This is a genomic window from Croceibacter sp. (assembly GCF_002716225.1).
GTDB lineage: Bacteria > Bacteroidota > Bacteroidia > Flavobacteriales > Flavobacteriaceae > Croceibacter > Croceibacter atlanticus.
The window spans coordinates 230,686-288,356 of record NZ_PAZX01000005.1; the positions used below are offsets into that span (position 1 = coordinate 230,686).

The 57,671-nt window shown below is 32.9% G+C and carries 57 protein-coding genes (2 of these 57 only partly in view); 35 read left to right on the top strand and 22 right to left on the bottom strand.

Going from position 1 to position 57,671, the window contains the following annotated elements; all coding sequences use genetic code 11:
* The 4 genes from CL818_RS02990 to CL818_RS03005 form a co-directional block, all read left to right on the top strand.
* A protein-coding gene (locus CL818_RS02990; RefSeq protein ID WP_272973943.1) for a T9SS type A sorting domain-containing protein crosses the window boundary here: on the top strand, positions 1–1,312 show its end. It extends 3,107 nt beyond the left edge of the window; 1,312 of the gene's 4,419 nt are visible here — the last part of the coding sequence; its start codon lies beyond the left edge, outside the window; its stop codon occupies positions 1,310–1,312.
* 7 nt (positions 1,313–1,319) lie between these two features.
* On the top strand, positions 1,320–1,541 hold the full coding sequence (locus CL818_RS02995) for an Fjoh_0651 family PID-CTERM protein (protein WP_272973942.1): 222 nt from the start codon (positions 1,320–1,322) through the stop codon (positions 1,539–1,541).
* Positions 1,542–1,776: 235 nt separating this feature from the next.
* Positions 1,777–2,499, top strand: coding sequence for an NRDE family protein (locus CL818_RS03000; protein WP_272973941.1), 723 nt, complete (start codon positions 1,777–1,779; stop codon positions 2,497–2,499).
* A complete protein-coding gene (locus CL818_RS03005; protein WP_272973940.1) occupies positions 2,496–3,473 on the top strand; it encodes a DUF6695 family protein in 978 nt (325 codons plus the stop codon). The genes CL818_RS03000 and CL818_RS03005 overlap by 4 nt, the downstream gene beginning before the upstream one ends.
* Here CL818_RS03005 and apaG read toward each other — a convergent pair.
* From apaG to CL818_RS03020, 3 genes are read right to left on the bottom strand one after another with little or no spacing between them, the layout of a single operon-like run.
* The gene (gene apaG, locus CL818_RS03010; RefSeq protein ID WP_013188175.1) at positions 3,460–3,846 is read right to left on the bottom strand and encodes a Co2+/Mg2+ efflux facilitator ApaG/CorD; all 387 of its coding nucleotides are present in this window, start codon (positions 3,844–3,846) and stop codon (positions 3,460–3,462) included. The two genes, CL818_RS03005 and apaG, sit on opposite strands and share 14 nt — an antisense overlap.
* A gap of 7 nt (positions 3,847–3,853) precedes the next feature.
* The gene (locus CL818_RS03015) at positions 3,854–4,939 is read right to left on the bottom strand and encodes a DUF3667 domain-containing protein (RefSeq protein ID WP_272973939.1); all 1,086 of its coding nucleotides are present in this window, start codon (positions 4,937–4,939) and stop codon (positions 3,854–3,856) included.
* A 46-nt stretch (positions 4,940–4,985) separates the two neighbouring features.
* Positions 4,986–6,242, bottom strand: coding sequence for a type IX secretion system plug protein (locus CL818_RS03020; RefSeq protein WP_272973938.1), 1,257 nt, complete (start codon positions 6,240–6,242; stop codon positions 4,986–4,988).
* A 205-nt stretch (positions 6,243–6,447) separates the two neighbouring features.
* Between CL818_RS03020 and CL818_RS03025 the strand changes: the two genes are divergently transcribed.
* From CL818_RS03025 to CL818_RS03065, 9 genes are all read left to right on the top strand, one after another.
* Positions 6,448–7,797: a Na(+)-translocating NADH-quinone reductase subunit A gene (locus CL818_RS03025; RefSeq protein ID WP_272973937.1), complete on the top strand. Its 1,350-nt coding sequence runs from the start codon at positions 6,448–6,450 to the stop codon at positions 7,795–7,797.
* 3 nt (positions 7,798–7,800) lie between these two features.
* The gene (locus CL818_RS03030; protein WP_013188171.1) at positions 7,801–9,036 is read left to right on the top strand and encodes an NADH:ubiquinone reductase (Na(+)-transporting) subunit B; all 1,236 of its coding nucleotides are present in this window, start codon (positions 7,801–7,803) and stop codon (positions 9,034–9,036) included.
* Positions 9,037–9,038: 2 nt separating this feature from the next.
* Positions 9,039–9,785, top strand: coding sequence for a Na(+)-translocating NADH-quinone reductase subunit C (locus CL818_RS03035; protein WP_013188170.1), 747 nt, complete (start codon positions 9,039–9,041; stop codon positions 9,783–9,785).
* A 1-nt stretch (position 9,786) separates the two neighbouring features.
* Positions 9,787–10,434 (top strand): NADH:ubiquinone reductase (Na(+)-transporting) subunit D, encoded by a 648-nt coding sequence (locus CL818_RS03040; protein WP_013188169.1) that lies wholly within the window; start codon positions 9,787–9,789, stop codon positions 10,432–10,434.
* 53 nt (positions 10,435–10,487) lie between these two features.
* The gene (nqrE, locus tag CL818_RS03045) at positions 10,488–11,216 is read left to right on the top strand and encodes an NADH:ubiquinone reductase (Na(+)-transporting) subunit E (protein WP_013188168.1); all 729 of its coding nucleotides are present in this window, start codon (positions 10,488–10,490) and stop codon (positions 11,214–11,216) included.
* Position 11,217: 1 nt separating this feature from the next.
* Positions 11,218–12,522 carry an NADH:ubiquinone reductase (Na(+)-transporting) subunit F gene (nqrF, locus tag CL818_RS03050; RefSeq protein ID WP_013188167.1) on the top strand — a complete coding sequence of 435 codons (1,305 nt, stop codon included), beginning with the start codon at positions 11,218–11,220 and terminating at the stop codon, positions 12,520–12,522.
* Between the two features lie 129 nt (positions 12,523–12,651).
* The gene (locus CL818_RS03055; protein WP_041241020.1) at positions 12,652–13,176 is read left to right on the top strand and encodes a hypothetical protein; all 525 of its coding nucleotides are present in this window, start codon (positions 12,652–12,654) and stop codon (positions 13,174–13,176) included.
* A gap of 63 nt (positions 13,177–13,239) precedes the next feature.
* Complete coding sequence (locus CL818_RS03060; RefSeq protein ID WP_013188165.1) at positions 13,240–13,596, top strand: DUF8840 domain-containing protein; 357 nt, start codon at positions 13,240–13,242, stop codon at positions 13,594–13,596.
* On the top strand, positions 13,593–14,597 hold the full coding sequence (locus tag CL818_RS03065) for an FAD:protein FMN transferase (RefSeq protein ID WP_272973936.1): 1,005 nt from the start codon (positions 13,593–13,595) through the stop codon (positions 14,595–14,597). The genes CL818_RS03060 and CL818_RS03065 overlap by 4 nt, the downstream gene beginning before the upstream one ends.
* Here CL818_RS03065 and CL818_RS03070 read toward each other — a convergent pair.
* The 4 genes from CL818_RS03070 to gpmI all read right to left on the bottom strand — a co-directional run bounded on the left by CL818_RS03070 (position 14,594) and on the right by gpmI (position 18,280).
* Entirely contained in the window at positions 14,594–15,361 is a 768-nt protein-coding gene (locus CL818_RS03070; RefSeq protein WP_286971456.1) for a class I SAM-dependent methyltransferase, read from the bottom strand. The genes CL818_RS03065 and CL818_RS03070 overlap by 4 nt on opposite strands.
* Position 15,362: 1 nt before the next feature.
* Positions 15,363–16,196, bottom strand: coding sequence for a type I methionyl aminopeptidase (gene map / locus CL818_RS03075; RefSeq protein WP_286971458.1), 834 nt, complete (start codon positions 16,194–16,196; stop codon positions 15,363–15,365).
* Positions 16,197–16,205: 9 nt separating this feature from the next.
* On the bottom strand, positions 16,206–16,769 hold the full coding sequence (locus CL818_RS03080) for a thioredoxin family protein (RefSeq protein WP_286971460.1): 564 nt from the start codon (positions 16,767–16,769) through the stop codon (positions 16,206–16,208).
* Positions 16,766–18,280, bottom strand: a complete 1,515-nt coding sequence (gpmI, locus tag CL818_RS03085) for a 2,3-bisphosphoglycerate-independent phosphoglycerate mutase (protein ID WP_286971462.1) — start codon at positions 18,278–18,280, stop codon at positions 16,766–16,768. The genes CL818_RS03080 and gpmI overlap by 4 nt, the downstream gene beginning before the upstream one ends.
* Before the next feature lie 331 nt (positions 18,281–18,611).
* On the opposite strand from gpmI, the gene CL818_RS03090 reads away from it, so the two are divergent.
* A complete protein-coding gene (locus CL818_RS03090) occupies positions 18,612–18,755 on the top strand; it encodes a hypothetical protein (protein WP_013188159.1) in 144 nt (47 codons plus the stop codon).
* A gap of 80 nt (positions 18,756–18,835) precedes the next feature.
* Here the strand turns inward: CL818_RS03090 and CL818_RS03095 are convergent, their stop codons facing one another.
* The 3 genes from CL818_RS03095 to CL818_RS03105 all read right to left on the bottom strand — a co-directional run bounded on the left by CL818_RS03095 (position 18,836) and on the right by CL818_RS03105 (position 20,732).
* The gene (locus tag CL818_RS03095) at positions 18,836–19,480 is read right to left on the bottom strand and encodes a DsbA family oxidoreductase (RefSeq protein ID WP_286971464.1); all 645 of its coding nucleotides are present in this window, start codon (positions 19,478–19,480) and stop codon (positions 18,836–18,838) included.
* A 62-nt stretch (positions 19,481–19,542) separates the two neighbouring features.
* Positions 19,543–20,100 (bottom strand): carboxymuconolactone decarboxylase family protein, encoded by a 558-nt coding sequence (locus CL818_RS03100; protein ID WP_286971466.1) that lies wholly within the window; start codon positions 20,098–20,100, stop codon positions 19,543–19,545.
* 68 nt (positions 20,101–20,168) lie between these two features.
* Positions 20,169–20,732: a TetR/AcrR family transcriptional regulator gene (locus tag CL818_RS03105; RefSeq protein WP_286971468.1), complete on the bottom strand. Its 564-nt coding sequence runs from the start codon at positions 20,730–20,732 to the stop codon at positions 20,169–20,171.
* A gap of 160 nt (positions 20,733–20,892) precedes the next feature.
* Between CL818_RS03105 and CL818_RS03110 the strand changes: the two genes are divergently transcribed.
* Entirely contained in the window at positions 20,893–22,155 is a 1,263-nt protein-coding gene (locus CL818_RS03110) for a putative DNA modification/repair radical SAM protein (protein ID WP_272973929.1), read from the top strand.
* Entirely contained in the window at positions 22,152–22,928 is a 777-nt protein-coding gene (locus tag CL818_RS03115) for a TIGR03915 family putative DNA repair protein (RefSeq protein ID WP_272973928.1), read from the top strand. The genes CL818_RS03110 and CL818_RS03115 overlap by 4 nt, the downstream gene beginning before the upstream one ends.
* Positions 22,929–22,934: 6 nt before the next feature.
* Here the strand turns inward: CL818_RS03115 and CL818_RS03120 are convergent, their stop codons facing one another.
* On the bottom strand, positions 22,935–23,534 hold the full coding sequence (locus CL818_RS03120) for a hypothetical protein (protein ID WP_013188153.1): 600 nt from the start codon (positions 23,532–23,534) through the stop codon (positions 22,935–22,937).
* A gap of 77 nt (positions 23,535–23,611) precedes the next feature.
* Here CL818_RS03120 and CL818_RS03125 point away from each other — a divergent pair, with 77 nt between their 5' ends.
* A complete protein-coding gene (locus tag CL818_RS03125) occupies positions 23,612–24,490 on the top strand; it encodes a PPK2 family polyphosphate kinase (RefSeq protein ID WP_272973927.1) in 879 nt (292 codons plus the stop codon).
* 65 nt (positions 24,491–24,555) lie between these two features.
* The gene (locus CL818_RS03130) at positions 24,556–25,974 is read left to right on the top strand and encodes a M20/M25/M40 family metallo-hydrolase (RefSeq protein WP_272973926.1); all 1,419 of its coding nucleotides are present in this window, start codon (positions 24,556–24,558) and stop codon (positions 25,972–25,974) included.
* 5 nt (positions 25,975–25,979) lie between these two features.
* Here the strand turns inward: CL818_RS03130 and CL818_RS03135 are convergent, their stop codons facing one another.
* Positions 25,980–26,447 carry an SRPBCC family protein gene (locus tag CL818_RS03135; RefSeq protein ID WP_013188150.1) on the bottom strand — a complete coding sequence of 156 codons (468 nt, stop codon included), beginning with the start codon at positions 26,445–26,447 and terminating at the stop codon, positions 25,980–25,982.
* A gap of 163 nt (positions 26,448–26,610) precedes the next feature.
* On the opposite strand from CL818_RS03135, the gene CL818_RS03140 reads away from it, so the two are divergent.
* Positions 26,611–27,456, top strand: a complete 846-nt coding sequence (locus CL818_RS03140; protein WP_286971474.1) for a DUF2911 domain-containing protein — start codon at positions 26,611–26,613, stop codon at positions 27,454–27,456.
* Positions 27,457–27,514: 58 nt separating this feature from the next.
* On the opposite strand, the gene CL818_RS03145 is transcribed toward CL818_RS03140, so the two are convergent.
* The 6 genes from CL818_RS03145 to CL818_RS03175 form a co-directional block, all read right to left on the bottom strand.
* Entirely contained in the window at positions 27,515–29,206 is a 1,692-nt protein-coding gene (locus tag CL818_RS03145; RefSeq protein WP_286971476.1) for a sodium:solute symporter family protein, read from the bottom strand.
* Between the two features lie 109 nt (positions 29,207–29,315).
* The gene (locus tag CL818_RS03150) at positions 29,316–31,808 is read right to left on the bottom strand and encodes a PIG-L family deacetylase (protein WP_272973923.1); all 2,493 of its coding nucleotides are present in this window, start codon (positions 31,806–31,808) and stop codon (positions 29,316–29,318) included.
* A 57-nt stretch (positions 31,809–31,865) separates the two neighbouring features.
* The gene (locus CL818_RS03155; RefSeq protein ID WP_013188144.1) at positions 31,866–32,411 is read right to left on the bottom strand and encodes a mechanosensitive ion channel domain-containing protein; all 546 of its coding nucleotides are present in this window, start codon (positions 32,409–32,411) and stop codon (positions 31,866–31,868) included.
* Between the two features lie 992 nt (positions 32,412–33,403).
* Positions 33,404–33,997: a Maf-like protein gene (locus CL818_RS03165; protein ID WP_286971481.1), complete on the bottom strand. Its 594-nt coding sequence runs from the start codon at positions 33,995–33,997 to the stop codon at positions 33,404–33,406.
* 2 nt (positions 33,998–33,999) lie between these two features.
* Entirely contained in the window at positions 34,000–34,851 is an 852-nt protein-coding gene (locus tag CL818_RS03170) for a geranylgeranylglycerol-phosphate geranylgeranyltransferase (protein ID WP_502692201.1), read from the bottom strand.
* Positions 34,852–34,973: 122 nt separating this feature from the next.
* Positions 34,974–35,813 (bottom strand): DUF1853 family protein, encoded by an 840-nt coding sequence (locus CL818_RS03175; protein ID WP_286971483.1) that lies wholly within the window; start codon positions 35,811–35,813, stop codon positions 34,974–34,976.
* Between the two features lie 128 nt (positions 35,814–35,941).
* Here CL818_RS03175 and CL818_RS03180 point away from each other — a divergent pair, with 128 nt between their 5' ends.
* The gene (locus CL818_RS03180; protein ID WP_272973918.1) at positions 35,942–37,306 is read left to right on the top strand and encodes a 2TM domain-containing protein; all 1,365 of its coding nucleotides are present in this window, start codon (positions 35,942–35,944) and stop codon (positions 37,304–37,306) included.
* A gap of 1 nt (position 37,307) precedes the next feature.
* A complete protein-coding gene (locus CL818_RS03185) occupies positions 37,308–37,637 on the top strand; it encodes a 2TM domain-containing protein (RefSeq protein ID WP_013188138.1) in 330 nt (109 codons plus the stop codon).
* 22 nt (positions 37,638–37,659) lie between these two features.
* Here CL818_RS03185 and xerD read toward each other — a convergent pair whose 3' ends face one another.
* Positions 37,660–38,556: a site-specific tyrosine recombinase XerD gene (gene xerD / locus CL818_RS03190; protein WP_272973917.1), complete on the bottom strand. Its 897-nt coding sequence runs from the start codon at positions 38,554–38,556 to the stop codon at positions 37,660–37,662.
* Between the two features lie 93 nt (positions 38,557–38,649).
* Between xerD and CL818_RS03195 the strand changes: the two genes are divergently transcribed.
* From CL818_RS03195 to CL818_RS03220, 6 genes are all read left to right on the top strand, one after another.
* Positions 38,650–39,249, top strand: a complete 600-nt coding sequence (locus CL818_RS03195) for a porin family protein (protein WP_272973916.1) — start codon at positions 38,650–38,652, stop codon at positions 39,247–39,249.
* A gap of 127 nt (positions 39,250–39,376) precedes the next feature.
* Entirely contained in the window at positions 39,377–39,946 is a 570-nt protein-coding gene (locus CL818_RS03200; protein WP_219360090.1) for a porin family protein, read from the top strand.
* Positions 39,947–40,019: 73 nt separating this feature from the next.
* A complete protein-coding gene (gene aroQ, locus CL818_RS03205) occupies positions 40,020–40,454 on the top strand; it encodes a type II 3-dehydroquinate dehydratase (protein ID WP_013188134.1) in 435 nt (144 codons plus the stop codon).
* Positions 40,444–41,166 (top strand): Dph6-related ATP pyrophosphatase, encoded by a 723-nt coding sequence (locus tag CL818_RS03210; RefSeq protein WP_272973915.1) that lies wholly within the window; start codon positions 40,444–40,446, stop codon positions 41,164–41,166. The genes aroQ and CL818_RS03210 overlap by 11 nt, the downstream gene beginning before the upstream one ends.
* 59 nt (positions 41,167–41,225) lie before the next feature.
* Complete coding sequence (locus tag CL818_RS03215) at positions 41,226–41,858, top strand: YqaA family protein (RefSeq protein ID WP_013188132.1); 633 nt, start codon at positions 41,226–41,228, stop codon at positions 41,856–41,858.
* 2 nt (positions 41,859–41,860) lie between these two features.
* Positions 41,861–42,130, top strand: a complete 270-nt coding sequence (locus CL818_RS03220; protein WP_286971492.1) for a DUF3817 domain-containing protein — start codon at positions 41,861–41,863, stop codon at positions 42,128–42,130.
* On the opposite strand, the gene CL818_RS03225 is transcribed toward CL818_RS03220, so the two are convergent.
* A complete protein-coding gene (locus CL818_RS03225) occupies positions 42,131–42,958 on the bottom strand; it encodes an alpha/beta hydrolase (protein ID WP_272973913.1) in 828 nt (275 codons plus the stop codon).
* A 37-nt stretch (positions 42,959–42,995) separates the two neighbouring features.
* On the opposite strand from CL818_RS03225, the gene CL818_RS03230 reads away from it, so the two are divergent.
* The 7 genes from CL818_RS03230 to CL818_RS03260 all read left to right on the top strand — a co-directional run bounded on the left by CL818_RS03230 (position 42,996) and on the right by CL818_RS03260 (position 54,838).
* Positions 42,996–43,631: a M15 family metallopeptidase gene (locus CL818_RS03230; protein WP_272973912.1), complete on the top strand. Its 636-nt coding sequence runs from the start codon at positions 42,996–42,998 to the stop codon at positions 43,629–43,631.
* Positions 43,632–48,170: 4,539 nt separating this feature from the next.
* Entirely contained in the window at positions 48,171–49,802 is a 1,632-nt protein-coding gene (locus tag CL818_RS03235; RefSeq protein WP_013188125.1) for an ABC-F family ATP-binding cassette domain-containing protein, read from the top strand.
* Between the two features lie 167 nt (positions 49,803–49,969).
* Positions 49,970–50,611, top strand: coding sequence for a pyridoxamine 5'-phosphate oxidase (pdxH, locus tag CL818_RS03240; protein ID WP_219360098.1), 642 nt, complete (start codon positions 49,970–49,972; stop codon positions 50,609–50,611).
* A 4-nt stretch (positions 50,612–50,615) separates the two neighbouring features.
* Positions 50,616–51,101 (top strand): SixA phosphatase family protein, encoded by a 486-nt coding sequence (locus CL818_RS03245; protein ID WP_013188123.1) that lies wholly within the window; start codon positions 50,616–50,618, stop codon positions 51,099–51,101.
* Positions 51,102–53,204 carry a polyphosphate kinase 1 gene (ppk1, locus tag CL818_RS03250; protein WP_219360100.1) on the top strand — a complete coding sequence of 701 codons (2,103 nt, stop codon included), beginning with the start codon at positions 51,102–51,104 and terminating at the stop codon, positions 53,202–53,204. It abuts the gene before it with no gap.
* Complete coding sequence (locus CL818_RS03255) at positions 53,204–54,103, top strand: Ppx/GppA phosphatase family protein (RefSeq protein WP_041241015.1); 900 nt, start codon at positions 53,204–53,206, stop codon at positions 54,101–54,103. The genes ppk1 and CL818_RS03255 overlap by 1 nt, the downstream gene beginning before the upstream one ends.
* Before the next feature lie 168 nt (positions 54,104–54,271).
* Entirely contained in the window at positions 54,272–54,838 is a 567-nt protein-coding gene (locus CL818_RS03260; protein ID WP_272973907.1) for a porin family protein, read from the top strand.
* Between the two features lie 56 nt (positions 54,839–54,894).
* Here CL818_RS03260 and CL818_RS03265 read toward each other — a convergent pair whose 3' ends face one another.
* On the bottom strand, positions 54,895–55,476 hold the full coding sequence (locus CL818_RS03265) for a MiaE family protein (protein WP_272973906.1): 582 nt from the start codon (positions 55,474–55,476) through the stop codon (positions 54,895–54,897).
* 1 nt (position 55,477) lies between these two features.
* Positions 55,478–57,280 carry a DNA polymerase III subunit gamma/tau gene (locus CL818_RS03270; RefSeq protein ID WP_272973905.1) on the bottom strand — a complete coding sequence of 601 codons (1,803 nt, stop codon included), beginning with the start codon at positions 57,278–57,280 and terminating at the stop codon, positions 55,478–55,480.
* An 83-nt stretch (positions 57,281–57,363) separates the two neighbouring features.
* Here CL818_RS03270 and CL818_RS03275 point away from each other — a divergent pair, with 83 nt between their 5' ends.
* Positions 57,364–57,671 carry the 5' end (the start) of a M23 family metallopeptidase gene (locus CL818_RS03275; RefSeq protein WP_286971500.1) on the top strand. 526 nt of this gene lie beyond the right edge of the window, so 308 of the gene's 834 nt are visible here — the first part of the coding sequence; the start codon lies at positions 57,364–57,366; its stop codon lies off the right edge, out of view.

Below are 57,671 nucleotides of genomic sequence, written 5' to 3' on the forward strand. Positions count from 1 at the left end.
TACAACAGTAGCTACATCTAATGAAGAGTTTAACTATGGTAAAGGATTTTTATTATTTGTACGTGGTGATCGCGGTGTAGACTTATCTAGCAATGCATCAGAAGGGTCAACAGTATTAAGAGCTAAAGGAACTTTAATGACAGGAAACCTTGTATTAAATAGCTCTTTTTTAAATACAGGTGATAATTTTAGTGGAGGTAACGGATCTTCATTAATAGGTAACCCATATCAAGCTCCTGTAGATATGGCACAAGTGTTAGAGAACAGTCAAGATTTAAATGAAGATGCTTATCATATTTATGATCCAACAATAGGAGATAATGGTGCATTTGTTACTGTAACTTTTGAAACTGTAATTTTAGGAACTATAATTCCAGAAAGTAACTCTTTTAGCTTTCCAGCAGATGAAACTGGAAATATTGTAAGTGATAGCGACGCTAATCGCTTTCTACAACCTGGTCAGGCTGCATTTATAAATTCAGAGCAACAAATATCTGATGCAGATGGAACATTAAACCCGATATTAACTTTTAGAGAAGCAGATAAGTTTTTAGAAAGCACAAATGATGGTGTCTTTAAACAAGGTACACAACAAATATCTTCAGAGTTAGGTATATTAAGTGTTGCTCTTTTTCAAGATACAGAATTGGCAAATAATGATAAACCAAGAGATGCCGTATTAGTAAGATTTAACGATGGGTATACTAACGAAATAGGTGTTGGAGATTCTTATAAATCTTTTAATATCGATGAGAATTTATCTACGGTTGTTAATGAAAAGTCATTAAGTATAGAAAGTAGGTTAATGCCAGTAGAACTTGATGAAGTACTATTGAAGTTGACTAACTATAGAGTAGATAATTATACATTTAGAATAGCTATTGGAAACTTAGAGAATGTAAATGCTTATTTAATAGATAATTATTTAGACACTTCAACGGCTTTGTCTCAAGATGAAATAAACTATATAAGTTTCAGTATAGATAGTACTGAAGGTGGTAGTATTGCAGACAATCGTTTTAAAATTGTATTTCAAGAAAACATTTTAGCAACTAAAGATGATAAAATGCTACAATTTGGAGTCTATCCTAATCCAAACCTAGGAGAGTTTGCAATTCAATTTGGAACAGATACTACATCTGCACAGGTTACATTACATAATTTACTTGGTCAAGAAGTATATGAGAATAGCTTTATAAATATTTCTAACAATCAAATTAAAATAAGTGATGTACAATTGCAATCTGGAATATATATCCTTAAAGTAACTAGTAATAACCAATCAGCAACAAAACGTTTAATTATAAAATAATATAACAATGAGAAATTTACTTTTTAATATCAAGAATCGAATTGTATCATTGGTAATATTGTTAACACTTTTTACATTAGATATAAATGCTCAGCTTGCACTACCAGATGACGGTATCGTAGAAGATGTTCCTGAAGCTCCAATCGATGATTATATCCTATATATATTTATAATAGGATTGTTGTTAGGCTTACATTTTTTAAATAAAATGAGGTTATGTAAAAATTAATTCAACAAAAAACAGAGCAATTAAAACCTTCATCATTTACAAAAAATTTTGGAGGTTTTTATTTGTTTTAAGCTGTTTACTCTAACATAGTTTACTTGAAATTAAATGATAACCTGGTAATTAAACAGGCCATAATATCTACTACATTTCAGCAAATTGTGTGTGAACACTAAACGGGTCAAATATTCAACTTGTTTTTTTGTAATTTCGTCGCCCTTAATTAGACAGATACACTATGTGCACGGTAACTTTAGTACCAAATAAAGCAAGAAAAGATAGTTTTACGCTCACCTCAAATAGAGATGAAGCTATAAACAGGGAAACTATAGCACCAGAGTTTTACGAAATTAACGATGTAAAAATGTTATTTCCTAAAGATGCTATAGCTGGTGGCACTTGGATAGGCCTAAGTGAAAAAAAGCGAGTAGTTTGCTTGTTGAATGGTGGTTTTAAGCTTCACGAAAGACAACTACCTTATAGAATGAGTAGAGGTATAGTTGTAAAAGATGTATTAGGCTGTGAAAATATAGAAGAAACTTTGCAATCTTATAATTTTGATAATGTTGAACCATTTACATTGGTGATAGCAGACTGGAACCAAGGATTAAGATTTTATGAAATGGTTTGGGATGGTAAAAAAGCACATTTTAAAGAATTGCCATTAACTACCCATATTTGGTCATCTTCAACATTATATACAGATGAGATGAAAGCTAAACGAAGACATTGGTTTGCTAAATACCAATTACAACATAAGTTAACTCCAGAAAACTTATTAGATTTCCATTTAAATGCAGGAGAAGGTGACTCTAATGTAGATTTACAAATAGATAGAGGAATGCTCAAAACTATTAGCATAACTCAAGTTGTAAAGATAGATGAAGAGCCTACTATGCGTTATGAAAACCTAAACACTAAAAATGTGCTAGCTACAAAATTTGAGCCTGCAACACTTTGAAATCTTCAGGTAAAATAATACCAATTGCGTTTCCAGATCAATTTGTGAAATTATCTGATGAAAAACGATTATCCTATTTACATTGGTTTGGCTTAGGCACAAAAACGCATATAAAAGCAGGACACGCATCACTTGTTTTGGTAGACCACGCTAATGGTGAACTGCATTATTATGATTTTGGAAGATATATAACACCAAAAGGAAAAGGTCGCGTAAGAAGTAAACGCACAGATATTGAAGTTAAGATTCCATTTACCGCACAATTTGATGCAGAGAAGACTATTGTTAATCTAGATGAAATTTTAATTTGGTTGCAGTCTAAACCAGAAATCACACATGGTTATGGTAGGCTAGTAGCATCTGTAGCAGATATAGATTTTGTAAAAGCTTACACCTACGTCGAAACTTTGCAAGAAATGGGAAGCATTCCTTACAAAGCATTTGGTGCCGGTACTAAGGAGTTTGGATCAAATTGTTCTCGATTAGTTACAGATACTATAATAGAAGGAATTTCTAATCCTAAGGTAAAGCGAAAATTAAAACTTAATAAACAGTTTACGCCAAGCCCTATTGGTAATGTGCAATCTGCAGCCAGTAGCTCTAAAATTTATTGTGTAGAGCACGGTATTGTATCTGAGTTTAATAGCACAGCATTTAAAGAAAACATTGTAAATTTTTTTGACAAAAAACACGTTTTAAACACCTCTGGAGTTAAGGTTATAAAACCTAAAGATTCTTGTTTTTTAAAAGGTACAGGAAGTAGTGCTTATTTTAAGCTGAAGGCTTCAGAAGTAAGCAATGAGTATCTAATTACAAGGTATAACGAGGAAGGCCAGAAAGACTTTGAAGGAAGGTTTAAGCCAACTACTTCAGATTTCAGCATTACTAAACCTTACAAGTTTGTTTATGATAGTAATTGTTTGTATTGCCATATAGAACAGGAAGGCAAACGCTTTAAATTTAATTTAATATAAACGGAGCACTCAATTTAAAATTCGGGATACTAACCTTAAATGTTTTTCCTGTTGAAAAATTTAGCATCTCGTAATATCCATTCATTGAACCTATTGGCGAGGATAATAAACATCCGCTTGAGTAGCTATGTTTTTGTTGTGGCGGTATCACCGGCTTTTTACCTATAACACCTTCTCCTTCTACATATTCAGGTAATTTTAAAGCGTCTCTAATTTCCCAAAACCTATTAAGTAACTGTATGGTGTCCTTGCTTAAATTTTCGATAGTAATGGTATAGGAAAAAGCTTGAAACAGTTGGTGTTCTCTATAAATAGAGCCTTCAAACTTTGTTTCAACAGAAATTTTAATTCCTTTTGTAACTTTTGTAACCATACGTTTTTTAAAAAATAGCGAAGGATACTAAAAATGAGAGTATAGCACCAACAAACGCTAAGATTAAAAATACAAAATTTACGATAATAAACTTCACAATAGTTTTAAATCGTCTTTGCTTATAAAACCTTCGCATGGCCTTATAGAGATAAAAGAAGAATATTAGCGTGGCACCATAAAATACAATTTGACCAACTCCTATATAACTTAATATAAATGCAAAGGAATACATTACAAAAAACAAACTTTGTATATGAAATAAAAAGACGATATGTTCTGCATAACTAAAAGGATTTCTAATGTATAGTAACCATACAAATAATGCAAAAACAGGAAGGTAAAAGAAAATAATTATAGGCAACTTGTTTATAAAATAGCCCAATACAGAAGATAGGTTAGAGGTAACATCACTTAGTTGTACGCCTTTGTGGTAAAGATATCTGTGATAATATGTTTTTGTATGTTTTAAACTGTCTAAACCTAATGCTGCATTTGTGATGCTTGTGTCTTCGTAAAATTCCTGATACAAATCTAAGCGCTTGTCTAGTGTTGTGAAAAAACTAAGGCTATCTAATTCTTGTTCTGAAATATAAATATCCTTGTAAGACGTTATGGTGTCGTTTTTTAAATACTTATTTAAACCTAAGCTATCCAGATGAGCAAGGTCTTCTTTAGGAACCTCGCTTAATTCTTGTTTAAAAGTGTTTGAAGTATTTTCGGATAAGTTGTCTAATTTTCTGATGTTATAATCTATAGCATCAAAATTTAAACTAAAGCCATAAATTATAAAAAATATAATACTCACACTAAGATAAAACCGAAACGGATTTACATAGCTTCTTCGCTTTCCTTTAATATATTCCTCGCTAATTTTTCCAGGTTTAAAGAGCAAGGCTGTTAATGTATTCCTTAGTCTGGAATCATAGGAAATAATACTTGCAAAAAACTCTCTTACAAAATCTCCAACTTTAAGCTTTTTAAGTGTGTTTAGTTGTCCGCATTGTGCGCAGAATTTGTCGCTAACATCTAGAGGATGATTACAATTTAAACAGGTTTCACCGCGATATTTACGGAGTAGGCGAGAGTCACTCATAAGGTTTGGTTAGAGTGCTATAAAGTTAGGGATTTAATTAAAATAATTAATTAGTAATGTTTACACTATTTGCAGAACCAATACCAATAACACGATCAAAACGACCACCAATATCCCTATAATAGGCTAAGACAGTATATTCATTTTCTGTTTTGTCAAAATTACCACTTATAAATCCTGGATTAATACTGCCGTCTGGGTTAAGTAAAATATACTTGTAATTATAAAAACCTTGCTTAAATAAGCGTTCGTTTTCATAAACACCACGTTCCTTATTATAAGTAAGCTTAGTGGTGTCATCTAATATATAGTTATTAAAGTTACCATATATATGCAGCTGTCCGCCATTTAAATCTTCATAACATTGTAATGAGAAATGCATCCATACGTATTCTGCTTCAATATCCTCATCACGTCCTTGTAGTGTTCTAACTCTGTAACTACCATTAATGTCTGGATAATAGGTATAAGGCTCAAAGGCTCTCATTCCATCTGTGTAAAGGAAATTGTGATAAATGTCACGTTTTTCAATCCTCTTAATATTTATGGTTGCAGCTCTAACATCTTTATTGTCAAAATTTAAAAACTCATTGCTTGCCCAAAAGGAAGATTCGGTATCATATCTATAAACATATTCGTTGCCTATATTGTACTGTGGTCTTAAATTACTTATTGCAGTATTTAAGTCGTTATTTTGAATAACTAGCGTTTTTAAAGCAATATCTGGGTTCTTGATAAGTAATTGGTCGGAAGAGATACTAAAATGTACAGACTGCTTCGTATTTATAAACTCTTGGTCTCTCATACGTTTTACCTGTGCTTTTACTGTTGCTAAATTTTCATAAACAATAAACTTGCGACTAAACATTAACTCCTTAGAGTCATTATATATCTTAAGCATATAATTGCCGCTCTTCTCAATACGTTTAGTGTCTTCATTAGGTATCTTGAGCGTATAGTGGCTGTATAGTTGTAAAGCATTAAAGGAGTTTTCGTAGGTTACCAGCCTTACATTGTCAAAACCTTCAAGATATTCATTTTTAGATATGGTTGTTGGCGTCCAATCAAAATTATAATAGTCTATTACATAGTAGTAATCCTCTTCATCGCCAATAATATCATCAAATTCTAGAGTTAATCTTTCGCCGAGTCTTATAATAGGAGTACCACTAAATTCTGAGCTTGAACCTTTAAAATTTACAGTTCTTATATAATCTGGAGGAATTGTTTCCCATTCAGGATTTTGAGCTAATGCGCTGAAAGATATTGAAATAAATAGCGTTAAGACTAATCTGTTAATCATCTATAATGAGTTTTTACAAATATAAACAAATATGATGCCCATTATATGAGAGGTATAAGAATACTGAAGCCTCTTAATTTAGAATTGTTATAAATAAAATTACAAGACGATTTAGGTGATTTAAAAACAGTTTTATTATTAAATTTGCACACCGTTTCAAATACTCAATTTGTTCGGTATTAATTGAGAACTTAATAGCTATTGTATGTCAAAAGACATTACCATTAAAAAAGGTCTCGATATACGCTTAGTAGGAAGTGCAGACAAAGTACTTGTTGATGCTCCTAAATCTAAGACGTGTACGATACAACCCGCAGATTTTCATCTCACCATTCCAAAAATGGTCGTTAAAGAAGGCGCTAAATTACGTGCTGGAGATGAATTATTTTATTCAAAAACACAAGACAGTATAAAAGTAGTGTCTCCTATTGCAGGTACACTTAAAGAAATTAGACGTGGTGCAAAGCGTGTAATTACTCATATTGTTATAGAAGCAGATGGCTCTAACGAGTCTCGCGACTTTGGTGCAGTAAATGTAGCAAGCGCAGATGCAGAGGTGTTAAGAGCTCGTTTCTTAGAAAGTGGTCTTTGGCCATTTATTAAGCAGCGTCCTTATGATGTAATTGCGAACCCAACTTCGGAGCCTAAAGCCATTTTTATCTCTGGTTATGCCAGTGCACCATTGGTGGCAGATTTAGACTATACACTTGCCAAGCAAGAAGAGAAATTGCAAGCTGCTGTTACAGCACTTAGCAAAATGACTAAAGGGCAAGTTCATGTTACTATAGGTAAAGATTCTGTGTCTCCTTTTGAAAATTTAAAGGATATTACTTTACATAAGATAACAGGACCGCATCCTGCAGGAAATGTAGGGACACAAATCTCTAAAATAGATCCAGTAAATAAAGGAGAAGTAGTTTGGACAGTAAATGCTCAAGATCTTATTGTGATAGGAGAGTCTTTACTTACGGGTCATTTTAACTCAGAACGTCAAATTGCTGTTGCAGGTTCATCTGTAAAGGCGCCTAAATACTTTAGAACTCATATTGGAGCAGATTTAGAAGGAATTTTAAATGAAGCTGGTATAGAGGCTAACTCAAGAGTAATTACAGGTAGCGTTCTTACAGGAGATAAGACAACTGCAAAAGGAAACTTAGGGTATTATCATAACACTGTTTCTGTAATCCCAGAAGGAGATGATTATGAATTCTTTGGTTGGAATAAGCCAGTTTTTAATAAAATATCTCTTACAAGAGCATTAACATTCTCTTGGATGCAGCCAAATAAGAAATACGATTTAGATACCAATACCAATGGAGAACATCGTGCCTTTGTTGTTACAGGTATGTATGAAGAGGTTTTTCCTTTAGATATTTATCCATTACAAATTATGAAATCTTGCCTTGTTGAAGATTTAGATGCAATGGAGCAATTAGGAATGTACGAAGTAGCACCAGAAGACTTTGCATTAACAGAGTTTGTATGTGTATCTAAACAACCACACCAAGCAATTATAAGAAAAGGCTTGGATGTTATGTATAAAGAAATAGGATAAGGGATGAGCTTAAAAAGTAAATTACACGATTTAAAGGTTAAGTATCAAGGCAAAAAAATGGCGCCTGCATTTAATGCATTGCATACATTTTTATATGCGCCTAATGAAACCACATCTCACGGCTCACACGTTCGTGCAGCAGATGATTTAAAGAGAACAATGAATACGGTTATCATAGCTTTGGTACCGTGTTTAATCTTTGGTATTTTTAATACTGGTTACCAACATTATGCAGCTATAGATGCTGCTGCAGGTGTAGCAAGAGAACTTTCTGTTTTTGGAAACTTTCTTACTTGGGATAATTTTTGGTTAGGATTTATTACTGTAATTCCATTAGTAGTGGTGTCTTACGGAGTTGGTCTTTTAGTTGAATTTATCTTTGCTGTTATTAAAGGACACGAAGTAGAAGAAGGTTACTTAGTAACCGGAATGTTAGTACCACTTATTGTACCTGTAGATATTCCACTTTGGATGCTTGCAGTAGCTGTAATATTTGGTGTAGTAATAGGTAAAGAAGTATTTGGTGGTACAGGAATGAATATTCTAAACCCTGCATTAACAATTAGAGCATTCTTGTTCTTTGCTTATCCAACCTGGATGAGTGGTGATAAAGTTTGGGTTCATGGTGCTGTAGATCGTGCTAAAGAAATTGCTGGTGGCGCAAACGTCGATGCTATTTCTGGAGAAACTGTGTTAGGGATGTATGCACAAAACCAAAACGTGTTAGATACCTATTCAATAGCAGAAATGTTTTATGGCTATATACCAGGTTCTGTAGGAGAAACTTCTAAGTTACTTATTATAATAGGTGCATTATTTTTAATCTTTACTAAAGTAGGTAGCTGGAGAATTATGCTTAGTACTTTAATAGGAGCTTTAGTGATGGGCTTAATATTTAATGGAGTTGTTAATTTAGATTGGATTTCTGAAAGCAGCAAATTTTACGGATTAATGAGCGTTCCTTTCTGGCAACACTTAATTATTGGTAGTATTTTATTTGGTGCGGTGTATATGGCTACAGATCCTGTGTCTGCATCACAAACCAATAAAGGAAAATGGATTTATGGATTCCTTATAGGTTTCATAGCGATAATGATACGTGTGTTTAACCCAGCATATCCAGAAGGTGTATTCTTAGCAATTCTATTAATGAATGTGTTCGCACCAACAATTGATCATTATGTTGTTCAAGGAAATGTGAAGAAACGTATGAAGCGTTTAAAACTTAAAACTGCTTAATCATGGCAAATACAGATAAAAATAGTTACACTATAATATTCGCCATTATCATGGTGGTTGTAGTAGGTGGTATTTTGGCAAGTTTAGCTTCAGGTTTAAAACCTTTAGTTAAAGCCAATGAAAAATACGAGAAACAGCAAAACGTTCTTTACGCTTTAGGGGTAAATGATAACGAAGGTCCAGGTGATGTTAAATTTCTTGGGACAGATGTTGTTGAAGATAAATTTAAGAGCATTGTTAAAAAACAACTTTTAATAAAAGGAAGTGAGATAAAGGAAATAGCTTTAGATACACTTGTAGATATTAAAAAAGAAGAAACAAAAGCGAAAGACCCTAATTACGAAAGAGCTTTGCCATTATATGTTGCAGAAAAGGATGGTAAAGAGTTGTTTGTAATACCTGTAAGAGGTAAAGGTCTTTGGGATGCTATTTGGGGATATGTTGCTGTAGATAAATCTATGACTATCACTGGTGTTTACTTTGATCATAAAGGTGAAACACCAGGTTTAGGAGCAGAAATTAAACAGCGTTACTTTATGGACGATTTTACTGGTGAGTCTTTCTTAGATGGAGGTGCTTTTAAAGGTATTACAGTTGCTAAAGGTAACAACGATCCAAAAAACACAGACACTAGCGATAATGAAGTAGATGCCCTTGCAGGAGCAACTATTACAGGAGATGGTGTAACAGCAATGTTAAAGAAGGATGTACGTATGTATGTTCCTTATTTTAAAACTTTAAATAATTAATATGGCTCTTCTTTCAAAAAAAGATAGGGGTTTAATTTTAGACCCATTAGCAGATGATAACCCAATTACAATACAAGTACTTGGTATCTGTTCTGCATTAGCAATTACAGCTCAGTTAAAACCATCTATCGTAATGGCTATTTCGGTAGTCTTTGTATTAGGTGTGGGTAATGTTGTAATCTCATTAATGCGTAATATAATTCCTTCTAAAATTAGAATTATAGTACAACTTATAGTAGTAGCAACATTAGTAATTATTGTAGATCAGGTCCTAAAAGCCTTTGCTTACGAATTAAGTAAGGAGCTATCAGTATTTATCGGTCTTATAATTACTAACTGTATTATTATGGGACGTTTTGAAGCTTTTGCTTTAGGTAATGGCCCTTGGAGATCTTTCTTAGATGGTATAGGAAACGCTGCAGGTTACGGTTTAATATTAATTATAGTAGGTTTCTTTAGAGAGCTTTTAGGTTCTGGAACTCTATTCGGATTTAAAGTTCTTGGTGATTCTGTTGAGAAAACAGGACTTTATGCTATTGGTTATGAAAATAACGGTTTTATGGTATTGCCTCCTATGGCACTTATCGTAGTTGGAATCATTATATGGGTACAACGTAGTAAGAACAAAGCATTAATAGAGGAAAACTAATAGCAGTAAGCAGTTTTATATAAACTGTTAACTGAAAACTTATTACTTAAACAATGGAACATTTAGAATTATTTTTCAAGTCAATTTTTGTTGACAATATGGTATTCGCATATTTCTTAGGAATGTGTTCTTACCTTGCCGTTTCTAAGAAAGTGAGCACAGCTGTAGGATTAGGTGCTGCTGTTATTTTCGTATTAACAGTAACTGTACCGTTAAACTGGTTGTTGGATCAATATGTACTACAAGAAGGTGCTCTTACTTGGTTAGGACCAGAATTTGCAGACTATGATTTAAGTTTTCTTTCATTCATCTTATTTATTGCTACCATTGCTACAATGGTTCAGTTAGTTGAGATAGTTGTAGAAAAATTTTCACCATCACTTTATACATCATTAGGTATCTTCTTACCTCTTATTGCTGTAAACTGTGCTATTTTAGGTGGTTCTTTATTTATGCAATCAAGAGAGATAGAAACTTTTACTTTAGCGCTTAACTATGGATTTAGCTCAGGTATTGGTTGGTTTTTAGCTATCCTTGCTATTGCAGCTATTCGCGAAAAAATTAGATACTCTAATGTACCTGCTCCATTACGTGGATTAGGAATTACATTTATTATCACTGGTCTTATGGCTATTGGTTTTATGAGTTTTGGAGGAATGCTTACTGGTGGCGATGGAGAAACACCATCTACTGAAGGTACTCCAGACGATTTAGGAGTAAAGATAGAAGAGAGTGTAAAAACTAATGAAACCGCAGAGGTTTCTAACATAACTATAAAATAATATGTTTTTAGCAAGCACATTAGGAGTTGTTGCAGCAACAGTTATTGCTTTTTTAGCATTAACATTAATATTAGTAGCATTACTATTATTTACAAAGCAAAAACTATCTCCATCTGGCCCTGTAAAGATTACCATTAATGGTGAGAAAGAAATAGAGGTTCCTTCTGGAGGTACTTTACTTACAACATTAAGTTCAGAAAAAATCTTCTTACCATCAGCTTGTGGTGGTGGTGGTACTTGTATACAATGTGAGTGTCACGTACTTGAAGGTGGTGGTGAAGCATTACCTACAGAAACACCACACTTTACAAGAAAAGAATTAGCACACGGTGCACGTTTATCTTGTCAAGTAAAAGTGAAGAATGATATGAATATTCAAATCCCTGAAGAGGTATTTGGTATTAAAAAATGGGAGGCAACTGTTGTACGTAACTATAACGTGGCATCTTTCATTAAAGAATTTGTAGTTGAAATTCCTGAAGATATGAATTACAAAGCTGGAGGTTACATCCAGATTGAAATTCCTGAATGTGAAATAAACTATAAGGATATAGACATTACAGCTCACCCAGAGGAACATGATAGTCCAGATAAGTTTCAAGCAGAATGGGATAAGTTTGGTCTATGGCCTTTAACAATGAAGAATGACGAAGTTGTAGAAAGAGCTTATTCAATGGCCTCTTATCCTGCAGAAGGACGTGAGATTATGCTTAACGTACGTATTGCTACGCCACCTTGGGATCGTAACAAAAATGCTTGGATGGATGTAAATCCTGGTATTGCTTCATCTTATATTTTTGCAAAGAAACCAGGAGATAAAGTAACTATATCTGGTCCATTTGGTGAATTCTTTATTAATCCAAGTGATTCAGAAATGCTTTATGTTGGTGGTGGTGCAGGTATGGCGCCAATGCGTTCTCATCTTTATCACTTATTCCGCACACTTAAGACTGGTCGTAAAGTTACGTATTGGTATGGAGGTCGTTCTAAAAGAGAGTTATTTTACTTAGATCACTTTAGAAACTTAGAAAAAGATTTTCCAAACTTTAAATTTTACCTAGCATTATCTGAACCGTTAGAAGAAGATAATTGGAAAGTAAAAGAAAATATTGATGCAGAAGGAGATGGCTTTGTAGGCTTTATTCACCAAGTGGTAATCAATAATTACTTAAATCACCATGAGTCTCCAGAAGATATCGAGTTATATTTCTGTGGACCACCATTAATGAACCAAGCCGTTCAAAAAATGGGTGAAGACTTTGGTATCCCAGATGAAAACATCAGATTCGATGATTTCGGAGGATAATCCATTTTAATTCAACATATTAAAGACGCTCTTATGAGCGTCTTTTTTTATGCTTAAAATACCCATTTTTAGGTATTTAGAGTCTTTAGGTTATTCTTTAAACTTGTATATAACTTAAATGTCTGCCCTATGAAATTATTTATTATAGCTTGTTGTATGCTATTTTGGTATACAACTAACGCACAAATAAATATTAATATAGAGAATGATACAATTTACTCTATTCAAGATCTTATTGAGCTAAAAGAATATTCATATTCTAAAACTCATCCACTAGAATTTGTGGGAAGTTTTGAAAAACTTAATGAATATACAAGAGACGGTTATTCTTGGAAAACAAAAGTCAAAATTTCACTACTTAAAGATGGAACTTGTAATACACTTTGGTATAATAGTGGTTTTGCTGATAAGCAACCCATTACTAAAGAAGTGCCTGGCTTTTGGGGTATTGCTGTAGATAAAGAAACGTCATTACCAATCACAAAGATGGTAAACGGAAATACTTATTATAGAATCATACTATCTTCTGGTTCAGATAAAACCTTGGCTTATTACGATAGGCCCACATACGATGATTGGATTATAGTGAACCCTAACAAAGAAGTTTTTCTCAAACTTATTTTTTCTAGTGATGAACCTATAAAGAAGACCTAGTTTTTAGTTACTTTCTTAAGTGCAAACTCTTAGTTATTTTAGGGGTTTATTTACCTTTGTAAAATGGCACTATTAACTGAGCAGGAACTTCATAATTTAGCTATGAATATTGTAGGAAAAGACCTTGAATCTAAAGGGTTTGAGTTTCTTGCGGTAAATTCTAAATTAAAAAAGGACCCTCAATTTGTAGCTCTTAAAGATAAAATTCTTCATTTTGTAGTAGTAAGAGCTATTACTTTTCCAGATAATGCCAATAGTTATGACAAGGACTTTATGCAAACCATAAAAGATCATGCCATAAAATTTGAAGCCAAAACATATTATGCTGGTGTAGGTTTAGGGAACTCAAATAACTACCAACAACCGTTAGAGCAAGGTGATGCGTATGCGGTTATATATAATGGTTTACAAGAGGTATGAAAAAGTGTTTATTCTTATTAGTTATATTTTTTATTTGGTCTTGTAATAATAATGATCAAAATGAGAAACGCATTAGTGGTAACGCTTTAGGAACTACCTATCAAATAATCTATTTTGATGATTTAGATGAAGAAGTGTTTACAAAAGACATGGATTCTCTATTATATGCTGTTAACTCATCACTAAGCACATACCAATCAGATTCTGATATTTCAAAATTAAATGCTGGAGACACTACTATTGTTATTGATGATATGTTTACTGAAGTATTTCAACTTTCTAAGAAAATACATAAAGAAAGTTCAGGTTATTTTGATCCTACAGTTGGTAACCTNGTAAATGCTTACGGGTTTGGTTCTAAGAAATTTACAACAGTTGTAGATAGTACTGTAATTGATTCCTTAACTACCTATGTAGGATTAGATAAAGTAATACTTAACAAAAATAGAACCATATCTAAAAAACATCCAGAAGTTTACTTAGAGTTTAACTCCATAGCAAAAGGCTATTGTTTAGATAGAATTTCAACTTATCTAAAAGAAAAGGATATTTCTAATTTCTTAATTGAATTAGGAGGAGAACTAGTAGCAAGTGGAAGTAAGCAACCTGAAAATAAACTCTGGGTAGCTGGTATAGAAGAGCCTTTGGAAGATGGCTCAAGGGCAATTGCAAAAACNGTNAAGCTAAAAGATATAGCTATGGCAACTTCTGGAAACTATAGAAAATATAAAATAGACAGTCTTTCTGGTCAAAAATATGTACATACAATTAACCCTTTAACTGGTTTTCCTGAGCAGAATGATATGTTAAGTGCATCTGTATTTGCTCAAACTTGTGCAGAAGCAGATGCCTATGCAACCACGTTTATGACAATGGGTTTTAAAAAATCTAAACAACTACTTGATTCTTTACAAAGTATAGATGCTTATCTTATGTATTTAAATACCGATAATGAGATAGAAGTGTATGTTACAAAAGGTATAGAGCCTTTTATAAATTAAGGTTTAGTACATACAGGTAAAAGTTCTCCCCAAGCCAATCTAAACCTATCTGAAGCCTCTTTTCCTATAGTTTTTGTATAATCTATGGCGTCTACTTTAAAACCGTGAGAACGTAATATATCAAAGTAATCTAACCCATATACTCTTACATGGTCATATTGACCAAAAATCTTTGCTCGCTCTTTGGCGTCTGTAATGCTGTCATCCTCAAAAGTAGTAGCTCTTTCTGTCTCTTGAGGAACTTGTAGTATTGCAGTTCCACCTGGTTTTAAAACNCTGTACAATTCAGANATAGCTTTATGATGATCTGGAATATGCTCTAATACATGATTACATAANATAAAATCATAAGCGTTATCTTGAAAAGGTAGGTTGCAAATATCTGCCTTAACATCTGCTAAAGGCGAATTAAGATCTGTAGTGGTGTAGTCTAAATGTTCTAGAGACCTAAATCTTTTATAAAATGCTTGTTCCGGAGCAAAATGAAGCACTTTTTGTGGTGTGGTAAAAAATGTAGTTTCGTTTTTAAGATATAGCCAAAGTAATCTATGCCTTTCTAAAGAAAGCGTAGAAGGTGATAGTACGTTTTCTCGTTGGGTTTCATAGCCATATGGTAAAAACTTCTTATACGATTTGCCATCTATAGGATCTGTATAGGTGTTACCTTTATAAAGCCTTGCTAATATTGGTCGCGCAATATAGCTTAACCTTATTAGTAATGGTCTAGGCACCACATTAAGAATGCTACTAAAAACAGTTTTCAACTTATGATTCTTGTAAAAGTGTAGTTAAGTCTAACCTAAACTCATCCTCTTCATTTGTGGTAATTCCTAGAGCTTCGTGAACATAATCGAACGTAGATAATAAAACAGGCTTACCGTCTACAATGGCAACATCATGTTCAAAGTGCACACTTGGTTTGCCATCTGCAGTAAGAATTGTCCAACCATCAGATAATTGCTTTATACGTTTTGCTCCCATATTTATCATAGGTTCAATAGCAACTGTCATACCTTCAATAAATTTCTTACCGCGACCACGTTTACCATAGTTTGGCATTTCTGGATCTTCATGCATCTTTCGGCCAATACCGTGACCAACTAATTCTCTTACTACAGAATANCCTCTTTGTTCGCAGTATTTTTGTATTGCAAAACCAACATCNCCAACTCTATTGCCTTCCTTAAGTTGTTTAATACCAACGTAAAGAGACTCTTTAGTAGTTTTAATTANTTTTTTTGTGGCTTCATCTACTTCACCAATTTCAAAGGTGTAAGCGTGATCTCCGTAAAATTCATTCTTAATTGCACCACAATCAACAGAAATAATATCACCTTCTTTAAAGGGAATGTCTTTTGGGATTCCGTGTACTACTTCTGCATTTGGAGATATAAGTAGAGTAGAAGGNCAATCATATAAACCTTTAAAACCTGGTATTGCGTTTTCTTCTTCTCTAATGTAAGCTTCTGCTAGAGCATCTAACCTTGCACCTGTAACGCCTGGTTTAATTTCCTTTGCCAACATACCTAAGGTTCTAGAAACTACATGTGCGCTTTCTCGCATTAAAGCGATTTCTTCTCTTGTTTTTGCTATAATCATAATTGGGTATTACTCTGCGTAACTGTGTTTGTATGGTTGGCCAGATACTATTTTTAAAATATCTTCTGCCAATGTTTCTTGGGCGTACTCAACAAATCTATTNACTTCTTTGCCGTTCTTACTAAATATAATTGTTGGTACTTTTATAATATNATAACCTTCTTGGAGGTTATTAGGTGTTACTTTTTTACGGTCTACAGATATTACTTCTANGTTGGCNATATTATAACCAGACTCTTCTAGTAATTTATAGAGTTTAGGTGTTTCTCGCTTACTATCACTACACCAAGTGCCCATAAACACCTTAATATCATAATCATTAATGTATTTGCTTATGGCNGCAGCTGTTTCTGCATTTATACTATAGTCTTCATATCTTGGCGAGAACCAATCTCCATAGGGCGCATTCATAAAGTCTTCTTTTGTAAGAATACTAGATGGTGTTTTTACCATAATTGAGTCTACTTTAGCTGTAGTTTCTGTTGGAGTTGCTGTACTTTCTACAGCAGTTTTTTGGTGACCACAAGACATAAGGGTTACACATAAAACAAGGATAAAAAATGTTAATCTCATAATAATGAATTTTGAGTCATTAATTTAGGTTTTGCAACTCCCATTAAATGTAATATTGTAGGTGCTATATCTCCCAATACACCATCTTTAATAGTTTTAAGAGAATCATCTACCAATAGCATTGGCACAGGATTGGTTGTATGTGCTGTATTAGGTGAGCCATCTGGATTTACCATTACCTCACTATTACCGTGATCTGCAATTACAATAGTTGTGTAGCCTTGTAACTTAGCAGCNTCAATTANTGTTTGNGCACAAGAATCTACAGTTTCACAGGCTTTTATAGCTGCATTAAAATCTCCAGTATGACCAACCATATCTGGATTTGCAAAGTTAATGCAAATAAAATCGCTAGCAGTTGTCTCAATGTGAGCTTTTACACGTTCTGTTAANTCAAAAGCACTCATTTCTGGTTGTAAATCGTAAGTGGCAACATTAGGAGATTTTGCCATAATCCTTGTTTCACCCTTAAAAGGTTGTTCTCTTCCGCCAGAAAAGAAAAANGTAACGTGCGGATATTTTTCGGTTTCTGCAGCGCGTAATTGAGTTTTACCACTCCATTCTAAAACTTCGCCTAAGGTTTCTTTAATATTTTCTTTTTTAAAGATGACTTTAATATCATTAAAGGTTTCATCATACATTGTCATAGTAACAAAATATAATGGTAGCTTAGCCATACCTTCTTCAACAAAATCTCTTTGGGTTAGNGCATTTGTTAATTGCCTACCACGATCTGTTCTAAAATTAAAGAATATNACAACATCGTTTGGGTTTATAGTAGCAACTGGATTNTCATTNTTTGTGCANATAAGCGGTTTTATAAACTCATCTGTAATGCCGTCGTCATAATTAGACTGTATACTTTTANGTATATTATTTGTTGGCTGTCCTTCTGCATTTACCAGTGCATCATAAGCTAATTTGGTGCGCTCCCATCGTGTGTCTCTATCCATTGCATAATATCTGCCAGTAACTGTGGCAAGCTCTGCATTATATTTTGGCAATGTGGTTATTAAGTTTTCAATAAAACCTTTACCTGATTGTGGGTCTACATCACGGCCATCTGTAAAGGCGTGTATGTAATTTTTAGAAATACCGTAAGCATTTGCAGCNNTTAAAAGTCCGTTTAAATGAGATGTGTGAGAATGTACGCCACCATCTGAAAGTAATCCTATATAATGTACAGGTTTATTAAACTCTTTTGCATAGCTAAAAGCACGTTGTAGGACCTCTTCATCTTTTAAGGTGTTTTGAGCTACAGCGTTATTAATTTTAGCAAGATCTTGATAAACTATGCGTCCTGCACCTAAATTCATATGGCCAACTTCGCTGTTTCCCATTTGTCCTTCTGGTAATCCTACATTCATACCATCTGTGCGTAATGTAGCATTTGGATATTTTGTATACAATGCATCTATATAAGGTGTGTTTGCAGCATCGACAGCAGAGACAGATGTATCTGTTGCAATTCCCCAACCATCTAAGATCATTAACATTACTTTTTTATCCATAGCCATATTTTTTGGCAAAGATAAGGAAGACCTAAGACATACAACTTTAGTTTAGCAAGCTGAATTTTTAGAAATAGGATTGAAAATTTAAACCTAATTAGGAATTATTTTTCACATTGAAAGCACATTGAATTTTAGGAGTTTTAAAACATAAATTTAAGCACTAAAATTAGGCGACTAACTTTCAGTTTTATCTGTTTTAAAACAAATTAAGAAGATAATGTTAGCAAACAATTAAGTCTTTGCAACTTTTCATTTTTTATTAGGTTATTCTTAAAATCGGTGCCAACTTTGCACTGTGAAAAGGAAGTAAGAATTTAGTTTTAAAACAATGAGAAGACTCTTTATAGTAATAGCACTTTGCCTATTTGCTTTTGGGTTTGCCAAGCACTTTAAAAAAGACTTAAAGACGTTTAAAGCAGATCAAGAACAGATAGATGAGCCCATTACAAAGGCCGCTAAACTGAAACGATAAATACAAAGGAGCTACTGAATAAACAGTAGCTCCTTTAAATTTATAATGCACTTAAAACTGTAAGTATAAACTTCACTTTACTACAATTCTAAAAGTTCTTTTAGCACATCTTTATAAACCGAAACGGGTTGTGCTCCAGATAAAGCACTTTTATGATTAAAGACCATTGTAGGGACAGAAGTAACCCCTAAATTTTGCCATTTTATCTCTTTAGCAACAACTGCATTTTTATAACTTACATCGTCTAAGCGCTGTTCTGCTTCTGTCTTATTTAATCCAACAGTTTCAACAGCATCTAACAATNTAGTTTTTTCTGAGATGTCTTTTCCTTCGCTAAAAAATAAGGAGACTAACTCTAGGTTTAATTCGGTTTGTTTGTGTTGTTCATTTGCATATTCTAACACAATATGTGCATCTCTTGTATTAACCATTCTCAAGGCGTCGTGATAATTAAATGTAAACCCTAATTCGGCTCCAAATTGTGTCATACGTTCTTGAGACTGTTTTTGATCTTCTAAAGATGCACCATACTTTTCAGAAATATGTTCTTGTACAAGCTGTCCTTCTTTAGGCATATTTGGATTTAACTCAAATGGTTGCCACTCAATAGTTACTTGTTCTTCTACATTTAATTCNTTAATAGCTTGCTCCAAGCGTTTGTAGCCTATAATGCACCAAGGNCATACAACATCTGATACAATATCTATCTTAAGTTGTTTTGACATATTTTTTTATTTAAAAATACAGAAACCTAATTAGCTTAGGCTTCTGTATATGTATACTTTTATTACTTAGAGGTTTTCTCCCAAGCAAATTTCTCAAAAGCATCATCAACCGGAGTTTCTGCAATGTGATTAGTGTAATTACTAATTACTTTTTGTGAAAGGCCTAAGATTATTTCTAAGAGTTGTCTTTCACCATAACCAGCATCGTAAAAAGCTTTTAGTTCTTCATCACTTACATTACCGCGATTTTTAACAACAGATAATGTCATTGTACGCAATGCTTCTAATTTTTCGCTAGGTAATTCTGTCTCATTACGAAGGGCNTCTGTAATAGCATCATCTACCTTCATCATCTTTGCAATTCCTGTATGCGCAGGAACACAGTAATGACATCCATGTTCTACATTAATACTTTGCCAAACAACCGTAAGCTCATCATTATTAAAAGATGAGTTTGTAAATAGCTCATGTAAGGTTTGGTAAGCATCTAATAAACCTGGAGCACCAGCTAAAACACCGTGTAATCCTGGAATCATACCATATGCTTTCTGAGATTTTTCTAATAAAGGCTTGCTCTCTTCTGGAGCTGTCTCTGCGTTGTGAATTTTTAATGTACTCATAATTTTCAATTTTAATGTTAGTAATTATTAAACTAAGCAATTGCTTAGTTATAGGGTAAAAAAATAGATTATATATTTTTAAATGTTGTTTCTATATAATCTTCTAGTTGTTCGTCGTTAAGAATTCTAGAACCTAACGACAATCCTAGCATAGATGTCATTAAGTAGTTAGATTCTCTTGTAATATCTTCTTTTGTCTTTGTAGTTTCCTGTTTTAAGTTGTTTATAAACAGAACTTTAATNTCTTCTGTAAACTTTAATAACTCTTTCATNAAATCCTCTTCTGCATTGTTGCCAAGCTCACTNACNGTGTTACAAACTAAGCATCCTTTTCTAGAGGTATTGTCTTTTGTGAATTCTAAAAAATCATAAAAGAACTGTTTAATTCCAGTTGTACCAGAGTTAGAATCNCTTAATTTATGTCTAATAGAATTNAACTGAACTTTGTANGCCTTAATACTTTCTACAAATACACCATGTTTACTTCCAAAACTAGAGTATATAGAAAATTGATTAATTCCCATTTCTTTTTCCAGCATACGTATAGATGTNGTTTCATANCCATTCNTCCAAAAAAGGTTCATTGCTTTTTGGATCACATCGTGTTCGTTATATTGTTTTGTTCTNGCCATAATTTTAAGAGAANACAAAACTAAGCAATCGCTTTGTTTCTTTTTATATAAGTCGGCATTTATTTAAATTCTTACAATATTGGAAATAATCCAATTTATATTATGGAATATTTCCAAGTTATGATTTTCTGAATTATATTTGTGTATAAATTAGAGGTAGATGTCTTTTGATCGACTTAAAGAAAAATTAAATATTCTGGCAGATGCTGCAAAGTATGATGTCTCTTGTTCTTCCAGCGGAAGCAATAGGACTAATAAAAACAAAGGTTTAGGAAATGCATCTGCTTCAGGAATATGTCACACATATACAGAAGATGGCCGTTGCGTATCATTATTAAAGATATTACTTACCAATCACTGTATTTTCGATTGTGCGTATTGTGTAACTAGAAAGAGTAACGATATAAAACGAGCAGCGTTTAAAGTTCAGGAAGTGGTAGATCTTACCATAAATTTTTACAGGCGTAATTACATAGAAGGTTTATTTCTTAGTAGCGGCATTTTTAAAAATGCAGATTACACTATGGAGCGTTTGGTTGCTGTAGCAAAGAAATTAAGGTTGGAAGAAAACTTTAATGGTTACATACACCTAAAATCTATTCCAGGTGCATCAGACGAGTTAATGCGTGAAGCCGGTTTGTATGCAGACAGGCTAAGTGTGAATATAGAAATTCCTACCACAAGCGGCTTAAAGTTATTGGCACCAGATAAAAAACGCGAAGATTTTATAAAACCAATGGTAAAGGTTAAAAATGAGATCATTCAATATAAAGCAGAAAAGAAGCTTATAAAAAGCACACCAAAATATGCGCCAGCAGGACAAAGTACACAAATGATTATTGGTGCAAGTGGTGAGACAGATAAGGATATTATGTATGCGTCTAATTACTTCTATAAAAATTTTAACCTTAAACGGGTGTACTATTCTGGCTATGTGCCAATAAGTTATGATAGCCGTTTGCCACAGATAGGTGCAGAAGTCCCAATGCTTAGGGAAAATAGACTTTATCAAACAGATTGGTTATTGCGTTTTTATGGGTTTGATATTACTGAAATTTTAAATGAACATCATATGAATTTAGATTTAGATATAGATCCAAAATTAAGTTGGGCACTTAGGAATATGAATGAGTTTCCTATTGATATAAATAAAGCAGATGGCAGGATGTTAGCCAGAATTCCTGGTTTAGGAATGCGTAGCGTATATAAAATACTTAAGGCTAGAAAGTTTAGAGCGCTTAATTGGGATCATCTCAAAAAAATTGGGGTAGCACTAAATAGAGCGCAATACTTTATTACTTGCGATTCTAAAGATTTTGAAACGAGAGACCTTACTCCAGAGCGTATTAAAGGCTATATATTACAAAACTCTAAAACTAAATTTAATAGTGCTAGGCAAGCACAATTAAGCCTATTCTCATGACAACACGTTTCACACTAAATTACGATGGCACTTTTGATGGCTTCTTAACGTGTGTGTTTGAAGTGTATGAAAAGAAAATTAAAATATTTAATATTCAGAATATTGCAGTGGCTCAAGATTCTTTGTTTGCGCAAAGTTATGCTGTACAGACAGAAGAGGTAAAAGCTAATCGTGTATGGTCTTCTTTAAAAAAACGCTTAACACCGCAAGCCTGCCACCAACTATATTGTGCATTTTTAAGTGAGCGTACAGGTATAGAAGATGTAATATTACGCTACATACAAAAGTCTTTAAAAAGTAAAAGAAGTATAGCTACAGATTTTTCTGATGATGATGTTTTAAAAGTAGCACAACTAGCTAAAATGGTAAATAGGGAAAAGCACCGTATGGAAGCTTTTATTAGATTCCGGCTTACCAAAAACGGCGTATATTTTGCCAATTGTGATCCAGATTTTAATGTACTCCCATTAATACGTAAGCATTTTTTAAAACGCTACGCAGATCAGCAATGGATTATATACGATTTAAAGAGAGATTATGGTCTGTATTATAATCTGCATAAAGTAGATATTGTAAACTTTCAGTTTGATAAAAACTTTGATCCCACTAAAACATCTTCAGATATGTTTGATGAAGATGAGTTGGTTTTTCAAACCTTATGGCGCGATTATTTTAAAAGCACCAATATTAAATCTCGCAAAAACATGAGGTTACATATTCAACGTGTACCTAAGCGATATTGGAAGTATTTAAGTGAAAAATTACCTGAGTAGGAAAATCTATTTATGAGGTACGCCTTTTACGGGTATATATCTTAAGAACCACATTTTTTCGCCATCTGGTTGTACCCATTCGTGAAACATATCAAATCCATAACGGCGATATACTATCACTACTTTACGTTTTCTGGTTTCGGCATATAATGGTAATTGTAATTTGTCTGCAACGTCCATCATTTTATCTTTCATTTCTTTTGCCGTTTGGGTTTCGTCTCCAAAACCTCTTGTATCTGGTAAGATACCCCAAAACCAACAGTATAAATAATCACCTTCTAACGGGCGTTGAGCTTTAATGTACTTTTGTTTCTTTAAAATTTTAAGTGCATTTTTTATGCCTGTTACGTGGCGTACCAATGCCAATTCTTTAGGAAGATCTTTCCAGAAGTTTTCTTCTTTAGCGTTAGTCTTAAAGAGAATAGCAGTACCAGCGCCATTTTCTGAAACTATAAGTGCGTCTTTAGCTATGGCTTTTTCGACCATGTGCGTTGCTAGGTAATGAAAGCGTTTATCACGGTTTCCACCTTTCTTAACAATTTCCTGTGCGCTAGGCGTATCTTTTAACGTTGTAGCAACGTTTTCAATAATTTGAGCTTTGTTCAATGCAGATAAATTTCGACAAAGATAAAAAAATAGTTATCCTAAAGATTGTATATTTAAAATCCGAATAAAATTAAGCCATGAGACAAATTTCTGCAGACCAATTTAAGATTACAAATTCAACTACTTTAAAAGAGCATTCAACTAAAATAGACTTGCAAGCAGATGAGGATACAGTTAAGGATGCTTTAAAAGATGTTCGTAAAGATTTGGGAGATTGGCAGGATACGCTTTATGCTCATGATAAGTATGCTGTGCTAGTTTGCTTACAAGGAATGGATACTTCTGGAAAAGACAGTTTAATAAGAGAAGTTTTTAAAGATTTTAATGTAAGAGGTGTTGAGGTGCATAGTTTTAAGGTACCTACAGATTTAGAGCGAGATCATGATTACCTTTGGCGTCATTATTTGGCGTTGCCAGCACGAGGAAAATTTGGTGTTCATAACAGGACACACTATGAAAATGTATTGGTTACACGAGTACATCCAGAATATATTTTGGGAGAACAGCTACCTAATGTAACTTCTTTAAGTGATGTAAATGATAAGTTTTGGGATAAGCGCTTTAAACAAATAAATAATTTTGAAGAACATCTTGCAGAAAATGGAACTTTAATCTTTAAGTTTTTTCTTAACCTCTCTAAAGAAGAACAAAAACACAGACTCCTAAGACGTTTAAACAAAAAGAGTAAGAACTGGAAATTTTCACCAGGAGATCTTAAGGAGCGTAAACTTTGGGACAATTATATGGATTGTTATGAAGATGCTATAAACAGAACATCTAAACCACACGCACCTTGGTATATAATACCAGCAGATGATAAACCAACGGCACGTTATTTGGTTGCTAAAATATTACACGACAGCTTAACACAACTTGAAGATGTTGTTGAACCAGAATTAGATTCCGAAATTAAAGCTGAAATAGATAGTTATAAAGCAGAATTAAATAACGAATAAATCCAACTACAACTGTAACAACAGTTTAAAACTACCGTAATTAACGTATAAACGTAACACATACAATGAAATATATTACCTTTTTACTTGCCCTAGTAATCTCTCTAACCACATTCGCACAAAATACATCTGCAGAAAATGATTCTTTAGCTTTACGTAAGCTTTATGATATGTCTTTGCTTAATGGCAAAAGTTATGAGTGGCTAGACCATTTATCTAATCAAATAGGAGGTAGGTTATCTGGATCTATACAAGCAGAACAAGCAGTGCAATACACTAAAAAAGAATTAGAAAAATTAGGTTTAGACAAGGTATGGTTACAACCAGTAATGGTTCCAAAATGGACAAGAGGTACTAAAGAATACGCTTATATAGAAACTAAGCCTGGCGAGAGTAAAACAGTAAACATCTGTGCGCTTGGTGGTTCTGTACCAACACCAGTAAATGGATTAAAAGCTGAGGTTATCGAGGTGCAAGGTCTAGAAGATTTAGCAGAATATGGAAAAGAGCAGATAGAAGGTAAGATTGTATTTTATAACAGACCAATGCGCGCCAACCTTATACAGACGTTTGAAGCTTATGGAGGTTGTGTAGACCAACGTTATGCAGGTGCTGCAGAAGCTGCTAAATATGGAGCCGTAGGTGTTATTGTGCGCTCTATGAATTTGCGCTTAGATGATTATCCACATACTGGATCTATGAGCTATTTAGATACCCCAAAAGATGATAGGATTCCTTCTGCTGCAATTTCAACTAATGATGCTGAATATTTGAGCAGCCTTTTAAAATTAACGCCAGATGCTAAATTCTTTTTTAAGATGAGCTGCAGAACGTTTGATGATGTACAATCTCATAACGTTATAGGAGAAATTACAGGAAGTGAGTTTCCTAATGAAATAATTGTAGTAGGAGGTCACTTAGATTCTTGGGATTTAGGCGATGGTTCACACGATGATGGTGCTGGCGTTGTGCAATCTATGGAAGTGTTACGATTATTAAAAGAGTCTAACATTACACCAAAACGAACTATTAGAGTTGTATTGTTTATGAATGAAGAAAATGGGTTACGTGGCGGAAACAAATATGCAGATGTTGCAAAACAGAAAAACGAAAATCACATTTTTGCATTAGAAAGTGATGCTGGCGGATTTACACCACGTGGATTTTCATTTGATTGTACAGATGCTCAATTTAAACAAGTAGAAGCTTGGAAGCCATTATTTAAACCTTATTTAATTCACTTTTTCGAGCAAGGTGGAAGCGGAGCAGATATAGGACCTCTTAAAAACGGAAACTCTGTATTGGCTGGATTACGCCCAGACTCACAACGTTATTTTGATTACCATCACGCTGCAAATGATACATTTGAGGCAGTTAATAAACGTGAACTAGAGCTAGGTGCAGCAACTATGACAAGCTTGGTATATTTATATGATACATATGGTGTAGAAGGTTTTCCTACAAAGATGCCTTTTAAGAATTAATTAAATTATTCTTTAAACTCTCCATACATCTCAATTAGTTTGTTGTATCTGTATTTAAAAATTTCCTCTAATTTAGGTTTTACTAAAAATGGATGCACAAGTTGTCCTAACCAACCAAACGGTACTTTATAATCTACAATATCTTCCATTTCAACACCACCATCTATCTCTTTAATAAAGTGCTTGTGATGCCATAATGCGTAGGGACCAAAACGTTGTTCATCAACAAAATAAGATTTGTCTTTTACGTGGGTAATCTCTGTTACCCATTTGGTTTTAATTCCTAAAACTGGAGTTACTATATATTGTATTATTTGTCCTGGATACATAGGTCTGTCTGCACCACTTAAAATATGAAACCCCATATAGTCTGGAGTAATTAATTTTAGGTTTTTAGGATTAGCCAGTAATTCCCAAGCTTCATCAATTGTAATAGGTAATTTTTGAAATCTATGTAGTCTATATATCTTCATATCACAAAGATAATATATTGTTTAATCATTTCTTAAAAATAATAAACAAAACTTACATTCACTCAGTGATAAGATCATTTTAATTCAATTCCTTTTAAGATTTCGTTAACATTTCAAGGTGCTTAATAATAGTACTTTAGAGGGCAACTAAAAATTACATTTTATGAAACGTATAGTATTATTTATGAGTGCTTTAGCTTTGTCTGTAGCTACTCAAGCACAAATTAAAACACCAGCACCAAGTCCTGCAGCAAAAGTAATGCAGACTGTAGGTCTTACAGATATGACAGTTGAGTATTCAAGACCAGCAATGAGAGATCGTGAAATTTTCGGAAATCTTGTACCATTTGATAACGTGTGGAGAACAGGTGCTAACGCCAACACTACAATTACATTTAGTGAAGATGTTATAGTTGGAGATGAAAAAGTTCCTGCTGGAACTTATGCGCTTTATACTAAACCAAATGCAACAGATTGGGAGTTCTTTTTATATAGCGATACTAACAATTGGGGAGTACCACAAAAATGGGATGACGGCAAGATAGCTGCAAAAGCTACTGCTAAAGTACAAGAAATGCCAATGGATATAGAAAGCTTTACCATTACTTTTGACGATGTAATGAGTGACTCTGTAAACCTAGGATTATTATGGGAAAACGTGTATGTAGCCTTACCAATAAAGACACATACAGATAAGACAGTAATGGCAAATATTGAAGCTACTTTAAATGGACCATCTCCAGCAGATTATTACGCAGCAGCGGTTTATTATTCAGCTAACGATAAAGACATAAAGAAAGCTCAAGATTGGATGACAAAAGCTATGAGTATGATGGAGCAGCCTGCATTTTGGCAACTGCGCCAACAATCTTTAATTTATGCAAAAGCAGGAAACAAGAAAATGGCTATTGAAACTGCTAAGAAATCTTTAGAAGGTGCTGAAAAAGCTGGAAATGCAGATTATATAAAGATGAATAAAGAGTCTTTAAAAGAATGGGGCGCTAAATAATTTAGAACCTAACCAACTATTTAAACTCCTCAAACTTATGATTCGAGGAGTTTTTTATTTAATGTTCTTTAGCTTTAAAAGTTGTTTGCAATAGGATAGCAATTGCCATTACAATACCACAACCCAAAACATTAAGCCATAGGTAAGGTAGGTAATCCATATACCAAACAAACACAATAATTGCTTGTGTAAGTATGGCAGCTACAAATGTTGCCTTGCTTTTTACATACTTTACAAAAAAGGCAAGTAGGAAGATGCCAAGAATATTTCCATAAAATATTGAACCAATAATATTTACGAGCTGTATAAGATTGTCAAATAAATTTGCGACACAAGCCACTAATATGGCTAAAACTCCCCAACCTAATGTGAACCATTTAGAGGCTTTCACAAAATGCACATCATTTTTTTCTGTAGTAACGTTACGCTTATACAAATCCATAGCTGTGGTTGATGCCAATGCATTTAATTCTGATGCCGTGCTACTCATTGCTGCAGATAAAATTACAGCCAAAAGCAAGCCAATAAGACCTCTTGGAAGATTGTTTAGTATAAAATTTATAAAAACATAATCCTTGTCATTGGTTTCAATTGTAGCATCTGCATTCGTAATTATTGTTTTTGCTTTTTCGCGTACGGCAACTTCTTCTTTGTTTAATTGAGCCAATTGAGATTTTAACGCCTTGTAGTCTTCAGAACTAGTTTGATCTGAAACTTCTGCATACGCCAAACTGGTAATATTCTGTTCTGCTTGAATTGTTTTTAATTGATTTTCAAGTGCAGTGTATTCTTGTACATATTCAGAATTTTGAACAGCTTCATGAGCAGCTGGATTAAAGTTTATAGGAGATGCGTTAAATTGATAAAACACAAATACCATAACACCAACCAATAGAATAAAGAATTGCATTGGTACCTTAAGAAGACCATTAAATAATAGTCCTAATTGGCTTTCACGAACAGATCGACCAGACAAATAGCGCTGTACTTGGCTTTGGTCTGTCCCAAAATAAGATAACATTAAAAAGGTACCTCCTAAAAATCCTGTCCAAATAGTATATCTATTACTAAGATCAAAAGAAAAATCGAGGATTTCCATTTTTCCACTTGCACCAGCAATATCTAAGGCTTTAGTAAAAGTAATATCTTCTGGTAGTTTGCTTACAATAATAAAGAAGGCAGCAAACATACCTGCAAAGATTACGGCCATTTGCTGTTTTTGTGTAATACTTACAGCTTTAGTTCCGCCAGATACAGTATAGATAATAACAAGAACACCAATAATAATATTAAGCGTGAGTAAATCCCATCCTAATACTGCAGATAAAATTATTGCAGGAGCAAATATGGTTATACCTGCTGCTAAACCACGCTGTACAAGAAATAGTATTGCTGTAAGCGTTCTGGTTTTTTGATCGAACCTACTTTCTAAATATTCATAAGCCGTGTATACCTTTAAGCGATGGTAAATAGGAATAAACACCAAGCAAATAATTACCATGGCGATAGGTAAACCAAAATAAAATTGAACGAAACCCATACCGCTATGAAAGGCTTGTCCTGGTGTAGATAAAAATGTGATGGCACTTGCTTGTGTAGCCATGACAGATAAACCTATGGTCCACCATTGTGCTTCATTATTACCTTTTATATAATCTTGTACATTCTTACTGCCCTTAGTTTTATAAGCGCCATAAGCCACGATAAAAAGTAGCGTACAACATAAAATGACCCAATCTATATTCGACATATCTAACTAAATTGATTCATTATAATGTAAAACAACAGGATATAGATAGCATTAACTACTAGTATAACTGTGTAAATAGGTTTCCAAACATACTTTTCAGGTTTTTCCATTACTTTCCTAGTGATATTAAGTTAGTAAATAGGCGATAGGCTCCAGATACACCAGCAGGAAATTCTCTAAAGAAACTTAAGCCTGTATATATATAGTGTCCTTTACCATATTTAGCAATTAGTAAACTTCCCTTTTTAGGAGATTCTCCACTATCATTCATTTCAAAAAGTGGTGTAAACTCTTTAGCCCAATCATCTGGAAAGTACAAACCACGTTCTTGTACCCAACCTTCAAAATCTGTTTGGGTAATCTTATTTGGTGTATTTAACACTGGATGTTCAGGATTTAAAAATGTAACCTTAGCAAACTCATCTGTAACTCGGTCTCTAGAAAGATTTAATTTATAAGGTGCCAAATTCTCTTGAACTAACAACCTGTGTGAGGTGTTATATTGTACAATGAGATTACCACCATTGTTTACATATTCTAAGAGTATAGGCTGTTTAAATTTAAGTGCATCAACCGTGTTGTAAGCTCTAATTCCTACAACAATAGCATCGTATATTTTTAAATTTTCAGCAGTTATGTTATCTACATTTAATAATGTTACGTTGTAGCCTATTTGTCTTAAACTTTCTGGAACAACATCACCAGCACCAACAATATAACCAACATTATTTCCTTTTTTCTTAATGTTTAACCTTACAACTTTACTTTCTGAAGGCAGTAAAACACGTTGTATTGGTATGTGATCATATTCAATGACCTCTAATGCGTTGGTATATGTATTAGTTGCTGTAGTTAGTATTGGAGAGATATAACCTTCATCTTGTTGTTGTGGTGGTGTAACTTTAAAATTTATAGATTGTGTAGCGCCTTTCTGTTTTATGGAAATAGCAGCGCTCTCTGGAGAAACATTCCAAGAATTAGGAACATTTAATTTTAAAGTACCATCTAAAGATGCTGAGTGGGCTGTAACATTAACAGCTATGGTTTTAGAAGCTTCATCTTCAAAGATTACGACATCATCATTTAAGCTCACACTAGCTTTAGGGACAATTTCAAAAGGCATATAAACTTCTCCCTTTACTGGATCACTTGTTTTATATACTATTGGCCTTGTAATAGTAATAGGCATTCCTGCTATGGTTAGCTTAAATTGTACATTATGTGGAGATGGCGTTTGTGGCTTTCCTATAAATGCTTCATTGTCTACGGCGTACATTCCTAAAGTTCCTTTTTTTGTAAGCCAATACGGCGATGTGAATGCTGCAGAATTTGATATTATATAATTATACTGGCGCTCAATATCATTGTTTGGAGTAAGTTCTAAAGTGTCTTCAATAACTTGGTTACTTGCCGGAAACAGGATACTATTTACTCTAATTTTAACAGGAGATCTATTTATTGCTTCAATATTTAAAGGAATATTACTAACTCTTGTTACTGTAGGTGTTGTTGCAGCAGCTTCAAGATAAAGACCTGCACAAGCCGTTATAATTTGCTCTAACTCTTTAGATTTTGTGGTTTTCCAATGAGAGTCATCTAGTTTTTGCAATGCCGTATAAGCTTGCATTAGCATTGGTATACTGGCAGAAGGATCTTTAAAATTATAATTGGTTTCAACAGATTTTAGTAATTTTCCTACAGTCTCTCCATTTTCTAGACGACTCCAAGTGGTGTTAATGCCTTCAAAAAGATTGGATTTATCTTTTGGCATATCGCCATTAATAAGCTCAAGGTAATTTACATCGCTACCACGAGATCCTGTACGACCAAAACCCTGAGATTTATGCTGACTTCTACTTAATGCTGAAATTTCTGAATTAGATAAGCCTTTTGAAGGGTAATACACGCCAGTTTCAAATTCTAATAATTTAGATTTGTCTGCATTATCAAATTTTTCTTGGCTTCCGTAAAACCACCACGATGTATTAAAAAATTGACGTTTTGGTTGCCAAGGTTCTAACGTTTTTAATTGGTCTGTAAACGCAGTAGCTTTTCCTGCCAAACTATAGGCTTCATCACTTAACATTGCAGAAGATGTATGATGGCCGTGTGTTGTTCCAGGAGATCTATGATCAAACCTGTTTATGATAACGTCTGGTTTAAACGTTCTAATCATCTTCACTACATCTGCGAGCACCTCATCTTTGTTCCAAATGTTTAAAGTTTCATCTGGATGCTTTGAGTATCCAAAATCATTAGCACGTGTAAATAATTGTTCACCGCCATCTGTACCTCTGGCAGCTAATAACTCTTGTGTTCTTATTACTCCTAATAGCTCTCTAATTTCTGGGCCAATAAGGTTTTGACCGCCATCACCACGTGTTAATGATAAATATGCTGTTCTAGCATGCTTTTCGTTAGATAGGTATGATATAAGCGTTGTATTTTCATCATCTGGATGCGCAGCCACATACAGTACAGAAGCAAGAACATTGGCTTTTTTTATTGCCTGATAAATGTCTGCCGAATTTAATTTTGTTGGTGCTTGAGAAGATACAGTTGTTGCAATTGCTAAAGCTATTAGCAGGAAAAATTGTTTCATTAACGTAGTTTCAATTTGGGTATTCTCAAAGATACCAAAATCGAAAAGAACGTACAGTTAATAAAACTGATCTTCTTTAGGAGTTTCTGTAGTAGGATCTTCTGGTTTAGGAATATCTTCAAAAGCTATAATACTAACACCTTTTTGCATAAACATAGCGTTAGGATAGGTGATTATAGCATTGGTATTAGTTCTTAATACTACTTGAAAAGCTTTAATATTCTCTATATAACCCTCATAATCATACTCTTTATCATGTATTTTAATGTAGTCTCCAATTTTATATGGAAATGTAAAGAACATAATAATACCACTCGTGATGTTACTAAGAATAGACCATTGGGCAAAAAAACCAACACCAATAACAGCAAAGACTGAAGAAAATACTAAGCCTAAATCTTTTATTTGAACACCCCAAACCATAATAAGTCCTAAGACTGTACAGAAAATGGTAAAGAAATCTACATATCTAATTATAAGTCCTGTACGGTGTTCCATACGCTCAAACTTACGTGCGTATTTCTTTATAATCTTAATGAGCACTAATCTTATAATAATTAGTGTAAGTATTACAATTGCAGATATGATAATTGGGTAGGTCATATATTTTGTGGAATTAAAGTCCTAGGGAATCTCTTAGCACTTCGTGTTTGTTAGCATTTTTATTCCAATATGGTGATTTTAAACGCTTCATCTTAATAGCTTTTGTAGTAAGTGTAGTATTACCATCTGGNTANGTTTCAAACCACGATAAAATCTCAAAAGGAAACTTAGGGTCTTGGTGTATTTTTANAGTTCTGTTTAATTCTGGATACTTNAGAACAGTAACCAATGTGTCTTGTAGTTGNNTTTGTGAAAGATCTACANTATAGGCTTTTAAATCTTTATGCTTCAATCTTAAATATTCTAAAGATGGTATCATACGTTTAGTGTCCAGATTTAGTGTTGTGGGATCTATACGTAATTGTGTCCAAATGTCATGTTCTAATGCAGATTTATCCAATGTGAAATTTTGATCTGCTTCTCCCTGAAAATAGGAATGNGACGTAATTTCATANCTGTTTCTGTTATTTAGCTGCGTGTACACATGACCACACCATTCTTGCACAGATGTAGAAANCTTTAAAGCCGATTGATTATTAGCTACAGGATAAAATATACTCGTCATTATGGAGTAAGGATAAATTCCTGTATTAAACGTTTTTGTGGCATTTAATTTAAGAACAGAAATATTACTATCCTTTTGCTTATCTGCCTTTACTTGTACTTCTGGTAAAAATGGTTCTGTTACAAATACCATCATAGCCGTTCCTTCTCTTAATTCACCATAGCGAGCTTGAGAAAGTTTGTAGCTTGTTAATTCTGCTTCACCAGCATACCAATAAGATTTAAATGCTTCAGACAACTCTTGAGGATTCTTTACTGAAGCATCTGAAGTACTATTGGGTGNATTATAATCTTGGTTACAACCTAATGTTAAAAGAGCAAAAAAGGGTATAAGTCTTAAGGATTTCAGCATAACAGTTAAGGTTTTTTAAAAGGGTTTAATACAGTTATAAAAGTGTAATAATATAAGTATTAAAACTGAAATATCTTTAANGTGTAGATGCGGCAATGGNCANTAACTCCTCATAAACCAAATGCATTGGCATTCCTACAACATTGGGATAACTGCCTTCAATTGATTTTATTGCGATTAACCCAATCCATTCTTGTATACCATAAGCACCAGCTTTATCCATAGGCTTAAAGGTATCTACATAATAAGAAATGGCTTCTTGAGAAATAGGATTAAAGGTTACTTTGGTTGTGTAATTTACAGTTTTGCTTTGGTGCTTTTGAGTAAAGCAAATAGAGGTCATAACCTCATGAGATTTGCCAGACATTTTAGATATCATCTCTTTAGCTTGTTCTGGAGATGTAGGTTTTCCCAAAGCTTCACCTTCAAACCAAACAATAGTATCACTAGTGACCAAAATATCTTTATCGTTAAGGTCTTTAAATGCTGAAGCCTTTAGTTCTGCCAAATAATCTGTTATAGCTACACCTTTTAACTCTGGCGGATAANTTTCTTCGACTGGCTTAAGTTGTACAGTGAAATCTAACTGTAATTCCTTAAAATATTGCTGACGTCTAGGTGAACCAGATGCCAAAATAATATTGAAATCTTTTAAATGATCTTGTAACATAATTAAAGCATGAATTGATAAAACGCCATAGAAATTACACCAAACAACATAACAAGTTTTAAAATACCGCTCAATTTGCGATAATCGTGTTTAGTATCTGCGTTCCAGATTTTTATTAAAACATATAATAAAGGNCCTAGAATAAGAAAAAGAACATATAAAACAGCAACTTGATTTTGAAACATGTAGGTGTATAAATAATATATCAAGCCAATAATTAATAAGGCTGTAACCGAAAATATTACTTTGTTGGTTCTTGTTTTTCCTAAAATTATAGGAAGTGTTTGTATACCAGAATTATGATCTCCCTTTACATCTTGTTGATCTTTAATCATTTCTCTAATAAGGTTAACTGCAAAAGCAAATACTGCATAGTCTAACATTAATCCAAATATTAATGTTTGTACAGCTTTATTTTGAGGTGTTATAGCTGGCATTAAATCATAAATGGCAACTACAATTATAACAAATGCTACAAGCAGGCTAATAACCAAATTACCAACAAGCACAGTACGTTTTAGGTAAGAGGCATATATATAAAGAATAGCAGAAATGCTTATAAATAAAGCAGAAAATCCTGGTTTGCCTATAATATTAGATAAGTAAAAACCTATCCCTACAGCTATAACATTTAAAATTATAAAGAGTGTATAGGCACTTTGCTCTGAAATAGATTTACCTACCAACACATGTTCTGGTTTATTTATCTGGTCTGTCTCTACATCATAAATATCGTTTATTACATTACCTGCTGCAGTAAGGCATACTGTTGCAAGTACTAAAAGCGCATAACCAAAATCACTTAGAGTAATAGTTATACCAAAAGGTTCAAAAAGAAAATAACGCAGGAACACCTGTGTTAAAATAACAAAGATGAGGTTTTGGTAGCGGAAGAGTTTTAAATACTTCAAAGGGACAAAAATTTAGATGACAAAAATAGAAAAATAGGGGACTTGCATAAGCAATTCCACTTAAATTAAGCGTTTGGCCACCAAACTACAAACACTCTTGAAAACGTGTCNTTATGTTTAACCCAAATTAATGGCGCGCGGTTTTCTTTTAAATGAGTTTCGATAGTTAAAATAGCTNCAGCTTTAGACAACCATTCTTTATGATGTTCAGGACTAACACACCAATCTGTTTTTTTTGGAATCGCAAATGCATATGCTTCAGAATAAAAGTCTTTAAATGCTTTTAGTGACATATAACTACCAGAAACACTTTTGGGGTTAATGGTAAATTGGCTTTTGTCTTTTAAAGAAAAAGGAACAAAACAATGCGCCATAAAACAAACTTGCTGTACGCAATCTACAGCGTTAATGTTATATGCTTTTAATGCTCGTTGAGTTTCAGGTTGATGTATTAAAGGTAATTGATGAGCTTTAAGCTTATCCAGTTTTTGCCTAAATGAATCTTTACGATTAGGACCTATCCATTGCTCTGGTTCTGTATTAAAAGTGCTGTCATAAAGATAAAATTTACAAACTTGTTCTAGATGAATAAGTGTATTTGTCTTAATGTCTTTAACTATAAAATCTAACTCGCCAATAGTATTCTTGCCATCTTTTATTTGCAAATTACTTGCAACAACTTCATAGCGTGAACACTGTTGCAAAAGGTTTTCTAAAAACCGTTCAGAACGCTTNCCTAAAAATAAATTGTCTTGTATAGGTTCACCAGCATANCTATCAGTTTGTAATTCTGGNAGCTCAAATTGTGNGAGAGACTCATACTGCCCAAACCACAGTTGAGGTGTGTTTATAAAACCTCTATATTGTTGCTGTAAATTTTGTTCTGCAGTAAAAGTTTTATTCATAGCTACAAAATTACAGTACTAAAGAATAACCAATTGCAATTCGGTATTAAAAAACTACAATTCGGTATATCTAATTGTGTAACTTTAGGAATAGCCAATACATTTGCTACAGTAAAACAAACAAACCTATGTCATCATTTTTCACACATTTAATAAGAGCCTTTTTTGTTGGGATACTTGTNTTTATTATTCTCACTAGCATTCAAATTTGGACAGGTTCTGTATTTGTGCTTAATAAAAATGTGCTTTTAAATTTTCTATATACAGAAGCGTACAGTATCATACTTTACCTTATAAATTATTATACCGTAAAATTTCTAATAGATAGGTTTGGTAAGCATTTGTTTAAGCTCAAGAATATAGTTTTAGGTATAGTTCTTAATGTTTTAGCGACAGCAATAGGTATTTTCTTTTTAAGGCTGTTTACAGAGGTATTTGTTGGCGGCCAAGCTCTTGTGCAGTTTTTAAGTTCAGAAAACCCTATTACTTATTGGTTGTCCTTAACTATAGCGATTACCATAACTAGTATATTTTATATTGTTTACTACAACCAACAAAAGCAGGAAATTGCAGTAAAGACAGAACGTATTATAGCGGGAACAGCATCTGCAAAGTTTGATGCTCTAAAAAATCAATTAGATCCTCATTTTTTATTTAATAGTTTAAATGTATTGTCTTCTTTAATTGAAGAGAACCCAAGAAACGCACAGAAATTTACCACGTCATTATCTAAAGTGTATAGGTATGTGTTGGAGCAGAAAAATAAAGAATTGGTAAGTGTTGATGAAGAGTTAGATTTTGCTAGAACATACAGCAACTTGTTGAAAATGAGATTTGAGGACAGTGTAATTTTTGATATCCCAGAAACTTCAACCAACCCTAATGCCAAGGTGGTGCCATTATCTCTACAGTTATTGTTGGAAAATGCTGTTAAACATAATGTGGTATCTGTTAAAACACCATTGCGAATTAGTATTTATGAAGAAGCAGGATTTTTAGTCATTAAAAACAACCTTCAGGCAAAGGAACATTTAAACAAGCGTCAAGGTGTTGGCTTATCTAACATAAAATCTAGATATGCGCTCTTAACAGAACGTGCTATGAAGATTATTAAAACCCCAAACACTTTTGAAGCAAGACTACCAATATTAACCAAACAACTTTCTATGACAACACAACTTTTAGAAGAGAATACTATTTCTCAAACAGATAATCAAACCAGACTTAAAACCGCAAAGGAGCAAGTAAAGAAGCAACGTGAGTTTTATGGAAACCTTGTAAGTTATTGCTTTGTAATACCATTTTTAGCATTTATTAATTATACGACAATGGGTTGGGGCTTTATGTGGTTTTTATTTCCAATGTTTGGTTGGGGATTGGGCTTAATGTTTCACGCTATGGATGCCTTTGATTGGAACCCTTTTTTAGGCTCTAATTGGCAAGAGAAGAAAATTAAAGAATTAATGAATAAAGATAATTTTAAAAACTACTAAGATGGAAAGACCAGAACAAAATACTTACACAACAAAATATGAGCAAGCAAAAGCACGCGTAAATGAACTTAAAGGCTTTTATAATCACTTAATAGCATATATAGTTGTAATAGTGGGCTTAGCAGGATTAAATTACTACACTAACGAGTTTAGATATGCTTGGTTTTTATGGACAGCTTTTGGTTGGGGTATAGGATTGGCTAGTCACGCATTTAAGACATTTTATGGTAGTGTGTTCTTTGGAAAACAATGGGAAGAACGTAAGATTAAAGAGATGATGGATACAGATGCAACCTATAATGACAGCACAACATCTGGACGTTGGGAGTAAATTAGAATTTAATAAAAAAATGCTATCGTCTTGGGTGAAATTGATTAACCACATCTCTTAAATGTGTTTGGTCTAAATGCATATAAATTTCAGTAGTCGTAATACTTTCGTGTCCTAGCATTTGTTGTATAGCTCTTAAATCAGCTCCATTTTCTAATAGGTGAGTGGCAAAAGAATGCCTAAACGTATGTGGACTTATAGTTTTTTGTAAACCACTTTTTTCAGACAAGTTTTTTACAATAGTAAAAATCATAGCACGTGTTAATCCGCGACCTCTACGATTTAAAAACAGAGTGTCTTCGTGGCCTTTCTTAATATCTTGATGGTTTCTTATTTCGGTTTTATAAATAGAGATTAACTTTTGAGTATGTTCTGCAATTGGTACAAAACGTTGCTTGTTTCCTTTTCCTGTTACTTTTATAAAACCTTCCTCAAAAAAGAGATCAGAAAGATTAAGAGTAATTAATTCACTTACACGTAACCCGCAACTGTATAAAGTGTCAATCATAGCTCTATTTCGTTCGCCTTCTGGCTTACTAAGATCTATATGCGCAATTAAATTGTCTATCTCTTCTAAGGATAATGTATCTGGTAATTTTCTACCTATTCTAGGAGATTCAATTAAATCAACAGGATTTGTTTCTCTATAATCTTCAAAGACCAGATAGTTGAAGAAGCTTTTTAATCCAGAAATTAATCGTGCTTGAGAGCGCTCATTCATGTGTTTGGCAACCTCATATACAAATACCTTAGTTAAGGTTGCATCTATTTTAAGAGGAGAGCTTTTTAGGTTGTTGGTCTCTAAAAACTTCATAAGCTTTTCAACATCATATGAGTAACTCTTAATGGAGTTTTTGGAGAGCCCACGCTCAATCTTAAGGTAGTGTTGGTAGTCTTTAAGCGCTTGTAACCAAGTCAATTTATTTAACGTTTTTTAAGTTATGATTAAGAATTAAATAACATAGTTGTAGGAAAACAACTTCTAAATTCGCTTAAAACTAAAACTAAAATTATGAAAAAACTATTTTTATTTGCAGCAATCGCTGCGTTCGGTTTCACAAGTGTACAAGCACAAGACGGTGTTTCATTTGGTGCAAAAGGTGGTGTTAACTTTGCAAAGTTAACTGGTGATGATGTAGAAGATGCAGATGGTAGAACATCATTTCACGTAGGTGCAATTGTAGAAATACCTGTTTCAGATCGTTTTTCTGTACAACCAGAGGTATTATATTCAGGACAAGGTTTACAGAGTGAAGAAGATGGTATTGAGTCTAAGATTAAGCTAGACTACGTTAATGTACCAGTATTAGCTAAGTTTTATTTAACAGATGGACTTAGTTTAGAAGGTGGTCCTCAATTTGGATTCTTAGTAAACGACGAATTTGAAATTGAAGATAGCAACGGAAACTCAATTGAAGTTGAAGATTTAGACGCAGCTTCATTTGATTTAGGTGCTGCTTTAGGCTTAGGATATAAATTCACAAACGGTTTATTCTTACAAGGTCGCTACGTATTAGGATTATCTAATGTAGACGATTCTGAAGAAGAAGGTGCTTTTGAAGATGACTTAACTAACTCTACTTTACAATTTTCTGTAGGTTTACAGTTCTAATAAAGTATTGAAAGTATCATTAAAAGGGAAGCTATTATAGCTTCCTTTTTTATTTTAAGAAAAATTTAAAGTTCAAATTATACCATTTGGCACGAATCTCGTTATAGGAATAACAAAATTTATACATATGAAACGTTTATTAGTATTAGGAACATTATTTATGTTCTCCGTAATTACAGTGCAGGCACAAGAAGTTTCTTTTGGTTTAAAAGGAGGTTTTAACGCTGCAAATACAAAAACAGATTCAGGCTTTGAAACTGAAACAAGAAATGGTTTTCACGTAGGATTATATGCTGAAAATAGATTGAGTGATGTTTTTGCAATACAACCAGAATTAATTTACTCACAACAAGGTTTTACAGAATCTAACGGAGCTTCAGAACGCGAGCAAAAGGTAGATTATTTAAACCTTCCGGTAATGCTTAAGGTTTATGTTATTCCAGGATTGTTTGTAGAAGCTGGTCCTCAAATTGGATTGGCCATTAACGATAAAGAAGAAATTAATGGTCCTTTCTTTACATCTGAGACAGAACGTGACCCAGATTCTTTTGATTATGGTGTAGGACTTGGTGGTGGTATAAAACTATTTAATGGTCTTATGGTTGGTGCACGCTACAATATTGGTTTAGGTGAACTTTATGAAGATGTTGAATTTAATAACCGCGTGTTTCAAGTTTACTTAGGAATAGAACTATAATTTAATTAATTATAAATTCGTTCAAAAAGCCACGTTGCACATTGTAATGTGGCTTTTTTAATACCTTTACAGTATGAAATTACTCATTATAAATGGCCCTAATATAAATTTATTAGGCAAACGTGAACCTGGTATTTATGGCACTCAATCTTTTGAAGATTTTTTTGTAAACCTTCAATTTAAATATAAAGATGTAGAGTTGTCTCATTTTCAATCTAATGTAGAAGGAGAGTTGGTAACTAAACTTCAAGATGCAGATACAGAGTTTGATGGCATTATATTAAACGCTGCAGCATACACACATACTTCAATTGCAATAGGAGACGCTGTAAAAGGTATCATGACCGCAGTGGTCGAAGTTCATATTTCGAATACATTTTCTAGAGAAGAATTTAGGCATAATTCATTTATCTCGCCTGCAGCAAAAGGTGTTATATTAGGCTTCGGAATGCAAAGTTATGAATTGGCCATACAAAGCTTTTTAAATACAGTTGAAGATGAAGGCTAAAGCGTTTTTAAATTGGAGTAGTGGTAAAGATGCAGCATATACACTACAACTTTTAAATACCTTGGAAGAATATAAAGTTGAAGCTTTAGTAACTACCGTAAATTCTGAAAATAACAGAGTCTCTATGCACGGATTACGCGCTGAGTTTTTAGAACTACAAGCAGAAGCATTGGGCTTAAAATTAAAAACTATTGCGTTGCATGGCCAGGTTTCTATGGAAAGCTATAATAAGACTATGCAAGACGCTGTTTCAGCTTTAAAAACATCAGGATTTACGCATAGTGTGTTTGGGGATATCTTTTTAGAAGACCTAAAATCTTACAGAGAAACGCAATTACAGGACATTGGTATTTGTGCCGTTTTCCCATTATGGAAAAAGAGTACCACACAACTTTCTAAAGAAATTATAGCTTCAGGCGTTAAAGCAATTGTAGTTTGTGTAAATGCTAACGTGTTAGATAAGTCTTTTTGTGGTAGGGAATACAATGAGCAATTTTTAGAAGACTTACCGAAAGAAGTAGATCCTTGTGGTGAAAATGGAGAGTTTCACACCTTTGTTTATGATAGCCCATTATTTAAAAACAGCATAAAATTTACTGTAGGAGATATTGTAAATAAAACCTACAAACCTGTTTCTAAAGGCAGTAATTGTCACAAAGACAATACAACTTGGGATACTTCGTTTTGGTATGCAGATTTACTACCAAACTAACAGCAATTTCTTTGCTTAAATGTCCCATCAGGCTTACCTTTGCAACACTAAATTTATAAATGAAATCTGAAGATTCAAAACATAAAAGATCTACACCTAAAAAGTCTCGATTTAGACTATTACACCAATATTATAGCTATACGGGATTTTATAAATTTTTAGGTACCAGCTTAAAGAAGGCATTACCACCTATATTAATATTTATAGGTATTTTAATGGGTATACATTATTTCGTTATTGATATTAATGAATTACTTGTTAAGATGACAGAAACGTATTCTGCCATTGTAATACTTACAGTGTTTTTTATATCAGAATCTATTTTAGGTATTATTCCTCCAGAAATATTTATTGCTTGGAGCGATAAGACAGATGCACCATTGGTATACTTATCTATCATTGCATTATTATCTTATTTAGGAGGTATTATTTCCTACTTTCAAGGTGTTCTTATCACTAAAATTCCTGCAATGCACGAGTATTTAGAGGTTAAGATGGCTAAGCATGTAAATAATACTAGAAAATGGGGTGGTTTTCTAATTATTGTAGGAGCACTTTTACCTATACCATTTGCAATGACAAGTATTGCTGCTGGTATGATTAAATATCCATTTGTAAGTTATTTATTATTCGGGTTGTTGCGTTTTGTAAGATTTTACCTTTACGCTCTAGCTATCTTTAGTTTGGTATAGTTATGTTGAAAACATTTAAAATTGTTAGCTATTTAGAAGGTATTTCATACCTGCTTATATTATTTGTTACAATGCCCCTAAAATATATTTGGGATATGCCAGAAGCTAATATGGTAATTGGTATGGCGCATGGTGTACTTTTCTTACTCTATATAGCTTTAGCAGTTTTTATGAAACAAATTTTATACTGGAATATAAAGACTTTCCTCATTGTCTTGTTGTGTAGTATTATTCCATTTGGTACGTTCTGGATGGATAAAAAATACCTGTAATTAATTAGCATTCATAAATGCTTTAATTTCTTTAGCTCTATTATTCCAAGGATAAAAGTACTGCACAATCATAGGTACGTGTTTTTTATCTAATTTAATAAGTTTTGCTTCGGGTTGTACCTTGAGTAACTCTTCTCTAAATATTCTATTTCCTTCAATAATAGAGTTATAGGTTTTTGTACCTAGATAGGTAAAAATAGGAGGTGTTTCAGTATCTATGTGATAAAGTGGAGAAGCTTCTTTCCATAGTTTAGGGTTTGTAGTCCAAGTGGTTACATAATTATCTGGTTCTTCTTTTGGTGGGTTTTCTTTAAGATAACTATACATATCTAAGCCTGCTGCATCATTTAAGATTATACCTTTAATTTTAGATGTTTCTCCTTTATACTTTGGAGACATTGTTGCCAAAGCTGCTAAATGTGCTCCTGCAGAGTGTCCTGTAATAAAAATCCGTTCTGGATTACCACCATAGGTTTCAATAGTATTATATGTCCACGTAATAGCTTTAGTAACCTGTTGTGCCATTGTATCATAATTAGCATTTGGGCTTAAAGTGTAATTTGGAATTACTGTAACAATATCTTCCTTGCCAAATTGCCTTCCCATAAAACCATACATATCTTTATTGCCACTATTCCAATTTCCGCCATATATAAAGATGATAACGTCTTTAAGCTCTTTTTTAGATGATCTGGGTGTAAAGACATTTAATTTTAAAGGTTTTAAATCGTGATGTTCTGTATAACTTATATCTTTAAACTTTTTAGTTGCACAACTTGTAAAGACCATTAATATAATACCAATTGAAAGAATTTTCTTTGCAGACATTTTTATTTTTTAAAGCTTAAAATTACCATTTATTTTAGTGAGATTAATCATAAAACAAATCTGTTTAACTGTTTGTAGTGCATTGTTTACCATCAATTCATTTCAAGCTCAAAGCACTATTGATGACACTTTAGTAAACCTGAAATCAACTAGTGATGAATTTTTTTATGACATACGTTATGCAACAGCTAATAATTTTTTAAAATCTGCTTTTTACGATTGTCCTAATTGCTATTTACAGCCAGATGTAGCAGAAGCACTTTATTTAGCCAATCAATATTTTTGTGAGTTAGGTTATTTTATAAAATTATATGATTGTTATAGGCCTATAGCTAAACAGAAGCTAATGTGGGATGCTTACCCTAACCCTATGTATGTTGCCAACCCATACACTAAAGGCTCTATACATAGTAGAGGAGCAGCTGTAGATCTTACTTTAGTAGATGAGAGAGGTTGTGAGCTTGATATGGGAACACCTTATGATTTCTTTGGAAGAGCAGCACATATTGATCATACCAATTTACCAAAAGAGGTAATAGAGAATCGTAAACTACTTCAAGAAGGGCTTCTTAAATTTGGTTTTTTAACTATTAGAACAGAGTGGTGGCACTTTAGTTTCAAAGCAAATTACCGGTATAAAGCTTTAGATATACCATTTAACTGTGAAGAGTAATACTAGAAAAAAGAATCTAATTTATCTTCAAAATTGGTATTTTGTAATATAGCATCTCCTGAAACTATAATACCATCTTCATCTATAAATATTACCTTGTTTATAAAGTTTGTGTATAGTTGAGGTTGAAAAGGAGCATCAACAAGTCTAACTTCGGTATTGCGATTATAGTTATAATTGTCTAACAACTTTGTCCAGTCTTCAAAACCTATAAGGTCGGTATTTACAGCTATAAACAAATATTCTGGATGCTCTAAACGTATTTGGTTAATTTTATGATGCTTTGAGGTTAAGCGTTGAGAAAAATTATTATTCCAGAAATAAATTACAGTTTTAGATTTCACTCTATTTGTAATAGGTTCCTTTTTACCACTTATATCCTGTATAATAAAGCTTGAAATCGATTTTCCAGCAAATAAAGAACGTTGCAAGTCTGCTAGATTATTAAAGAAATCTAAGTTTTTTACTGATGGGTGAACANTATGAATTAGCCTCATAGTCTCCATCATATCTTCCATAGTATTGGACAATAGTAAGGCTTCTGTACCTAAACGTTTAATAAANCGCTGTTTAACACTTTGTTCTTTTATAATACTATCTACAGTTACAAGCTTAGCTCTCAGGTTTGTTAGTTCACTTTCTTTGTAACATTCATCTGGTGAGTTAGTAGTAACACATTGTTCTGCTGTAATATTCTTTACATAAGTATCTAATGTTCTTAAATAGATATAANATTTNGAAAGNNGTTTACTATTAAAGTTTAAAGAATCTCTATAGCTTAAAAATTCATTAGAGAAGACATTAGATCTATTGTATTTATTTTGAAGATACACATACTGCTCGTTCTGAAAGTAATATTGATAATCTGCACTAGTTTTTGCAAACGAAAAGAAATTATCTGAAAATTTAAACTTTTTATGTTGTCTGTTAAGCTCCTTTANTCTGTTATTATATATACTATCTGAAATCTTTTTAAATTCTTTTGGAGGATAAGATTCAGACTTTTTAATGAAGTTTACACTGTATTCGTCTTCTAGGAAAGTGTTTATTAATAAGTTGTTTTTTTCACTGCCNTCTCCACTAAATGAAAGGGACTCATCAAACTCTTCGGTATTTAAATAGATACCAAGGCTATCACCAGGTTCNAGAAAAAACAANTGGCTTTCTGAAAAATGCTTNATCCAGTAAATNTCAGATGCTGCAGAGTCAAACTTATATTGAAACTGGTTTTGTTCATCTAAAAATATAGTATCTGCATTACCATTTGTTTGTAAAATGGTAATATAGTTGTTGTGTGGATTAGCAATTTCTCCTATAATATAGGCAGATGGTGTGTCCTTTACTTTTAAAACCTCGTTTTTACAAGAAATTAAACACAAGAATATGCTAAATAGCAGGCTGTGGTGTTTTAACTTCATCTTTTTGAGCTTGATTGTTTAAAATAATAAATCGGTCAATAGCATCTGTAAATTCAGGTTCTAAAAAGTGGATGCTTCTCTGTAAAACTCGACTATTTTTATCTAAAAACAATATTCTTCTTGAAAGTTTAATTAAAGTACTTTGGCTTTCCTTAAAAGAGGCTAATTTATATTCTTTTGCAGTATTGTATTCAAAATCTTCAATAATATCTAACCACTCACCTTTAGGTTCTTTATCTATATTAATTGCTATAAAATTAAGGTCTGGATACATCTTTTGAAGATCATACATCTTATTATGGTAAGCTCTATAATTATCTGCATTGGTGCCAGTCCACGTCATTATAATTGTAGGCTTAGTTACTACATTGCCTAAAGTAACACTATCTTTTGTATTAGCAGATATTAAAATACGTTGTGCAATTGTGCTTCTGGAAAGATAGCTTCTTTGCATATTTGCCAAGTCTTCAATTTTCTCTGCTTGCTTTTCATTTGGTAAAAGCTCAGATACCAATCTGTATATGTCATCAATTTCCTCTACACTTTTGGCAGTTATAATGCTAGAGGTTGCAAAATTTTGAAGGTATCTGGATTTTAGACTNNGTAAGGTAATGAGTGAGTCTGTNATTTTAATTCTTTCAATATAGCTTTCGAGAGTAGAGAGGTTTTGGCAATCATTAGAAGTTTGCTTACATTTTTTTATGTAGGCGTTAGTTATGTAGCTATTAATAAATCTTAAGTAAGAGAAATCTGATTTTAAAGGAGCGTCATTAAAATTAACGTCNTNACGATATTCAAAATAGGTGTCACTAAATTGNTCTAATAACTCTGGTTTAACCTTAGTTATAAAATTAAAGTAGCGCTCTTTAATNTCGTAATNGTTNTAATTTACTACTTGTCTTGCTAAATATTTAAACTCATTAGANTANCCTCTTTTGCTGAGTAATTTCTTAGTTTTTAGTTTTTGAGATTCCCAATCTTCTTTAATATGTTGTTCAAATACTTTAGGACCAACTTCTAATTCTGATATAAGTTTAGAGTCACTTTTTTCATTGATTAAAAAGATATCTATCAAANAATTATTCTTCTTATNGCCTTTGCCAGAAAAGGAAATAGACTCATCGAATTCGTAAGTATTTAAGCGTATTAATATACTGTCTTTAGGTTCTAAATAAACAAGTTGTTGCTCGGTAAAATGCTTAAAGTTATAAATGTCTGGTTTAACGTTTTTAACTATATATTCAAATCGTCCTTTGTCATCTAAATAAATAGTATCNATTAAAGCATTGTTTTTAAGAAGTACAACGTGGTTAACCTTGGGATTAATAATTTGTCCTCCTAAAAAAGCATCTGTTTTGCCAATCTTAGAATCCTTAGAAGAATTTTGANAACTAACTAAAGCAGTTAAAATAAGTAGGGCGTAAGTAAGATTCTTAATCATATTTAACCTCTAAGATTAGGTGAAGTTTTATAAACTATGCAAGTTAACGTGATTATATACAAACTTTTGTTAAAAACTGTTAAAATATGTTAATTGAAGATCTTGTTACTGGTTAAGAAATTCCAGGATGATTTGCTCAAAATCAGAGTCATTTAAGAGTGTTGCACCAATGACAATTGTACCTTGTTTATCTACAAAAATAACTTTATTGGTATAGTTNTTTAGCAGTTTAGAAGCTACCGGAGATGTTAATATATGGTATTCCTTTTCTGGATTATAGTTATGCTCTTCAATAGTCTTAATCCAAGGATTTACAGACGTTGGGTCTTCAGAGAAATTTGCATAATCTGTTGTAATACCTATAAAATCTACTTCAGGATATTTTATACTAAGATTGCGTATTTTCTTGTGATTAGTACTGTGGTGCAAATAAGAATCGATATTCCAACTGTGTAATATTGTTGGCTTATTAATAANTTCCTTTAAAGTAGATGTGTTTTTATCTACATCTACAATTCTTACTGAAGCCATATTNCTTCCAGGCAAAAATAATTTTTGAAGATATAANAGNTTTTTAAGTTCTTGTATACCATCTTTATTATACCCTAAGTTACTTAATAATTTTATGGTTTTTTGAGATGTTATNGTATCATTACTTAATAAAACACCTTGTTTTCCAAACCTATTGTAAAATCTGTCTTTAAGAACAGGTAAATNTGTNATNGAATCTAGTAAGTTGGCTTTAAGCNNTATATTATTAAAATCATTGTTTTTAGTACAATCTAAAACNTCTGTATGTTCTTTTATACAAATATCAAAAACCTTGTTTTTTAGGTAGTTGTCTAAAAGTCTAATGTTGGTATAGTAATATNGAAACTCTTCATCATTAAATTCTAAATCTTCTCTATAGCTAAAATACTCTTTAGTAAAGAGCTTTCTTTTTTCTGGGTAGTACTTAGAGATGAAAAAGTAAAAACGTTCTTTAAGATCATAATATTGAAGATGTGCTGCTTTCTTAGCAAACTTTAAATAGTCTTTNGATAAGTTTACCTGTGAAGCGATTTTTTCAATCTGCGCTAAATTTTGATTAAGTTGATCTTCAATTTTAGCAGAGACAAGATGTGGTTTTAAAGCACTGTTTCTAACTAAGAAATCTTCAGCCAATTCATTTTGTAAATACAAACTGGTAATAAAGTTATTTTTCTTGTAACCTTCACCGCTAAAAGCTATTGACTCGTCAAAATTAAATGTATTTATATGGAGTAGGATGCTATCATTTTCTTCAATATAAATTAGTTGGCTTTCCTTNTTNTAAGAAAACTCATATAANCCATNGTCAGGATTATTAATTTTAAAAGAAAACCTATTAAAATCGTCTACTTTGGAAGAGTCTACAACCTTTCCNAATTTCTTTAGGTATATATTGGTAGCTGTAGGATTTACGATTTGACCACTAAAAATAGCATATGCTTTAGTATTCTCTGATTTGCAAGAATTTAAAAGAAGCGTAAATAAAAATAGAACTAGTAATGTTGACCTCACTTTGTAAATTTGTTGTGGTAAATGTAATGCTACTTCAAATTCTACATTGTTAATCAGTAGTTAAATGGAAATCTGTAATCGTTAATCTTTTATTAATCTCTTTAATATGACTACTTTTGCCGAAAAATTAAACAGTTTATGCTAACAGTTTCAAATTTATCTGTACAGTTTGGTAAGCGTGTCCTTTTTGATGAGGTTAACACAACGTTTACACAAGGCAATTGCTATGGTATTATTGGCGCAAATGGTGCTGGAAAGTCTACCTTCTTAAAAATTATTTCGGGCAAGTCTGAGCCTACTTCTGGCCAAGTGTCTTTAGAGGCAGGAAAACGTATGTCTGTTTTAGAGCAAGACCATACATTATATGATGAGTATCCAGTATTAGAAGCTGTTATAATGGGTAATAAACCATTGTATGCTATTAAGAAAGAGATGGACAGCATTTATGCAAAAGAAGATTTTGGAGATGCTGATGCAGAACGCGTAGGAGAACTTCAAGTAGATTTTGAAGAAATGAATGGTTGGAATGCAGATAGTGATGCTGCGGCATTATTATCTAACTTAGGGATAGAGCCTGCTTTGCATTATACAAAAATGGCAGATATAGATGGTAAACTAAAAGTAAGAATTCTTTTAGCTCAAGCACTTTTTGGATCTCCAGATGTACTTATTATGGATGAGCCTACCAACGACCTGGATTATGAAACTATATCTTGGTTAGAGCATTTCTTAGCAAATTTTGAAAATACCGTAATCGTAGTATCTCACGACCGTCACTTTTTAGACGCTGTATGTACGCATATTAGTGATATAGATTTCGGAAAAATTAATCATTTCAGTGGTAACTATACCTTCTGGTATGAGTCTTCACAGTTAGCAGCAAGACAACGCTCGCAACAAAATAAGAAGGCAGAAGAAAAGAAGAAAGAATTAGAAGAATTTATAAGACGATTTAGCGCCAACGTAGCAAAGAGCAAACAGGCAACATCTCGTAAGAAGATGATTGATAAGCTAAATATTGGGGAGATTAAGCCATCAAGCCGTCGTTATCCTGCAATAATTTTTGAGCGCGAGAGAGAAGCTGGAGACCAAATTCTTAACGTAGAAAACTTATCATCTTCAATAGATGGAGAGTTGTTGTTTAAGAATATTAACTTAAATCTGGCTAAAGGAGATAAAGTGGTTGTCTTTTCTAGAGACTCTAGAGCGACTACAGCATTTTATCAAATACTAAATGGACATCAAGAAGCAGAATCTGGCAAAGTTGAATGGGGTATCACTACTAACCAATCATACTTACCATTAGATAATTCACAGTATTTTGAAAGCGACCTTACATTAGTAGATTGGTTGAGACAATGGGCTAAAACAGAAGAAGAACGCGAGGAAGTACACATAAGAGGTTTCTTAGGTAAAATGATTTTTAGTGGAGAAGAAGCACTTAAAACCTGTAACGTACTTTCTGGAGGAGAAAAAGTGAGATGTATGTTAAGCCGTATGATGATGATGCGTGCTAATGTTTTAATGCTAGACGAGCCTACAAACCACTTAGATCTAGAATCTATTACAGCATTTAATAACTCTTTAAAGAACTTTAAGGGAACGGTTATGTTTACAACACATGATCACGAATTTGCACAAACCGTAGCAAATAGAGTAGTGGAGCTTACACCTTCTGGAGTTATAGATCGTTACTTAACGTTTGATGAGTATATGAGTGATAAGAACATAAAAGAACAGCGTGAGAAAATGTATGCAGTTAATGCGTAACACCTGTATTTTAATATAAATTTTAAAACACCTGTAAAATATAAATTACAGGTGTTTTTTATTTTAAGAAATGTAGAAGTAGATATAGTTTTACATTGTCTATTTTAAACGAAAATGTAACATTGTTTTTATAACTAAAAACTTATTTCTTAATATCTTTAACCTATATGAAAAACATAGAGGACTACAGACAATCCTACGAGAAAGATACCTTGGTCGAAACGGCATTAAGAGACCAACCTTTGGCACAGTTTGAAGACTGGTTTAAAACAGCAGAAGCTTGTGAAGATATCTTAGAGGTTAATGCAATGACGTTGTCTACACTAGGTAAAGATGGATTTCCAAAATCCAGAGTGGTTTTGCTTAAGGAGTTTTCTCAAGAAGGCTTTATTTTTTATACCAATTATACATCAGAAAAAGCAGAAAGTATTGCTTACAACCCAAAGGTATGTATGTCCTTTTTTTGGCCACCATTGGAAAGACAAATTATAATTAAAGGAACTGTTGAAAAGGTTTCTGAAGAAAAATCTCAAGCCTATTTTAATAGCAGACCTAGAGGAAGCCAGTTAGGTGCTTGGGCATCTCACCAAAGTAGTATGGTGGCATCTAGAACAGTTATAGAAGAACGCTTACAGCAACTTAAAACTAAGTTTGAAGATAAGCCAATTCCCAAACCAGATTTTTGGGGCGGATTTTTAATAAAACCAGAAACGTTCGAGTTTTGGCAAGGAAGACCAAATAGGTTACACGATAGGATCCTTTATACAAATACAAATAACACGTGGAGTCATAGACGCCTAGAACCTTAGCATTATGAAAAGACTAATTTTAGTAAGACATGGTAAATCATCTTGGGAAACTAACCTTCCAGATAGGCAACGCCCTTTAAAATCTAGAGGCAATACAGATGGCATACTTATTTCTAAAGCCTATAAGGAAAGTTATAAAAACCCAGAATTAGTACTAACTAGTGATGCTGTAAGAGCAAACACCACAGCTAATATATTTAAGGCAACGCTAGAGATTCCAGATGATAAATTTATTGTAGATCCTAAACTTTACACTTTCGACGAGCGTGAGCTAAAGCACATTATAAAAGGTTGTAAAGAAAGTATAGATACGTTAATGGTTTTTGGCCATAATAACGCCTTAACATTTTTAGCTAATGATATAGGCAGTGAGTATATAGATAATATACCAACAACAGGCCTTGTAATTATAGACTTTAAAGTAGAACGTTGGACACAAATTAAAGAAGGACAAACAATAAAGACATTATTCCCAAAACATTTAAAGTAGATGCACGATAACCAATATGTAAACCGGGAATTAAGCTGGTTACAATTTAATGCTCGAGTTTTACAGGAAGCAGCAGATATAAAAGTACCCTTAATAGAGCGCTTAAGATTTATAGGAATTTTTTCAAATAACTTAGACGAATTCTTTAAGGTAAGATACGCTACAATAAAGCGAATAGATTTAGCGGGCAAAGGTGCTAAAAGCATTTTGGGAGGTATTAAAGCTTCAGATTTATTAGAGAAAATAACCAAAATTGTTATTGAGCAGCAAACGGAGAGCTTAACAATACTTAAAGCTATTCAGAAGGAAATGGCTGAGGAAAATATTCTTTTCCTAAATGAAACTAACTTGTCTGAAGAGCAACAACTATGGTGTAAAAATTACTTTCTACAAAAAGTAAGTCCTGCATTAGTTACCATAGTATTAAATGATCTGGTTGAACTTCCTAGACTTAAAGATACAGCTGCATACCTAGCTGTAAAGATGGTTATGAATGAGGTTGAAGAACCTAAGGGCATAAAAAAAATTATAGGAAAACCACAGCGTGAAAAAAAATATATACTAATTGAAATCCCTAAAGATATAGAGCGCTTTGTTGTAATGCCAGAGAAAGATGGTAAACAACAAATTATAATTCTAGACGATTTAATTAGGGCGAATCTTCAAACCATATTTAACATCTTTAATTTTGAAAGTATCACTGCGCATATGATTAAAATTACCAGAGATGCAGAGCTGGATATGGATAGTGATTTAAGTAAAAGTTTCATCGAGAAAATATCATTAAGTGTTAAGGATAGAGTAGAAGGAGATCCTGTGCGCTTTGTGTATGATAAGAAGATAGGAAAAGATACGCTTACCTTCTTAATGAATATGATGGGTATAGACAATAATGATAGTATAATTCCTGGTGGTCGTTACCACAATAGGAGAGACTATATGAGTTTTCCTAGTTTAAGTGGTGGTAAGTATCTGTATGAAAAAGTAGAACCTTTACCTATAGCAAATTTTAATATTCAGGGAAGTTTGTTAAAACAGATATCAGAGAAAGATGTGCTGCAATATGCACCATATCACACATTTTCATATACAGTTAAATTTTTAAGAGAAGCTGCTTTAGACCCTACTGTAAGATCTGTAAAGATTACAATATATAGGTTGGCTAAGATATCTCATATTGCCAGCTCATTAATTAATGCAGTTAAAAACGGTAAAAAAGTTACAGTACAAATTGAATTGCAAGCACGTTTTGATGAAGCTGCAAACATTAAGTATGCCGAGCAAATGCAGCGTGAAGGTGTAAAGTTGATTTTTGGTGTTACAGGCTTAAAAGTGCACTGTAAAGCTTGTGTGATTGAACGTGAGGAAAAAGATGGTATGAAACGCTACGGCTTTATAAGTACTGGTAATTTTAATGAATCTACTGCAAGGATTTATACAGATTATACATTGTTTACTGCCAATCAAAAAATTCTTAAAGAGGTAAATAAAGTATTTAACTTCTTTGAGATAAACTACAAGGTTAGCAGGTATAAACATTTATTGGTAAGTCCTCATTATACAAGGTCTGGATTGCTAAAATTAATTCAGAATGAAATAAATCTTGCAAGGTTAGGCAAGCCTGCAGAAATAAAAATGAAGCTAAACAGCCTTTGTGATTACCCAATGATTGATAAGCTTTATGAAGCAAGCAGAGCTGGCGTAAAAATAAAGTTAATTATTAGAGGTATTAACAGTCTAATTCCTGGCGTGGAAGGTATGAGTGAGAATATAGAAGCCATAAGCATTATCGATAAATTTTTAGAACATCCTAGATTATATATCTTTGGAAAAGGAAGTGATTCTAAAATCTATATTTCTTCAGCAGATTTAATGTCGAGAAACTTAGATAACAGAGTCGAGATTTCTTGTCCTATTTATGACGAAGATATTAAACAAGAGCTGTTAGATACTTTCGATATATGTTGGAGTGACAATGTAAAAGCACGCGTGTTTTCAGCAAAAGAAGACAACGCCTATAAAAAAGCAATAGGGCCTAAAATTAGAAGTCAGTTCAAGACTTACGAGTATTATCTTAATAAAAATAAAAGCTTAAATATATAGTGTTAAATATAAGAACATATGCTGCCATAGATATTGGCTCGAATGCGGTAAGATTGTTAGTGATGACAATAATAGAGCAACCAGATAAAGAACCAATTTTCAAAAAAAGGAGTCTGGTAAGAGTACCAATTAGATTAGGTGCAGATGTGTTTTTAGGTGGCGAAATATCTAAAGAGAATATAGATAGAATGATTGATACTATGACGGCCTTTAAGCTGCTCATGACTTCTCATAAAATCGAAACTTATAGAGCTTGTGCCACGTCTGCAATGAGAGAAGCTAAAAATGGTGAAGAAGTTGCAAATACTATTCTTAAAAAAACCGGTATTAATATTGAAATTATAGATGGTAATGATGAAGCTGCAATTATTGCAGCTACAGATTTACATAACCTTATACAGTCTGATAAAAATTACCTGTATGTAGATGTTGGTGGTGGTAGTACAGAGTTTACTTTTTACGCAAGTGGGAAAACAATTGCTTCAAAATCATTTAAACTAGGAACAGTAAGACTGCTAGATGATACAGTGGTAAACTCGATGTGGGAAGATGTTGAAAAATGGATTAAAACAACCACTAAGCCTTATACAAAGATTGAGTTAATAGGTTCTGGAGGTAACATTAACCACGTGTACAAGTATAGCGGTAAAACTATTGGCAAGCCATTATCTTACTTTTACTTGAGTTCTTACTATCAAATGCTTAACTCATTAACTTACGAAGAGCGCATTACACAACTTAACATGAATACAGACAGAGCAGATGTGGTAATACCAGCTATGCGTATTTATTTAAGTGCTATGAAATGGAGTAGAAGCAGCAAAATTTTTGTCCCTAAAATAGGACTGGCAGATGGTATTGTGAAATCTCTTTATAATGATCGCTTAAAACAATCATAAGTAGAATAGATCTCAATTGTTAATGTTATCTTAAAATGAATATATTTATGCTTATCTTTAGCCTATAAATAGACATTAAGAAGAAAAATGGGATTGTTATAAAGTTTATTAAATAATACCATTAAATTAGTCATAACTTAGATAATCAATATTTTAACTTGTTTTCTTATGAAAAGATTTTTCCTTTTAACGGCAATGTTTACGTTGCTTTCTGTATTCTCTATCCACGCACAACGTGTTACAGGCGTACTTTCTGGATTTAAAGCTGGAATAAATGTGTCTAGTTTAAATAGTGATGCTACAGAAATAGATGAGATAGATGCTAGAGTTGGATTTCAAGCAGCATTTTTTGTTGAAATTCCTTTTAGTAGATCTTTCTCATTTCAACCAGAGCTGCAATACTCTGCACAAGGTGGCAAACAAGAGGAGTTTAGAGTTAACTACATACATTTACCGTTACTACTTAAATATAATGTTACAGATTATCTAAACATTCATTTAGGTCCACAGGTTGGTTTAAAAATTTGGGAATGGGAACAAGACCAAAACGATAACTTTAATAACTTAAATTATGCTGTATCTGGTGGTTTAGGAGCTAACCTTTCTGATAACTTTTTTATTGAAGCACGCTATGTATATGGTTTATCTAATATTACAGAAGATGTAAATGAATTTAATGTAGATCAAGATATAAAGAATAGCTACGTACAGGTATCTTTAGGGTACAGGTTATAAGACTATTTTAAAATATTAAAAAACGTCTGGCAATTAGTTGTCAGACGTTTTTTTTGTTATCCGTGTATAGTTTCAGACTTGCTGAGGTTTTTCATAATCTCTGCTTCATAATCAAGTAAAGATTGCCACTTCTCATTTACTTCATTTGTTTCGCCATACTGTCTTGCAAAACTTAGAAACATTGTATAATGATTGGCTTCACTAACCATAAGTTTTCTGTAAAACTCTCTTAGTGTTTTATCTTTTAAAGTTTCAGAAAGTAATCTAAAACGCTCACAACTTCTTGCTTCAATTAAAGCAGCATATAAAAGTCTGTGTACTAATTGTGTGGTACGACTTCCGCCTTTAGGAAAAAACTTTAATAACTGTAAAACATAATCGTCTCTTCTGTCTCTTCCAAGTGTATAACCTCTTTCAATAAGTTTATCATGAACCATTTTAAAATGGCTAATTTCTTCTTTTACTAGAGCAGTCATTTCCTGTACTAAATCTGTGTATTCAGGAAAGCTTACAATTAAGCTAATGGCGGTCGAGGCTGCTTTTTGTTCGCAAAAAGCGTGATCTGTTAAAATGTCTTCAATATTCTTTTCAACAATATTAACCCATCTAGGATCTGTAGGAAGTTTTAAACCAAGCATATTATATATCTAAATCAAAAGTTTGTCTAAGCTCATCAATTAATGGATTTTTCTCTCTAAGCTTATTGTATTTTTCCATTGGTGTAAACGCATACTTTTTGGCAGCTTCTTCATTTACATCAATAAAAAGTTGAATGTCATAATTCTGAAGCTCCTTTTTTAAGAACGTCATAAGATGGTAGGAGTGTCTTTCAACTTCTGTTTTCATGGTAACGTTGGGAAGTTGAATATATAAATTTGTTCCTTCTACTCTTGGAATATCTGTAGCTAGGATAGATGCCATTATTTTTCCGCCTTTGGTCTTAATCTTATCTATATATGCTTTCCAAACGTCGTGCAGCTGTTCTTCTGTAAAATCTTCCTTAGGCATATCCTTACCAATGGCATCTGCTTCTTGTTTCTTTTCTAAGATTTCTTTTTTGCGCTTTAAGCCTTTCATAGAAAGCGCTGAAGTTTTTTTACGAGCTACGCCAAGATCTATGTTTGGAGCGCTATTGGCTTTATTACCAGTAGTTACATCTTCTTTTTCTAAAGTATTAGTAGAAGTGTCTTTAGTTGTAGGTTGCAAGCGTTCTGAAACCTCTGAAGCTTGTGAGGCTATAGGATGCTCTTCTTGTTGTATGATAGTTTTTTGCTCTTCAGCAATTTTCACCTTACTGTTTCCTAAGGTTTGTTTTGGAGGCGCTTCTCTGTTAGCAAAATGACTTGCAGGTATTATGAAACTATTGCGGTTTTTTTTTTCTCCATCAAAAGTGATAGAGGCAAGCTGCATTAAACAAAGTTCGACAAGTAAACGTTGGTTCCTACTTGTTTTATATTTTAGATCGCAAGAATTGGCGAGCTCAATTCCTTCAATTAAAAAGGCTTTAGAAGCTTCTTGAGACTGTTTAACATAGCGCTGTTTGGTTTGGTCGCCAACTTCTAATAATTGTATGGTTTCTTGATTTTTGCACACTAACAAATCTCTAAAATGAGAGGCCATTCCTGCAATAAAATGATGACCATCAAAACCTTTACTTAGTATGGTATTAAACTGAACTAATGCTTCAGGAATATTATTATTTAAAATATGATCTGTCATTTCAAAATACGTATCGTAATCTAATACGTTTAAGTTTTCTGTAACAGCTTGTCTTGTAAGGTTGTTACCACTAAAACTTACAACTCTATCATAAATAGAAAGTGCATCTCGCATTGCACCATCTGCTTTTTGTGCAATAATATGTAATGCATCATCTTCTGCATTTACACCTTCTTTCTCTGCAATATTTGCAAGGTATTGCTTAGCATCTGTAACAGTAATACGTTTAAAATCAAAAATTTGACAACGTGAAAGAATAGTAGGTATAATCTTATGTTTCTCTGTGGTTGCTAAAATAAAGATTGCGTGTTTAGGTGGCTCTTCTAATGTTTTTAAGAACGCATTAAAAGCAGCTTGAGATAACATATGTACCTCATCTATAATATAAACTTTATAATGACCAACTTGTGGTGGTATACGCACTTGGTCTATAAGGTTTCTTATGTCATCTACAGAGTTATTAGATGCTGCATCTAACTCAAAAATATTAAAGGCAAAATCTTCATCTTCTGCTACATCCGTACCATCTTGATTAATCTTCTTTGCCAAAATCCTTGCGCAAGTAGTTTTACCTACACCTCGAGGTCCTGTAAACAATAAAGCTTGTGCTAAATGATTGTTTTCAATAGCATTTACTAGCGTATTTGTAATCGCTTGTTGGCCTACAACATCTGCAAACGTTGTGGGTCTATATTTTCTAGCCGATACAATAAAATGCTCCATAAAATTAAGCTTATAAGCAAATATAAAAATAGAAACCCTAAGTTTGTGTTTCCAAATCGCAATTATTTATAAGGTTATTCACAATGAGAACTACACTACTTTTAGCTTTTATCTGTTTTTCTCTTTTTGCTCAAGCACAAGAGACCTCTACATCATTACTATTTAAGAAAGTACCTATACCTGGTTATGCTTTTGATATTCTTGTAAAAAACACCAAACCTTATGTAATGTCTTATAAAGTTAAATTTGATGTCTATGGTTATAAGACAGATAATAGATATGAGTTTACAGATACTATTGGGCCAGGTGTTGAAAAGAAAATTATGCACTTGGAAGCTAAACGTAGAATTAAGAATAGAGATTTTACATATTCTTGGGTAGAGAGTATAGG

Coding starts and splice junctions, on each gene's coding strand:
- CL818_RS03145 (WP_286971476.1), bottom strand. CDS start 29,206: ATGTCGAATATAGATTGGGTCATTTTATGTTGTACGCTACTTTTTATC.
- CL818_RS02995 (WP_272973942.1), top strand. CDS start 1,320: ATGAGAAATTTACTTTTTAATATCAAGAATCGAATTGTATCATTGGTA.
- nqrF (WP_013188167.1), top strand. CDS start 11,218: ATGTTTTTAGCAAGCACATTAGGAGTTGTTGCAGCAACAGTTATTGCT.
- CL818_RS03055 (WP_041241020.1), top strand. CDS start 12,652: ATGAAATTATTTATTATAGCTTGTTGTATGCTATTTTGGTATACAACT.
- aroQ (WP_013188134.1), top strand. CDS start 40,020: ATGAAATTACTCATTATAAATGGCCCTAATATAAATTTATTAGGCAAA.
- CL818_RS03155 (WP_013188144.1), bottom strand. CDS start 32,411: ATGACCTACCCAATTATCATATCTGCAATTGTAATACTTACACTAATT.
- pdxH (WP_219360098.1), top strand. CDS start 49,970: ATGAAAAACATAGAGGACTACAGACAATCCTACGAGAAAGATACCTTG.
- apaG (WP_013188175.1), bottom strand. CDS start 3,846: ATGGTTACAAAAGTTACAAAAGGAATTAAAATTTCTGTTGAAACAAAG.
- CL818_RS03220 (WP_286971492.1), top strand. CDS start 41,861: ATGTTGAAAACATTTAAAATTGTTAGCTATTTAGAAGGTATTTCATAC.
- CL818_RS03040 (WP_013188169.1), top strand. CDS start 9,787: ATGGCTCTTCTTTCAAAAAAAGATAGGGGTTTAATTTTAGACCCATTA.
- CL818_RS03020 (WP_272973938.1), bottom strand. CDS start 6,242: ATGATTAACAGATTAGTCTTAACGCTATTTATTTCAATATCTTTCAGC.
- CL818_RS03235 (WP_013188125.1), top strand. CDS start 48,171: ATGCTAACAGTTTCAAATTTATCTGTACAGTTTGGTAAGCGTGTCCTT.
- CL818_RS03090 (WP_013188159.1), top strand. CDS start 18,612: ATGAGAAGACTCTTTATAGTAATAGCACTTTGCCTATTTGCTTTTGGG.
- CL818_RS03035 (WP_013188170.1), top strand. CDS start 9,039: ATGGCAAATACAGATAAAAATAGTTACACTATAATATTCGCCATTATC.
- CL818_RS03115 (WP_272973928.1), top strand. CDS start 22,152: ATGACAACACGTTTCACACTAAATTACGATGGCACTTTTGATGGCTTC.
- CL818_RS03015 (WP_272973939.1), bottom strand. CDS start 4,939: ATGAGTGACTCTCGCCTACTCCGTAAATATCGCGGTGAAACCTGTTTA.
- CL818_RS03150 (WP_272973923.1), bottom strand. CDS start 31,808: ATGAAACAATTTTTCCTGCTAATAGCTTTAGCAATTGCAACAACTGTA.
- CL818_RS03000 (WP_272973941.1), top strand. CDS start 1,777: ATGTGCACGGTAACTTTAGTACCAAATAAAGCAAGAAAAGATAGTTTT.
- ppk1 (WP_219360100.1), top strand. CDS start 51,102: ATGCACGATAACCAATATGTAAACCGGGAATTAAGCTGGTTACAATTT.
- nqrE (WP_013188168.1), top strand. CDS start 10,488: ATGGAACATTTAGAATTATTTTTCAAGTCAATTTTTGTTGACAATATG.
- CL818_RS03130 (WP_272973926.1), top strand. CDS start 24,556: ATGAAATATATTACCTTTTTACTTGCCCTAGTAATCTCTCTAACCACA.
- CL818_RS03270 (WP_272973905.1), bottom strand. CDS start 57,280: ATGGAGCATTTTATTGTATCGGCTAGAAAATATAGACCCACAACGTTT.
- CL818_RS03265 (WP_272973906.1), bottom strand. CDS start 55,476: ATGCTTGGTTTAAAACTTCCTACAGATCCTAGATGGGTTAATATTGTT.
- CL818_RS03200 (WP_219360090.1), top strand. CDS start 39,377: ATGAAACGTTTATTAGTATTAGGAACATTATTTATGTTCTCCGTAATT.
- CL818_RS03135 (WP_013188150.1), bottom strand. CDS start 26,447: ATGAAGATATATAGACTACATAGATTTCAAAAATTACCTATTACAATT.
- CL818_RS03110 (WP_272973929.1), top strand. CDS start 20,893: ATGTCTTTTGATCGACTTAAAGAAAAATTAAATATTCTGGCAGATGCT.
- CL818_RS03125 (WP_272973927.1), top strand. CDS start 23,612: ATGAGACAAATTTCTGCAGACCAATTTAAGATTACAAATTCAACTACT.
- CL818_RS03025 (WP_272973937.1), top strand. CDS start 6,448: ATGTCAAAAGACATTACCATTAAAAAAGGTCTCGATATACGCTTAGTA.
- CL818_RS03185 (WP_013188138.1), top strand. CDS start 37,308: ATGGAAAGACCAGAACAAAATACTTACACAACAAAATATGAGCAAGCA.
- CL818_RS03260 (WP_272973907.1), top strand. CDS start 54,272: ATGAAAAGATTTTTCCTTTTAACGGCAATGTTTACGTTGCTTTCTGTA.
- CL818_RS03225 (WP_272973913.1), bottom strand. CDS start 42,958: ATGTCTGCAAAGAAAATTCTTTCAATTGGTATTATATTAATGGTCTTT.
- CL818_RS03140 (WP_286971474.1), top strand. CDS start 26,611: ATGAAACGTATAGTATTATTTATGAGTGCTTTAGCTTTGTCTGTAGCT.
- CL818_RS03060 (WP_013188165.1), top strand. CDS start 13,240: ATGGCACTATTAACTGAGCAGGAACTTCATAATTTAGCTATGAATATT.
- CL818_RS03030 (WP_013188171.1), top strand. CDS start 7,801: ATGAGCTTAAAAAGTAAATTACACGATTTAAAGGTTAAGTATCAAGGC.
- CL818_RS03245 (WP_013188123.1), top strand. CDS start 50,616: ATGAAAAGACTAATTTTAGTAAGACATGGTAAATCATCTTGGGAAACT.
- CL818_RS03195 (WP_272973916.1), top strand. CDS start 38,650: ATGAAAAAACTATTTTTATTTGCAGCAATCGCTGCGTTCGGTTTCACA.
- CL818_RS03210 (WP_272973915.1), top strand. CDS start 40,444: ATGAAGGCTAAAGCGTTTTTAAATTGGAGTAGTGGTAAAGATGCAGCA.
- CL818_RS03215 (WP_013188132.1), top strand. CDS start 41,226: ATGAAATCTGAAGATTCAAAACATAAAAGATCTACACCTAAAAAGTCT.